The sequence below is a fragment of the Saccharibacillus sp. CPCC 101409 genome, assembly GCF_030518235.1.
Taxonomy (GTDB): domain Bacteria; phylum Bacillota; class Bacilli; order Paenibacillales; family Paenibacillaceae; genus Saccharibacillus.
In genome coordinates this window covers 1-57,671 of record NZ_JAULSA010000014.1, presented here as the reverse complement: position 1 = coordinate 57,671, position 57,671 = coordinate 1, and the positions used below count along the sequence as shown (strand labels likewise).

The window sequence follows — 57,671 nt, the reverse complement described above, 5'->3', positions numbered from 1 at the left end:
AAGCACTTCTACACAGAAGACGGCATGGTCGATGCGGACACGGCAAAAAGCGACCCGGTTCTCAGCCGGATCGCTGCGGATATCAAGCGCAATTTGCGGTGGGTAGAGCGGGCCGGCATCGCGGTAATTCCTTCCGACACGAAGCGTATGGGCGAGCTGACGGAAAAAGAAATTATGGCGCTGTACCGCGAGATGTTGAGCAGCGATTTTATTCTCGACGTCAAGCTGGGCCGGCATGCGGTCAAAGCCAGGCCGGAGATTATGCTGCTGGACGAACATTTTCGCAAAAAGCTGTCCGCTTCTTTCTAGGGTGTGTACGCATTGCAGAACCGGCCGCGATCCGATTGGACGGCAGCGCCGTTCGTTCCAGCTCCGCGGCAAGCCTTTCGAGCCCGCTGTGCGCGATCAGATTCAGCACGGCTTGATCTTTTGGCATAGTCATTTCCTCCCGGCTTTTTCGATTGTTTTTCCAGTCCTATGTAGAGGCCCCGGCTGCCAAGCGATCTCAAGGAGACGTTCGGCTTCGGCAGTGTTCGTAATGCGCAGCACTTTCGCTCCGTAGGAATCCAGCTTCGCTTCAAACCGCGGCCGATCGCGTTCGAAGTCCCTTGTCCAGCGAAACATCAGCTTGAGTATGGACAGATCAGGCTTGTACGCGCACTCTTCGCGCCCGGTCCGCTGTTTGATCCATCGGCTGACGATACGCATCCTGCGCTTCCACAGCGGCGGATCGAGAAAAATAATCGCGTCCGCCCTCTCGTATAGGAAGGTATGAACAGACCGGTCCGTGCCTTCAAAAATCCAGGACCCCGACCGGTCGATCTGTTCGAGCAGCTTCCGCTGTTCTTCCGGCTTACGTTTGTACCGCTCCGTACCTTCGCTCCGGTATACGACCGAATCCAGTTCATGCCACGGAATGCCGAGCCGCTCCGACAAACGGCGCGCGAGCGTCGTTTTGCCGCTGGCGATAATGCCGACGATCCGGATTTTTTGAGGCCGTTCGATGGTATCGTTCATAGAAATTCCAACTCTCCCCAGAACGGGATCGGCCGAATCGAGTTCCAATCGATCTCCTCGTAGGACTTGTCGCGGAACTCTACTTTAAAATATTCTTCGAGATTCTCTCCGTAATGAATCACGTCCATCTGATGGACCGAAAAAACGGGATTGCGCGCTTCGTGCGGAGTCTCGGGAATAAAGCGGTGCGAATACAGCGGGATCAGTCTGGGAACTTTGGCATATTCCGCCGTCGCGATCGCTTTGGCTTCTTCCAGTTCCGTCGGGCGCATTCCCCAGTTCTCGGGCCAGAACACATTGTGCTCCACATCGAACAGCATGCCTTCCAGCGGCCAATCCAACCGCTCACGAATAACGCGGATATTGGATTCCGAGAAATCGCGCCAGTTGTAGAATCGATCTCCCAGCGGAAGAACTTCCATCAGCAGCTCGCGCAGATCCGGCGGAAAACGGATTTCGTACAATTGTTCGGCGCGCCGCACTTCGTCCTCGCTCAAGCCGGGAGCCAGGGCAACGCCGTGCGCTTTCAAAAGTTTATGGATAGGGGAACGGCTCATCGTGTCGGGCTCCTTCTTGTTCGTAATCGCTATACTCCCGAGCAGTCCAGGCTCCACTGACAAACGAACCGTTCCGGCAGCTGCCGGGCGGTCAGCGCGGTGCGGTATATCAGCAGCGGTTCGCTTTGATGCGCGTTCGTCGCCAGTTCCTCGGTCGCCGCTTCGAACAGCTCGGCGTCGTAGCGCAGTTCGGCGCGTCCTCTCGCTCCCTGCCAGACGATCTTGCCGGGTTCCATCTCCGGGCGGTGCAGGCTGATAAAATGTTCGGTCACGGCTGCTTCTGCCGGATCGGCGAATTCAAATTCGTCTCGCATCGTCAGGCGGGCGAACGCTTCTTCTTCCCGGCCGGTCCAGGCAAATGAACGTCCGAAGAAGCGCAGTCCCGCTTCTTCGCCGTAGGCGCGGGACAGATCCAGATCGAAGTGCAGATTGTCGCCTTCGCGTTCGCTGCGCAGCACCTCGGCCCGGTATTCGCCGCCGCCCTTCTGTCCGTGTCCGTTGATTACCGGCACGGAATGTCCGAGCGAGGAGGTATGCAGGTGCCCGTAACGTCCCGGGCCGAAATAATCCTGCGTGTACATCCCCGGCCCGAGATCCGTCAGCAGCGTTTCGCCGGCAATATGTACGATGAAGTGTCCCAGGTCGTTATGGTTGTGCGGTTCGTCGTTGCGGCCGCCTTTGGCCGAGAACGCGAATAATCCGGCGGAAGTCTCCCGCTTGTCGATAATCCATCCGGCATCCGGCAGATGGAACGAGCCTGTCGACGGCCGCCCTTCGGCCGAGGCATCGTCGGTCCACAGCAGGTTGCGCACCTGGTGCGGCCAACGGTAGCAGTGATCGTCGTGGAACGACGGCGTCAGCGGAACCGCCGGAGCCGACGCGCCGATCCGTCTCCGCAGCCGGCTGAGCAGACCCGGATGCAGCCGGATCGACGGCGCGCAGTCCGAATAGTTCACGCAGGCCGGCACAGTCAGCGCAACGGTGCCCGCATAATCGGCAATACGGCGGATCTTTCCGCCCTCAAGCAGGTCGATTTCCCCGCCGGTATACGCGTGCAGCATCTCGGCCCAATAGACGTAGTAACCGAAGCCGTACGTCCAGTATCCGGCGCCTTCCATGCAGCAGCCGTCTTCGCCGTAGCCGGACAGAAAGCTGCCCATCGCGTCGACGACTCTCGCCTGCATCCAGGCCAGCCGCTCCCGGTCTTCGACCAGCAGCAGCGCGGCCATGCCGACCGCGCCCGCGCAGACGGCGGACCAGTTGTGCTCCGCCGAGAACCAGAAGAACGGCCGATCGCCGCGGAAAGTCGGCTCGAATACCCGGCGCTCCACTTCCAGCCGGACGCGCTGCGCAATCCACGGATGCAGCCGATCGCCGACCAGCAGCAGCATTTCGGCCAGCGCGTGCGCCGTCTCCGCGGCGAACAGATCGACGATCCGATCCGATGGCAGCACGTCGCCGAGCTGGTCGTCTTCGGCATAATTCAGATGGGCGGGCACGGCCCAGCTGTATTCGTTGCAGATCTCCCAGACCGTCCGCTCCAGCGGCTCCAGATGCGCTTCGTCTTCGTCGATCAGCAGCGCAAGCGTCAGCGCCAGCAGACGGGCGCGGCGGCGAAAATACGGCCGCTCCGTTTCCAGCCGCGTCCCCCGTTCGCGGAACGCTTTCAGATCCGCGAAATCCAGCGCCGGCACAGGCTCCTTCGCCGCAAGCTCGGCTTCCGCCCGAATCTCTCCGAGCAGATCCGCAAACCGCTCGGAGTTCCGAAGCTCTTCCAGCTTCTCCGGCGTAACCGCCGCCCCCGCCAGATCGTCCGGCTTCCGCTCTACCCGCAGTATCGCTTCCCTCAACCGATAATACGCAATCATGTTTATCCTCCTTTTCTCCTTGCGACCTTTTGGCCGTCCTGCCTGTAAAGCGGTTTCAACCTTATCCATTCAATTATAACGAACTCTCCCTGCCAAAACACCCCAAAAAGGCGTCCTCTTCGGGACGCCCGAAAGTTTAGAGAAAGTTCAATTCTAAGCGAAGCGAATATGCGGAGGGAGAAATTCAGTGAAGGTCAAGACTTTCGAAGAAAGTCACTTCGGAAGCATATGCTGATAGTGTTCGCCTTTGAAATCGGGAAGATACCACTTACATCTAATTCCTCTTCCCGATTTCAACACGCGACCTAAAGTCTTTCGAAGAAAGACACATCGAAAGCGTAAGCTAACGAATTTCTCACGCAGCTGTTACGCTTCTCGTACGAATAGGACTTTCTCGACAGCTTAAAGGCGTCCCGTTCAAGAAGCCTTATCCCCGCTCATACCAATAGCCCGCCGCTCCCCGCTCCAGCCTCATCAGCGCCTCCAGATAATAATAGTCGCCCCAGATTACGTAGTCGTCCGGCGAAGCGCCGCCTCTGACGGAGTAGGACCCGTGCTTGAGCAGCCCTTCCGCCTCCGGATCGCCGTGCGTGGAATAGTGCCGCACCAGCGAAATCATCGAAGCTTCCGCCGCCCCCCGGAAAAAATCCCGCTCCGGATCGCTTTCGTCCAGCTGGTCCGCAATCTCCAGCAGGCCGCAGGCCGCGATCGCCGAAGCGGAGCTGTCCCGCTTCGTATCCGGCGTAATCGGAGCGTCGAAGTCCCAGTAGGCGACCCGGTCCGCCGGCAGACGGGCGTCGAAGTAACGCGCCATCTGTTTGGCGGTATCGAGCATGTCGGCGCTGTGCAGATAACGCGCCGCAAGAGCAAAACCGTAGATTCCCCAGGCCTGCCCCCGCGTCCAGGTCGAACCGTCGCGGTAGCCCTGGTGCGTGCCGCCGCGAATCGAATCGCCGGTCTGCGGATCGAAGAAGAACGTATGATAGCTGGACCCGTCGCCGCGGACCAGGAAGCGCCGCGACTTGTGCGCGTGCCGCTCCGCCGCTCGCAGATAGGACTCGCGTCCCGTCTGCTCGTGCGCCCAGAACAGCAGCGGGATATTGAGCATGCAGTCGATAATAATGCGGCCGCCGTTCTCCGCGTCCCCTTCCCGGCCCCAGGCCTGAATCAGGCCCGGCGCTTCCCGCCAGCGCTTCATCAGCATATCCGCCGCTTCCAGCGTGAGCGCGCGCGCTTCTTCGTCGCGCTCCAGAATCCACTGCGCTTTGGACGAGAGCGAATACAGAAAGCCGATATCGTGATGGTCGAATACGATCTTGCGGTCCATTCGGCTGCGGAAATTGCGGACCGTCTTGACCGCCTGTTCGCGAAACGCCGGGTCGCCGGTGTATTCCGCGCACAGCCATAGGATGCCGGACCAGAAGCCCGCCGTCCATTCCGTATTGTCGTTGAGCGTGTAATGCTTGCCGTCCTCGCTGACGTGGGGAAACCGGTCCCCGAACCGGTCGAAGTTGCGCGCCGTGACCTGCAGGGCGTCTTCGATCGCTTTTTGCCACATGGGTAATCGTCCTCCTTCAGGAAATATCCTGCTCCGCGCCGGTCTGCCCGCTTTTCTGGTACTGTTTGGGCGTTAGGCCGTATTTTTCTTTGAAAATGCGGATAAAATGATTGGTCGACTGGTAGCCGAGCTTCTCGGCGATCGCGCTGACGTTCAGCTCGCCCGCTCGCAGCAGTTCGGCCGCCGCTTCCAGCTTCTTGGTCGTGACGTATTCGATAAAAGTCATGCCCGTATTCAGCCGGAACTGCCGGCTGACGTAGTTGGACGTGACGCCGAGATGCTCGGCGGCGCGGTCCAGGCTGATCTCGTTGTACAGATTGTCGTCGATAAAAGCGCGCGCGCCGTCCACCAGCTCCCGGTTGGTGCTCTGGCGGCGCTCGCGCAGATGAAGCAGCGCGGTCCGGGCCAGATCGTCGATCCAGCCGCGGAAGACGCCGATGTCCGGCAGCCGGCGTACTTGTTCGCGAATATCCGCGCCGAACAGCTGCTGGGTGTCGACGCCCAGCGTTTTAAGCGTTTTGTGCAGCGTATAGACCAGTTCGTTCAGCTGGTGCATACCGTATTCGGCGGTGTAATGTCCCGCCAGCGTCTCGTCGACCGTGGCGCCGATCGCTTGAAGCGCCCGCTTCTCGTCGCCCGAGCGCAGCGCGCTTTCCAGCTCGTCGAAGCTCCGCGCCGAACCGCCGGTCGACAGCCGGCTGTCCGTATCCAGCTCGGCATAACGCAGCGAAGCCCGCCCGGGATAGAAGAACGCGTATTGGGACGCTTCCTGCGCTTCGCGGTGCGAAGCCGCGATGCCTTCGCGCCCGCTGATCCGCGCCGAACCGATAAACAGCCGGTCCGCCGGTCCCGTCAGCCGGCTTGCAAGGCCGGTCAGAAGCTGCTGCGCCCGCGCTTCGCCGCCGGAGACGTTCAGCAGCCCGTAGATCCGCCGGTCCGGAGCGACGACCGCCCAGAGCCGGCCGTCTTCGAGCGGCTCCGATTCCAGCCGCTCGGCGAACTGGTAAGAAGCGGTCAGCGGCGGTTCTTCGCCGGGAACTTCCGCAAGCCGCATAATAAAGGCGCAGACCGTTCCCCGCCGCAGTTCGAAGTCCAGCATCGCCGGCATTTCGTCTTCGCCGGCGTCGGCGCGGACGCCGGAACCGGCCCCGCTCAGCAGGTCCATCATATAATGGTACTTGATGACCGGCTTGTTGATCGCGAACTGCTCGTTCAGGTCGTGAATCTGCGTGGAATAGCGGCGCAGCGTCGTATCGATCGGCCGATACTGGCGCTTGGTCAGCATATACAGCAGGGCGACGCCGACGACCAGCAGCGCGGCCCAGACGCCGTACATGAGGTTTTTGAGCTCGGCCGCTTTTTTGTAGAACACGTTCTTGTCGACTACCGTGATGTAATCCCAGTTGTTGACGCGCGAATGCGCATAAGCCACCACCGCGCTGCGCCCGTCCAGCTCGCTCTCGAAGCTGCCCTGTCCGGTCTCGTCGGACGAAGACTCCCGGTTCGCCCAGATCGAGGCGGCTTCATTATAAACCGCTTCGTCTTCGCCGGCGCCGTTGTGCGAGATCAGCCGGCCCTGTTCGTCCACGATCAGCGACAGCCCGTAGCCGGGATCGAAGTTGTCCGCCAGCGCCTGCCGGACCGCGCTTTCCTTGAGATGGATCGCGAAGACCGCTTTGCGGCGGTCCGCCGGCGCGAAGTACGGATAGCTGCGCACGTAGCTGATCAGCCGTTCGTTTGTTCCGTAAGCGTCCGGCGCGGACGCCGCGTACCAGCCCACCTGGATATCCGTGGTCAGGAAGTCGTCCAGCCAGGCCGCACGGAATCCCGGATCGCGCTCCGATTCCCCGGGGAAGTAAAAGTAGCGGGTGCCGTAGAAAAACACGGGATCGCGGAAGTAGTACATATCGACGTAGCGGATAAACGGCTGTTCCGATTGCAGCGCGGTCAGCGCTTCCTTGACCGCGGCAATCGCCGAGTAGTCGTGGCGGATATCGTGCGTCATCGGGTAGAAGAGCGCCGTATTGTCGTCGGACAGTTCCGTCAGATTGCGCTTGGCGATCTGCACCGTCGGCAGCAGCAGCTGTTGGTCCACCGTATTCTGGATCTGTCTGGCGGACTGGGTGTTGAACCGGTACAGCTCCGTATTGTACGCCTGGATCATATACTGGAAGATGCCGACCTGCGGCAGTACGCCCAGCAGCAGAATCAAAGCGATATTGAAGAACAGCAATCTTGAAAAATAAGTCGATTCTTTCCGGTTCAACGCTCTCCCTCCCCTCTTCACTTCGATATCCGGCTTCGGCGCAGCCTTCGTCAAACCGCGCATCGAATCGTTTCGAATCCGTAAGTTCCGTCTTTCTCTCCGGCGCGTGCCCGATCCGATCCGATTATGCGGAAGCCGCTGTTACTTGCCGAGCATTTCCTGATACGCTTCGTTGACGTCTTTCTCCACCTGGGAGCCGCCGTTGTCCATAAAAGATTTGGCAAACGCGTCGAAGCTGTCCACCGGCTGCTCGCCGATAATAATCTTCATATACGTTTCCTGCTGGAGCTTGCCCAGATTGCCTGAATACTGCGACAGACTGTCCACCGCGGGAACCACGACCGGCGGATAGCCTTTGGTCTTGACCGAATCGCCGAACGCATACAGCTGCTTGGACGCTTTCTTGCCGAATTCCGGATTTTCCATCATGTTGAATACCTGCGCGCCCCGCTTGAAGCTGGCGTTGGCGTCGTTCGGATCTTTGATCGCGATCACGGAGCCGTCGGTTTCTTCTTTCCAGTCCACGCCTTCTTCGCCGCGCAGCACCGTTGTATAGTAATCGTAGTCCGTAAAGCTGGTTTCCAGCATGGTCAGGATCGTTTGCACTTTGCGCGGATCTTCGGCGGCTTTCGGCGTAATGCCGAGCGGCACGCTGTTCACGCCCCACTGCGGCGCGCCCGATTGACCGTCCGGGCCGACCGGCGGCACCCCGAACGCGATTTCTCCGTCCGGCTGCGCTTTCTTGAAGTTCTGGTACTGTCCGCCGCCTTCGTCGCCGTCGCCGAACAGTTCGTTGCGCCAGTGGTAGAACATGCCGTTGCCGGTCAGGCCGATCCGGTTGTTGTAGAAAGCCTGGGAATCGGCCCAATATCCGCCGGTGTTCTCGCCCGTGATAAACTCGGGGTCGATCAGTTCTTCTTTGTACCACTTATTCAGAAGCGCGAGCGCTTCTTTCATCTCGGGCTGCACGGCGGCGAATTCGATCTTCCCGTCCTTGAGCACATAGTTGGCCTGGTCCGCCGGCATGCCGTACGCGCCCATGATATAACGGAGCGCGTAATCGGACATGCCGTACGTGTCTTTCTTGCCGTTGCCGTCGGGATCTTCGTTGCGGAATTTTTTTAAAGCGGTTTCAAACTCGTCCAGCGTCTCGGGAATCTTGTCGATGCCCACTTTGTCCAGCCAGTCTTTGCGCCAGATCATCGCCTGCGGATAATCGCCGTTCAAGTTAATGGAAGGCAGTCCGTAAATCTTGCCCTCGTACTTGACCGTATTCCACAGCGAAGCGTCGTAGTCGTCGATGACTTTGGCGTAGGTCGGCGCGTACTTGCGGATATCGTCTTCGGAGATTTCCGCCAGGATGCCGTTCGCTACGTACTTGGGAATCTGCTCGCGAATTTGCAGCACGTCGGGAATTTCGCCCGCGGCGAACTTGACGTTGACCTGGTCGTTCCACTGCTGCGCGTCCACGTACCAGATATTGAATTTGGCGTTGAATTTCTCCTCCACCATCTTCACGATATCCGCGTTCGGGTCGGGCTGCGCGTACGAGTTGTAGCCGAGCCAGTCCAGTTCGACGGGCTTCGACGGATCGGATGCTTCCGCTTCTTTCCCCGCGTCGCCTCCGCCACAGGCGGACAGCACGCCCGTGAGCAGCCCTGCCGCCGCAAGTCCCGCCAGCCTTTTTCCGATTCGCTTCTTTGTCATAAGAACCCCTCCAAGATATTAATCGATTATATCGGACGAAGTCCGATCTGTGAACCCGGCCCGGCCGGGTATCATCCTTTGACGGAACCCAGCATGGTGCCTTTGACGAAATACTTTTGCAGAAAAGGATAGACGCAGATGATCGGCAGAATGGACACGACCAGCGTCGCCATCTTCATCGATTCGCTGTTGACCGGCTTCTCGATCAGATCGGTTCCTCCGCCCGCGGCGGGGTCGATCGTGCCTTCGATGACAATCTTGCGCAGAATCAGCTGAAGGACCTGTTTGTGCTCGTCGCGGATATACAGCATCGAGTCGAACCAGGCGTTCCAGTGCCCCACGGCGCTGTACAGCGAGACGGTCGCGAGAATGGGCATCGACAGCGGCATAATGATTTTCCACAAAATATACAGTTCGCCGGCTCCGTCGATCTTGGCAGATTCTTCCAGACTTTCGGGCAGCGCGGAAATAAAGTTGCGGACGATCAGCAGCAGGAACACGCTTACCGCCCCGGGCAGAACGAGCGACCAGACGGAATTCATCAGGCCCAGGTTTTTAATCAGCATATAGCTCGGAATCAGCCCGCCCGAGAAAAACATGGTAAATACGATCAGGGCGGTCCAGAACGGACGGTGCGGCAGACTTTTCTTCGACAGCGGATAAGCGCCCATGAAGGTCAGCAGCACCGTAAGCGCCGTGCCGAGCACGGTACGGAAGATCGTATTGCCGTAGGCGGTCCAGATCAGCGAATTACGGAACACTTCTCGATAACCGCTGAAGTCGAACCGGGTCGGGAACAAATGAAAGCCGTAGCTGTTGATCACTTCGACGGGACTGACCGAGACGGTGAGCACCTGCATCATCGGCAGCACGATCGACGCGCACAGCAGAGACAAGACGACATACACGAACGTCAGATAAATCCGGTCGGACACACTTCGATTTTTGATTTTCATCGGCGGTACGCCCCTTTCTTCAAAAGATCGCCTGGTCGCTAAACCGGCGCGCGATCGTGTTTGCGGTCAGCACCATAACGAGCGCGATCGCGTTCTTGAACAAGCCCACCGCCGCGGCATAGCTGTAATTCATCTTGGCGATGCCTTCGGTGTACGTATAGGTCGAGATGACGTCGCCGACGCTGAGCACGTTCGTGTTGAGCAGATTGTAGATCTGGTCGAAGTCGTCGTTGATGATGCTGCCCGAGTTCAGAATAATCATAATGACGATCACGGGCGCGATCGACGGCAGTGTGATGTACCAGACTTTTTTCAGCCGGCTGATCCCGTCGACCTCCGCCGCTTCGTACAGCTCGGGGCTGATGCCCGCGATCGCGGCCAGATAGATGATCGCCGAGAAGCCGACGCCTTTCCAGATTTCCGTGCTGACCAGCACGCTGCGGAACCAGTCGGTGCTCGCCAGGAAATACACCGGCTGGAAGCCCAGTTCCATCAGCAGCACGTTCAGCGCGCCGCGGCTCGGGGACAGCATCTCGATAATAATGCCCGAGAGCACGATCCACGACAAGAAGTGCGGCAGGTAGCTGATCGTCTGTACCCATTTCTTGAACCTCGGGCGCATGACTTCGTTAATCAGCAGTGCCAGAATAATCGGGGCCGGGAAGCCGAACACGATCTTGTACGCGTTAATAATGAGTGTGTTCTTCAGCACCGGCAGAAAATAAAGTCCGTCGAACAATTCGCGAAAATGCTTGAGTCCGACAAATTCGCTGCCCGAAATGCCTTTGAATACCCGGTAATCCTGGAACGCCATCAGCACGCCGTAGATCGGCGCGTAATGGAATACGAGAAAGTACGCCAGGACCGGCAGCAGCATCAGAAAATAATACCGATGCTGGATATAGCGCTTCAGCGCCGGGAAGCTTCTTCGCTCCGCGGCGCCGGGCATCGCAATCGATTTGCGCTGCATGTGTTCACCTCCGCAATTTGTGTAAGCGCATTCAATCGCTGAGGCCAACTATATCCGCTACCGGCGTCCGGCTCAATGACTCATATTCGCCCTGATGGCGATTTTTTGTCGAAAACGTCTTTTTAAAAAATGGCGGTTTTTGTGAAAAAGGCGGTTTTTTGCGATTAAGCGCATGGCAAAACCCCGCAGCGGCGCGGGTTTGGCCGCACGGCGCTTCAACAGGACGCTGCCGAAGCGATCGCCGCCGAAGAAGCCGTTTCGCCCGCGGCGAAAAAGCCGCGAAGCTGCTTAACGATGCACCAGGCGGCTTTTTTGCTTGTACTGTCCCGGCGTGATCCCTTCGTATTTCTTGAACACCCGGATAAACGAGCTGCTGTTCAGGAAGCCGACCCGCTCGGACACTTCCTGCACCGCCGAATCCTCGTTTTCCAGAATCTTTTTCGCCCGGCTTACCCGGTACTGATTGATATAGTCGATCAGATTGAGACCGGTTTGTTCTTTGAAGTACTTCGATACGTAGGTCGGATGAAACCGGAAGCGCTCGGAGATCGAGGTCAGGCCCAGGTTAACGTCGGCGTGATTCTCGCGAATAAACTCGATCAGCTGCTCTTTCAGTTCTTCGTTGTGCGAGCGCTTGCGTTCGTGCACGTCCTGACAAACCGTTTCCAGCACGTTCAGCAGTCCGGCTTCGATCTCTTCGAACGTCTCGCAGGCAAACAGACTGCGGATCAATTCGCTGCGACGCGACGCTTCGGCTTCGTCGTCGGCTTTGATCTCTCCGGTGGCTTTCAAGATGGTGCCGATCAGCTCGAACATCAGGCAGCGGGCCAGCTCGACAGACAGCGGCTCCCCGGCGAAGTTGGTCATCAGGATCTCGTTCATCACTTCGGTCGAACGGGCGTAATTGCCCGTCGCGATATAATTGACGAGCTGCCGCTCCAGATCGAGCGGGTAATACAATTCTTCCTTCGGCCGCCGAATACGCTCCCGCCCGATAATCTGCCCGATGCCCAGAATCAGCCGGTATTCCAGCGCTTCTTCCGCTTCGCCGCGGCAGTCCGCAATCGCCGGTATCCCGTGACCGATCCCGCTGACGCCGGCCGAGAAGCGGATCAGGAATCGGCTTTCGATCAACCGCTGCGCTTCCTCCGCGATCCGCACGATCCGCGCTTCCTCCGCCTCGCCGGTCCCCGAAAGCTTCGCGGCGGACTCTTCCGCTTCGCCGGCCGCGCTTTCTTCTGCGTCCGTTTCCCGCTTCATATTCGCCAGAAACGCAAGCCGTCCGTTCAATTCCGCGGAATAAACCGGGCCTGCGGCGCCGAGCATTTCTTCCAGCACGTTGCTCAGGATCAGATGCACGAATTGAAGCCTGCCTTCTTCGTCCTGGGGCTGCCGGGCGCGAAACAGTCCGTCGTAATTCTCGATATGCACAAGCAGCACGGCGAAGCGGTCCGATTCGAAGCTCAGTCCCAGCCGTTCCAGCTCGCCGTTGCGTTCCTCGCCCGGCCGCAGCCGTCCTTTGAGCAGCTTCGCCAGCAGGCTTCCGCGCAGCATCGTCTGCTGTTCTTTGAACCTCAGCGCAAAGCGGTCCCGTTCTTCCCAGGTGCGGGTCAGCACGCTTTGCAAAATGCCGAATTCGTCGCCGGGACGCTCCAGCTTCCACTTGACGTTGTCGGAGATGCTGTTCATGATCCGGCCGAGCGGGCGGTAATTGCGCCGCGTGAACCACCAGGCGGCCGCGCCGCCCAGCAGCAGACCGCCGGCCACGCCGGCGGCGGTAATATTGCGGATGACCAGCAGCTTGCGGGCGTAGATGCGCGTCGGCACGATCGAGACGTATTTCCAGTCCTGCAGACCGGACGAAATCTGCGACACCGTCACCGATTCGCCGTTCAGGACGGCCGTCGCGATATCCGCGTCGGCATCTCCCGCATCGTTCGTTTCATCCAGCAGCGAGCCGTCCAGCAGGCTGTAAGGGTTCTCAATCGGACCGGTGGCGAACAGCGCGCTGCCGTCGCGGTCCAGGATCATGACCGTGCTTTCTTTGTCCAGCCGCATCTTGTCGATCGCCTGCTGGAAACGCTCGGGGTCCAGCATGACCACGAGCACGGACGGACCGGGGCCGGCGGCTTTAATAGGAAAAGGCTGCATATACACCAGCGTTTCTTCGATCCGCTGATCTTCGCTGAGCACTTTCATTTTGCGGAATTCGCCCGTCTGCGCGTTTCGCATCCGGGCCGCCCAGTTTTCTTTCGTTTCGCCGGTTCCGTCGTAAAACATATCGTATATCGTATTCCCCGAAGCGAGAGTCGACGAAGACAGCGCCAGATCGGCGTCTTTGATATACAGATACATCTCGCGAATCAGCCCGTTGCCGGTACGGATCGCCCTGAAATTGCGGATCAGGTCGATCGCCATCAGGCGCCAGCGCGCATCCGGCTCGGCAGCGTGGTTGATAAAGCTGCCGAGCTGGGGATCCACGGTCAACTGCGTGCCGATGCTGCCGATATCGCGGATCTGGCTGTCGATCGTTTCCTGCACCTGGGACAGCAGCACCATGTTGGAACGCCCCACTTCCTCTTCCAGCAGACTGCGCGATTCCGCGAATACCGCCGCGCCGATGGCGATCGGAATGAGCAGGATCACCAGATAAGAAATCCCCCACGACAGCAGGATGCTCTTTTTCTTCACGGTCTCCTCCTCGCTCGCCCCGGCGTCACGATCGCTCGGCGATCGCCGCTACTCTTTGATCGCGCCGATCATGACCCCTTTGACGAAGTATTTTTGCAGAAACGGATAAATAAACAGGATCGGCAGCGTCGCCACCATGACGGTCGCGTACTTTACGCTCTCCCCGATCGCTTCCCGGTCGCCCATCGCGGCTCCGGCCATCATCGAATCCGTGCTGTTCTGGATCAGGATCTCGCGCAGCACCAGCTGGAGCGGAAACAGATCGCGGTCGCGGATATACAAGATGGCGCCGAACCAGGAATTCCAGTGGCCCACGCCGTAGAACAGGATCATGACCGCGATCACCGGCATCGACAGCGGAATCACGATTTGCAGCAGGATCCGGATCTCGCCCGCCCCGTCGATCCGCGCCGATTCCAGCAGACTTTCCGAGATCTCCTGGAACGAAGTCCGCATAATGATCAGATTATAACTGCTTATCAACCCGGGCACAATCAAAGCCAGCAGGCTGTTTCCCATATGCAGCGTATTGTTGATCAGCAGGTAAGTCGGGATAATCCCGCCGTTGAAAAACATCGTAAATACAATCGCCAGCATAATGGGATTGCGCAGCATGAAGCTTTTGCGGGACAGCGTATACGCGCCGAGAATCGTAAACGCCAGATTGAGCGCGGTGCCCGCCACGACGATTACAATCGTATTGCGATACCCGGACAGGATCGCCGGATTGCCGAGCACCAGCTTATAGGCGTCGAGATTGAAGCCCTGGGGCAGAAGCAGCAGGCCGCTGTGTCCCATCAGCCGTCCCGAGTCGCTGAGCGACGCGTTCAGCACATGCCACAGCGGATACAGCGTCACCACGATCAGCAGGAGCATCAGCAGGACGTTCGCCGCGTCGAAGATGCGTTCGCCGGGCGTCGTTTTGATTTTCATCACGGTTGTTCGCCTTCCTTTCCATTCACGCCTTCATCCCTGCCGCGCGTCCGCGTCCGTTTAGAACAACTTGTTGTCGGACACCGCTTTGGACAAACGGTTCGCGCCCAGCAGCAGGATAAAGTTGACGACCGACTGGAACAGTCCCACCGCGGTCGTATAACTGAATTCCGCGCTTTCGCTGATGCCTTTGCGGTACACGAAGCTTGAGATCACATCGGCCGTATCGTATACGTTCGGGTTGTACAGCAGGATGATCTTCTCGAATCCGATCTCCATCAGTCCGCCGATGCGCAGAATAAGCAGGATCACGATCATCGGCATAATGCCCGGCAGCGTGATGTGCCAGACCTGGCGCAGCCGGCTCGCCCCGTCCACCCTGGCCGCGTCGTACAGCTCGGGATTGATCCCGCTGAGCGCGGCCAGATAGATGATCGTGGAGAAGCCGAGCTCCTGCCAGATGGAGGACGCGGTATAGATCGTGCGGAAGTTGGACGGATCGCTCAGCAGCGCCGTATCCGTTCCGCCGAAGAAAGTGATGATCGTGTTGAACAATCCGCCGCGCGCCGAGAAGTCCACCACCATGCCGCAGATAACCACGATCGAGATAAAGTGCGGAATATAGGAAACGGTCTGCACGGAGCGCTTGAACCATTCGTTTTTGAGCTCGTTCAGCAGCAGCGCCAGCAGGATCGGAGCCGGAAAGCCGAACAGCAGCTGGTAAAAGCTCAAGACAAGGGTGTTTTTCAGGATGCGCCAGAAATAATAGCTCTCGAAAAAATCGCGGAAATGCTGCAATCCCACCCATTCGCTGCCCCAAATGCCTTTGCCGATACTGTAATCCTTGAACGCGATCATCGCGCCGTACATCGGCAGATATTTGAACACGAGAAAGTACAGCACGACCGGCAGCGCCATCCAGTAGATCGCTTTGTTCTTCTTGTAGTTCGTCCACAGCAGCGACAGCTTGTGCGGCACCGCGCGCCCGCTCATCTGGCGTTATACCGGTCGAGCGCGTTCTGCTGGATTTCAAGCGCCCGGTCGATATTGAATTTCTTGATCTGGGCGACGTAGCTGTCGAAGTTGTCGATCGGTTCGGCGCCCATCGCGAATTTGATAAACATCTCGTCGCGGTAAGTCGTGATATCGTTCATGATCTTGCTGTATTCGTTCGATTCTTCCGTAGTCAGGCTGACCGGCGGAATGCTGACTTGGACCGTATTCTCGCTGTACTTGGAGAAGAGCTTGACCGCGTCTTTTTGCTGCTGGAGCTGGTAGTACTGCTCGTTGTACCGGTCGTCGTCTTCGCCGACAAACGGGTAGTTGGCAATAAAGTATTTCGCCATCGCCTGCACCACGGACAGCCCGTCGGGGTTGTGCAGAATCTCGTCGGTATAGGTCGGGTAGCCGTTTTTCATCGTGTAGGTTTCGCCTTCGATGCCGAAGTTCTTCAGCATATGTCCTTCTTCGCCAAAAAAGTAATCCAGCGCTTTGACGGTTTCTTCGGGGTTCTTATTGCTCTTGGTAATCGTGGCGCCCGCTCCGCTCCATTCCCAAGAACGTCCGGTAAACATCGGCTCGTCGCCTTTATTTTCGACCGGGTACTGCACGGGGGTCAGGTTTGCGTCGGGATCTTTCTCCTGGAGCGCCGGCAGGTAACGCCCGATCCCGCCGCCGATAAATGTAAAGAACGCGCCGGCCTGGCTGTCCAGAATTTTCGCGTCGAACGTCTTCTGGTCGTTGGTGGCAAAGTCCGGATCGATCAGCCCTTCTTCGTACCAGCGGTGGAACAGGGTCAGAAATTCTTTGTATTCCGGCTCGATCGGACCGTAGGCGACTTTGCCGTCTTTCAGGAAAGTGGTGTTGGTAATCCCGTACGCTTCCAGGAAATTCGGCGCGGCCGGTCCCATCGTCGACATCTTGGGCGGAACGCCGTACAGCAGCGGAGCGGATACGCCTTTCTTTTCTTTAAAAGCCTTGAGAACCGTTTCCCATTCATCCAGCGTCTCGGGGCGCGCAAGTCCCAGTTCGTCCAGCCAGTCCTGCCGGATAAACATGCCGCCGAACGTCTTGTACTCGCCCAGCCGCAGATGCGGCATCGCATAGATATCGCCGTTGTCCGCCTTGAGCTGCTTCGCCACTTCGGGATTCTCGTCGAGGATCTTCTTGAGATTCGGCGCGAACTCGTCGATCAGGTCGTTCAGCCGGATAATCGAACCGTCGTTGTACAGCTTGGCGTAATCGCCGTACACGAACATGACGTCCGGCAGTTCGTTCGAAGCGAGCATCACGTTGAACTGCTCCGTTTCCGCGCCGACCGCCGGATGTTGGAACTCGGCTTTGATGCCGGTTTTCTTTTCCCATTCCCGGATCGCCGCGATCTCGTTCATGCTCTTGAGCGTAATCGAGACGTTCGTATTCAGCGAAGCCCAGATCGAGATCGGCGTCGCTCCGTCTTCGCCTCCTTCCGCTTGTTCGTTCCCGCCGCCGGAACAGCCGGCCGCGCCGGTCAATCCCAGCAGCAGAGCCGCGCCGAGCGCGGCGTGCCGCGTCCATCTTTTTCGCATAATCCCAATCGCCCCCATATGATAGGTTCGGCCCGCCGGGCGGCGCGCCTTCCTGCCTTTTTACCGTATCGCTTATACGCCGCGCTGCCTATGTTCCATTCTTGCCGCTATGGCGATTAATTGGAGAAAGCGGATTCATCGCAAAAATTGGGGATAAAGAGCAAGAAATCGGCATTGACGAAGCGAGTCGTTGATTGTGCAGGGAATTAAAAAACACCCGGAGATGGGTGTTTTTTAAGATTTGGATTGTGTTATATCGTATTCTCCCACACGATAACCGGGCATATTTTTCGTCCCAGCCGCTCCGCGGCGCCCAGGCGATGATTGCCGTCTCTCACGCTGAACGTGTCGGTTCTTTGTTCGAGAATCAGCGGGGGCATGTCCCATCCGGTTTGTAGACGGGCGGCGATCCGGTCGACGCGATCGTTCCAGGCGGCTTCTTCTTCGACATACTCCATATGCGCTTCGGGGCCGACAATCCGCTCAAGCTTTGCAAGTTCGACTTCAAACGGTCCCGTCCACGTTCTCGGCTCCCGTTTCAAGCCTTTGGACAGCTCCGCGTTATTGCCTTCGGCGTTCAGGAACAGATGCACCCATTCTTCAAGCTCGCCCCGGGCCGCGTATTCCCGGGCGGAAGACGTCGTAAACAGGTTGGCGGTGTCCGACATGGAGTTCCTCCTTTTCTTCCATACCGATAGGACGTCCCGTCCTTGTCCTATCCTATCCCACTTCGTCCTCGTCCTATCCTATCTCGGCCTATGCACACTCAGCCCGTAGTCGTCCAGGCCGTTCTTATGTATGCCAATTTCATCCCGGCGTGCTCCATGTTGCGGTGACTCTGCGACGAGAAAGCGCATTGGCCGACGATCAGCTCGCAGCCGCGCGCGGAAGCTTCGGCGATTCTGCGGTTCAGCAGCGCGAGGTGCAGACCGCGGCCGCGGAATTCGGGCAGCGTCGCGGCGAATGTCAGCGAAGCGATGCGGTTCCGCTCGAACATGACGGCGGCCGCGGCCGGCGTTCCGTCCAATTCCGCCAGGAAAAAGGTCCACCCGGGGCGGCCGTGCAGCACTTCGTTGTTGCTTTGCACATGGAGAATACCGGCGTCGGTCAGCCCTTTGACCGTATTGAAGCTCGGCCAGGGCATCGTACGGCTGTAGAAAGCGGTCGCGCCGCCGAATGTCGCGATCTCTACGCCTTCCGGATTGCCGGCTCTGCCCTGAATCGCGAGCATCCGATCGGTCATGTAGTCGATCTCGGACTGTTCAACGGTTTTGATTGACTGCCGTGAAGGAAGTAAACGATTCATGCTTGGCCTCTCTTTCTGTTATAAACCCGATAAACCGACAATCAGTTTGAATTTGTTCCGACTTTTGGTCGTGATCTTGAATCCTTCGCGCGAGTCGATCACCAGCACTTTTTTCCCGATCCAGATTCTGACGTAAAGCGTTTTGCATCTGAAAGGCCGGTCGATTCCTTTTACTTCGGTCTCGGTTCCGTCTTCGTGTTCGATCTCCGTGCGGACCAGCCAGCGGTTTCCTATCCCGATCTCAATATACTTTTTCATGGGATCTCCTGAGTCTTTTTCAATTATTATGCCTATTCCTATCTTACTGCGCCGCGATATAACGGAATTTTTCCAGATAGGCTTCGCGCTTCGGCTCCACCCGGGACAAATGGTCGTAGAAGCTGTGCGGGAACTTGAAAATGTGCCCGAAATCCCAATTCGCTTCGCTGTAGTCCCGCTCCCAGAACGCCGCATCGGTAGGAAGGAAGTCCGAACGCTGCGCCGGCCTCAGCGGAAGACGATCCACCGCGGACACCAGCTTAACCGGCTCGTCCGGGCGAATCGAGCGGCTTGCTCGCAGCGCTTTGACCAGACGAAGCAGCGGCGGCAGTCCTCTCCGAAAAAAAGAAACATGACCGAGATCGTGCAGAATATTCAGCGCATGCGAGAACGTCAGCATATGCCCGATCAGGTCGTGATGCGCTTCCGCGCGGTAAATATTTTCGAAAGCGGCCAATTCTTCCAGCACCAGCGCGGACAGGTCTTTCGGCTTTTCAACCGGCGGAAAATCGTCTTCCTCCGTCAGCGGCATCCGTTTCACTTCCGACGCGCTGTACCCGATCCAGGAGCGCCCGGGAATCGTTTTCTCGAACGAGCGGATCAGTTCGGCAATTCCCTCGATCTCTTCTTCGGCGCCCCAGCCGCCCAGTTCCCGGATCGCCGACAAACTTGCCGCGCTGTAAATGACATTGTGCCCGACCCAGTGCAGGCTGTCAATCGTCTTCTCCAGCGCAGCGAGAATGATGTCTTCGGCGATTTGGGCGTCATGTTCATCGCTCTTGAGCAGCTTTTTCGTTTCGCCGAATTTTCGCGTCATCTCTTCGGCCTGCATGAACATCAACCGTTCGGTTTCCGGACTCATCTCGTTTGCCTGTGCGAAAAAATAACTGCCGATCGCCGCCGCGCCGAAATGAGCCTGCCAGATATCACCGGTCTCTTTTCGGCAGGCGGAAATAATCTTCAAACCGTCGCTTAACATAGACAGTCTTCCCATGGCGATCTTCTCCTTTCAGGACTTGATAGCCTGCGTTTCCCAGCCGTCGTACCGGAAGCGGTATTCTTCGGCCAGACTCACAAAGATATCGGTAACGGCGTTGATCGACCGGAAATCCACATAATCTTTCCGGTGAATATGCAGATGAAACTCGCCTTCCTCCCGCTGCTGGCCTTCGATCCCGAATCCGAGTTCTTCCGCTTTTCCGGCAAATCCGAGCATATCCGCCCGTTCTTCAAAAACGATCCAATGATCGACTCTGCGCGGTTCTTCCAGCGAATCGCCGGCATTCTGCAGGGACTCGATCACGCTTCGGTTCCCTATATGCTGAAATTCGTATTCGTTCGGATACAGAAATTCGAAATAGAAATCCCAGGGTTCCGCTTCTTCGATCTCAAGAATTCGGAACGCATATCCCGCCGGCGTTAAATGCTTATCGACCGTTTCTTTCGGAATAGTCGGGGAATTGAAGTACAAATACAGGCTGCGGACTCCTTCCACGGTAAAACGCCCGACATAACAAGCGGATTGGGTCAATTCCTGCGTAATCCGGTCTTCCAGCTCGTTCATCCAATCGGCTTCTTCGCTGTTTGGAAACCCGTTTTCTTCCCGATGCTGCATCTCGATCTCCAGACAAACGGGAAACCGGTACCGGTTCCGGTCCAGCTCGTCCCAAATCTCCATATCGAGCACGATCGATCCGGGCTGCTCTTCGATCGTGACAAAGTAATGCTCCCAGTGGTCCGACATCGGTGCGCCTCCTTCAATCGGGAATTTATTCCCGTCCGCTTACTGCTCCGTTTCCAGCACGTTTTGTACGAATTCGCTTTTGGCCCGCGTGTACGCTTCCCGATCGCTTTGATACCGCTCCGCCAGCTCCTGCTTGAGCCGATCGTAAGCCCCGGCCAATTCCGGATTCCGACGCAGCTTGTCCCGGAACGCGATCTGCCGGTCCCAGTGCTCTTCGTCTTCGCGCATCAGGTGCAGATGGCACTGCCGCTTGTCGCTTTTGACTTTGACAAAAAACCGCCGCCACTCGTTCCCGTCCAGCTCGGGCGGAACGTAGTGCCAGTCCTCAGCCGACAGTGCTTCGATCACCGAGTCCAGTTCGCCGTAATCGGGAATTCGCGCCATCAGGTCGATAATTGGTTTGGCCGACAGGCCGGGCACGGACGTGCTTCCCATATGCTCGATCTCCCGTACGCCGTAAGGACGCAGCAGTTCCGCCAATCGCTTCGTTTCCCGCTCGCCTTTCGCCCGCCAGTCCGGATTGTAAGCTTCGATATGTACCGCTTCCGTCGCCCAGACCGGCCAATCTTCCCCGTTCTGCCCGTTATTCGTTTTCGTCACTGCTCAATTCCCCCTTTTCTCCCTGGAAGGCATATAGCCGAAGCGGCGCTTGTAGCATTTGGCAAAATAAGACGGATCGTTGAACCCCGACCGCAGACCGCATTCGGCGATCGGAAGAGTCGAGCCCGCAATCAGTACTTTCGCCCGCTCGCAGCGGAGATTGTTGACGTATTTGTTGACCGTCTGCCCGGTCAGTGCCTTGAACAAACGGCAGAAATGGTACTTGCTCACTTTGACTTCATTGCAAATATCGTCGATCGACAGCGGTTCCTGATAATGGCGTTCGATGAACCGGATTGCGCCTTTGACCAGCTCGATCGACGGTCCCGACGCTTCGGCCGGACGGTGCTCCATACGCAGCGCATGGCGAAGCAGCATACCGGTCAGCGTGAGCGTCAAACTTTGCGCAATGTTGTAATGGTAATCGTCTGCGGAAGCGGACAATTCGGCAAGCAGCTGTTCCAGCGATTGGCGCACGGCGGGATGGTCGGTTTTGAGAGGAAAAGAAGAAGAGGTATAGTCGAGTCCGTGCGCCGCGCAGAAATGATGATCGATAATGAGACAGGAGTACGTTACGGAACGCTCGCAGACCAGGCTGTGGATCGCGTTCGAATCGATCACGACCACGTCTCCCCGCGAAGCGCGCACCGTTTCGGCATTAATCGTAACCGAGGCTTCGCCTTCCGTTATGTACAGCAGTTCCATATTCGTATGCCAGTGGGCCGCGAAGCCGTCGCCCGGCCGATTCAGCTCCCACCGATGGAAAATAAACGGATACCGATTGCCCAGCGCCGCATGATTCTCGTAAAACCCCGCTTTGGCTTTTTCCTTCATTTATATTCATCTCCGCTTGTCGTCTTCATTCCTGAATCCGGTTTCATCATAGCATAAAAGAAAAGCCGCAAACAGCAAGCTTGTTATAGTAACCGGCAAGCCTGTTGCTGTTCACGCGTTCGTTCCAAACCTACAATAGAGTATGCCAACTTAACCTACAGGAGGTATTCATCCATGAACACATTTCCGATCGGCGTGCTGCTGGAGTCTTTTCGGACCGATTACGCGTCGGCGCTCAAACACGCTTCGCAGCTCGGCACGCAGGGCATCCAGGTATACGCGACCGACGGCGAGCTGTCCCCGGAACGCCTGACGCCCGCCAAACTGAAGGAATTCCTGCGCCTCGCAGGCGACAGCGGACAAACGATCAGCGCGCTGTGCGGCGACCTGGGCAAAGGGTTTACGGACCCGGCGGTAAATCCCGTCCTGATCGAGCGCTCCAAGCGCATTCTCGACCTGGCCAAAGAAATGGGCACGAATATCGTCACTACCCATATCGGCGTGGTGCCGGAGAACCGCAGCGACGACCGCTACAAGATCATGCAGGAAGCGTGCGCGGAGCTGAGCGAGTACGCCAATTCCCTGGATGCGCATTTTGCGATCGAGACCGGACCCGAAACCGCCGAGCGGTTAAAAGGGTTTCTGGACGAATTGCCGTCGAACGGCGTAGCCGTCAATTACGATCCCGCCAACCTGGCGATGGTGACGGGCGACGATCCGGTGCAGGGCGTGTATACGCTCCGGGATTATATCGTGCACACGCATGCCAAAGACGGCCGTAAGCTGGACCAAGGCCATACTCCTTATATCGAGCTGCCGCTCGGCTCCGGCGACGTCGATTTCCCCCGTTATTTGAACGCGCTGCGCGAAATCGGCTATACCGGCTTCCTGACGATCGAGCGCGAAGTCGGCGAACAGCCTTACCGGGATATCGAGCTGGCGGTGCAGTTTCTGAAGCGGGCGATGGAAAGTCCTTCATTTTAAACTCATGTAAAAAGCTTGAAGTACCGTCCGGGGTGGTCTACAATTATCTTCGTGCTTGAAAGGGCCGGAGTCCGGACCTATCCTAGAAGAATTGAGCAGGTACCCAACCCATGATTGAAATCAAAAGATCCCCGATCAGCAAAGGCGAGTTTACCCGGGGCGTGTTCGCCACCCGGGATATTCCCAAAGGCCGGCTGATCCATGAAGCTCCGGTCGTCGCTTATCCGAACGAACAGGACGAGTTTATCGAGAAGACGGACCTGGAAGATTACGTATTCGAATACGGCAGCAACCATACGGCGATTCTGCTGGGCTACGGAAGTCTGTTCAACCATTCCTATACGCCCAACGCCACCTACGAGATCAATTTCGATCAGCATACGTTCGACTTCTACGCCTATACCGACATCCAAGCCGGTGAAGAAATCTTCATTAACTACAACGGCGAAGAAGACTGCATGGACCCGCTGTGGTTCGATCAGGAAGTTCCGGAAGACCCGGAAGCGAAGTAAGCGAAAAATTGGAAAGCCGCGCAGAAGACTCCGCCTCGCGTCGATAGACGCGGGAGCGGAGTTTTTTGTGGATTTCAACTTGGCGGCTATACAGAAACTTTCTACCCGGCTTTAGCTCATATCAAATGTGGTCCAGCCCCGACTATTTACAGCATCGACCATTTTTTGGAACTCTTTATAAAGCTGTTTAAACCATCACCGTTCAAATTCGAATATCACCGGCGTCTCCGCCAGAAACTTCACATAGATCGGCTTGGCAGTCCCATCGCGCAGCGCAACGCATTTCGTTCTTCTTTCCAATGTGATCCTTTCCTTCTCATCGAGTCCGTTCCATTCCTGCAAAAGTTTGGAGTAAAAATAGGCAGCGGAAGCAAAATCGATAAACTTTTCCGTCCCCTGCTCGTCTTTATAAGACAGCCCTTCGGCTTCAATGGATAGAATCTTTTTTCTTTTCATTTAAGGCTCCTTTCGATACAATAGTAGTTCTTACAGGAAAAATAAAGGAGGTCCTCTTATGATTACACTTCGCAAGATCACGCTGGACAACCGGAGGCAGATCTTCAATCTGGAAGTCGCGGAAGATCAGCAAAGCTTTGTCGCGTCCAATCTGTCGAGCGTCGCTTCCTGTTATGTCCTGCTCACCAACGGAAGCCGTCCGTTCCCGTTCGCGATTTACGCGGATGAAGAACCGGTCGGCTTTGTGATGATCATCCACGGCGATACCGGTTACGAGCTTCCTTCGATCGTCGACGACAGTTACTGTATCATGCGGCTGATGATCGACAAACGCTACCAGGGACGCGGCTACGGCCGGGAAGCGATGACCAAGATCCTGGAGTTTATCCGTACGTTTCCCGCCGGTCCGGCCACGTACTGCTGGATTCCTTACGAAGCGGACAATCTGAGCGCCAAACGGCTGTACGAAAGTTTCGGTTTCCAGGACAGCGGCGAAATCGTCGACGGCGAGCCGATGAAGGTGCTGAAGCTCTGACCGCACATCATCCTCTCAAAAAGCCCATGGGTGATCTTTCGGCAGACATTCGTCGCACAGCAGCCGCCCGTCCACCGTCGCTCCGCAGCACAGTTCCATCACGGCGTCTGGCCGTTCCCGATCCGTCGTCCACTGACCGCAGTTGTCGCATCTGCCGCAGTTCATGGAGGACGGATCGAGCTGGAGCGAAAACGCATTTTGCCATTCCAACGTTTTATTCGTTTTCTCCAGCACCTGGTCTTCTCCGGCTTCGTTGAAAATATGCTGCTCGAAGTATTCTTCGTCTTCGCCTTGATCTTCGTCCAACTCGATCAGGTAACTCAGTTTAACCAGATAAGTTTTTTTCAATCGCTACCTCTTCTCCTTCTCGTTAGCAGAATAACTGTGTTGACCATGGTAAAGAAAGCCATAAAAATTCCCAGTGTCATCAGTCCGCCGATTCCTGTATCCTCTTTGTCCGCCGCCATCCGGTATGCGGTAACCGTCGCCAAGCCTGCGGTTAGCAGCGCCGAAGCCAGTGTGATCTTGAGGCGTATGCCGATGCCGGAAAAATTCACGTTCATACGCGTCCCCTCCTCATTTTTCCGATGACGCGCTGTTGTAAGATTCTCCGTTACGATTTCCTGTCTTCTCCATTATATCCATCTTCCTTCTTCATTCAACTTCTCCGCTGAGTCAAAAAATAGAGGAACGCTCGCAATCGAGCGCTCCTCCTTCTTCCTTTACTCCGCCACGTACATATTCTGCTCTTTCAACCGGATCAGCACTTTGCCGAAGCGTCCGCCCTGATTAACGGTAACGGTGCCGGATGGATACGTTTGTTGCAAATAATCCTCAACGATCCCCCGGTCCCATTTGTCGTCCGGAAGACCGTGGGCGCGCAGCCATTCTCTCAGTTCAAGCAGCGCCTCGTCGGTGGAAAGTTCTACGGTTTTCGTCTCGCGCGTCACCAACGTTTCGTATGAGCAGCCTTTGAGATAAAGCAGATGCAGCAGATAGCCCATGTCTTCCATCGGTTTGGGGATAAAAGAATTTCCGTTCAGCAGCGGCCATACTTCTTCGGCCAGACTGTGCTCGGAATAGTTGATCGGCAGACTGATATAGCAAAAGTCCCGGGCGCAGCTCAGGATCTTCTCCACGCTGGCCCAATTATCGACGACCGGGCACATGGACGCGAATACGAAATCGAACGCGCGGTTCCAGCTTTGGGCATTCAGGTCGATCCGCTCGAACGGCTGTGACACGACCTGCACCGGATTTTCCGTAAAATGCGCCGTGTTGGCCTTGAGCAGTTCCGCCTGCGGCGGTGAAGTCTCGACCGAAGTAACCTGCGCTCCGCGTTCCGCAAACGGGACGGAGAAAACGCCCGAAGCGGCCCCGATATCCAGCACCGACGCTCCGTCGAAATCGACCCCCCGGCTTTCCAGCCAGTTCAGGATCCGCGCGCTGCGTTTGCGTCCTTCCGCGCTGAACGACTGCTCGTTGAACGTCTGCGCTTTGGGATCGAACGATCTCGTCATATCGATGCCTTTGCGGCTGCGGTGAGCGGCCGCGGCTTCGCTGTGCTCCTGCCAGGCTTGTTCCCAGGATTCCGCTTCAAAAAATAGATTCATCATATTTTCATCCTTTTTGTTTTATATTAAAGATATAATATATCTATAATAGATTTTATTCCTCCTTTATGCAACTGTTTGTTTTTCTTTCGTAAACCGTAAGGCAAACAGCCCGGGAACCTTCTCCCGGGCTGCGTTCCTTTTAACCTATTTTTCTTTCGCGAAGTCCGCCTGCTGCTGCCGGTAAATCTCGTAGAAATCGTCCCACACCAGCACATTGTCTTTTTCTTGGCTCCACCAATCTTTGTACCACGCTTCGATCTCCGGTCCGCCGCCCTGCTGCCACTGCTGCTCCGCTTCGGCCGCCGCCTGGTCCACCGTGAATTTGCTTCCGCCGATAATCGAGCGCGTATACGTGTCGTTGATCGCCGTCGTTACATTGGTCATTTTGGTTTGCAGGTCTTTCGGAAGCTGCGGCATATGTTCGGAGTGCGTCACGCCTTCGCCTACGGGCAGATCGGTCATGTAGACGTCCCGCGCTTCTTTGAACAGCCGCAGCGCTTCTTTCTGCGCCGGAATATCTTCGTCGAACAGCATTTCCGTGTACCCGGCTTTGCCTTCTTCCAGCCGGCTGTACAGCAGCGCGTAATCGCCGGCCCAGCTGACTTCCTGCTTGTACTTTTCGGCATCGGTAATGCGCAGACTTCCGTTTTCGTCCACTTTGTAATGCGTGCCTTCGAAGCCGTTTTTGAACGTTCTGCCGGTCTCCGTTTTAGTCAAAAAATCGATGTACTGCATGACCGCTTCCGGATTCTTGGTCCGGGCGTTGACGACCGCTGTCATCTGCACGGGATTGTTCCACACCGTCGTATACTGTCCGACCGAAGTCGACGGCAGCGCGATGACTTTCAGTTTCGCTTCGGGCACGTTCTTCATCAGCGTATCCAATTCGTTGGCCGCGAAAGCGGTGTAGTCCGACGTCATCGCCCCGAACATGCCGGTCTTGCCGTTTAGAAACGCCTGCTTGGACTTGGCGCCGTCTTTGTCGGTCAGGAAGTCTTTGTCCGCCGCTCCCGATTCGAACAGGGCGCGCTTGAACGCGGTCACTTCCTTCATATGATTGGGGCCGACCACGATCTCCCCGTCTTCTTCGTTCACCCAGTTGGCGTTGAACATATAGCGGAAGATCCCCGACGTGTCGCCGAACTGGAGTCCGCCGATCCCGTATGTATCGTCCACGCCGTTGCCGTCCGGGTCCTGCTCCGCGAACGCTTTGGCGACGGCGATCATTTCTTCTTCGGTCGTCGGCACTTCGAGGTTCAGCTTCTCCAGCCAGTCTTCCCGGATAAAAAAGCTGGTCAGCGGATACACTTCGTTCATGCGTCCCACCTCGTACAGCTTGCCGTCGCTTTTGGTGCCGGCCTGCTTGAGCTGCGGGTATTTCTCCATCAGCGCTTTGTACTCCGTGCTGGAACTTGCGATCAAATCGTCCAGCGGCAGCAGCTGCTTCTGATTGAACAGCGTGTTGCGGATCGAGGTCCCGAATTCGAAAATAACGTCCGGCGCGCTGCCCGAAGCGAACAGGACGTTCAGCTTCGACTGCGACTCCCAGCGCGGAACGGCGGTGAATTTCACATCGACCGGCCCGTTCTCGTTGATCCATTTCGACCACATATTGTCTTCGATCATTCCCATCCCGCTCGGCACCGAGCCGCGGTCGTAGATCGTCGAAGTGATGCTTCCGCGCTCGCCTTCCTGCCGCGCCTGCTTTTCTCCGCCCGAACAGCCCGCCAGTACGCCGCCCAGAAGTCCGAGCGCAAGACCGCTTTTCAACCATGCTTTCGTGGATAACGTCACAGAATCGACCCTCTTTCTTTTTTTATCGAAACCAAATCGTCCTTAACCTTTAATCGAACCGAGCATGACGCCTTTAACGAAATACTTTTGCAGAAACGGATACACCGCCAGGATCGGAATCACCATCACGATGACCGCCGCGGCCCGGATGCCTTCCGGCGTCAGACTGCCCACCATCGTCGGATCGGTAAAGTCCTGCACATTCAGGTTGGACATAATCATATTCTGCACCAGCACGGTCATATTGAACATGGAGGTGTCGTTGATGTAGATCATTACGCTCATAAATGAATTCCAGTACCCCACCCCGTAAAAAAGCGCGATCGTGGCGAGCAGCGGCTTGGACAGCGGCAGTACGATGCGCAGCAGGATGCCCAGCTCCCCGCAGCCGTCGATTCGCGCCGCTTCGTCCACTTCGCCGGGCAGATTTTCAAAATAAGAACGCATAATGAGCATATTGTACGTACTGACCAGCCCCGGCAGCCAGAGCGCCCAGTAGCTGTTGACCAGCCCCAGATTCTGCACGACCAGATAGGTGGGGATCAGCCCGCCGTTGAAGATCATCGTGAACACCATCGCCATGGTAAAAAAGCGCCGGTGGTAGAAATGTCCGCGCGACAGCGGGTAAGCGGCCATCACCGTGACCAGCATGCTCAGTCCCGTGCCGATCAAGGTGATCTTCACGCTGTTCCAGAACGCGTTCAGAATCGGCGTTCCGGTCAGCAGGCTATGATACGAAGCGAAGCTGAAATCGACGGGCCACAGATTCACTTTGCCCGACAGCACGGCGCTCGCGTCGCTCAGCGACAGCGCGATAATGTTCAGCAGCGGCAGCAGGCAGGTCAGCGCGATCAGCGTCAGCAGAATATAGTTAAAGACGTAAAACGCTTTTTCTCCTCGGGTTGTTCTCACGGCTTGTCCTCCTTACCACAAACTTTCGTTGAAGCGTCTGGCGATATAATTGGCGGTGAAGATCAGGATGAACGCGACCAGCGATTCGAACAATCCCATCGCCGTCGTCAAACTGAACTGCGCGCCTTGAAGCCCGTTGCGGTAAATATACGTGCTGATGACGTCCGCAATCTCGTTGACGTTGGAGTTCTGGAGCATAAACACCTGATCGAAGCCGACTTCCATCACGCGGCCCATCGACAGAATCAGCAGCAGGATAATCGTGGAACGGATGCCCGGCAGCGTGATATGCCAGATCTGCCGCATCTTGCCCGCTCCGTCCATCTGCGCCGCTTCGTAGCGGCTCGGATCGATCGTCGTCAGCGCGGCGAGAAAAATAATGGCGTTGAAGCCCATGTCTTTCCAGATGCCGGAGGCGACGAAGATCGCGATCCACGAGCCTTTGTTGTACATAAAAGCGTACGGCTCGCCGGTCCAGGCTTCGACGAAACGGTTGACGATGCCGTTCTCCAGCGCAAACACGGTCATGAGCATCATCGCAATAATGACCCAGGAGAAAAAATGCGGCATGTACACGATGGTCTGCACCGAGCGCTTGAACGCCAGGTTTCGGACTTCGTTCAGCATAATCGCCAGGAAGATCGGGATCGGAAATCCGAATACGATACTGAGCACGCTGAGCAGCAGCGTGTTGCGGATAATCTCAAGCGTTCTTGGATCGCCGAACAGCGTCTGGAACTGCTGGAGCCCCACCCACGGGCTGTGCCAGAGCCCGTCGTAGAAGTTGTAATCTTTGAACGCGATCACCAGCCCTCCGATCGGCGCGTAGCGGAAGACCAGGTAGAACAGGATGACCGGCAGAAACATCAGCAGCAGCGGGATATTCATCTTGAGGCGCCGAAGCCGCTGCTGCCTGAGGCGCTCGCGGGCCTCGCCTGCGGAGGGGCGCACTCCGGACGGCCCCGCGGTCAGCTCTTCTTTCATGTGCATCTCTCCTTGTAAACGGTATCTGAATCGATTCATACTTGTATTATAAAGAGGTGTGTAAGCGCAAACATTTGATATTTAGCTTTCCTTTTTTAATTTTCTACGCAAAAACGGCCCGTTGAAGGGCCGTTTGGGGGTGTCGAAGAAGTTCCTATTCGTAAAAGAAGCCGTAAAGGCTGCGGAGAAAATTCGTTACAGTCGCTTGTTGAAACCAGGAAGTTTGATTAGATTCTAGTGGAATCTTCCCGGTTTCAAAGGCGAACGCTATCGCTCTTTCACTGAATTTTCTCCTCCGCTTATTCGCTTCGCTTAGAAGCGGACTTCCTCGACACAGGGGCGGCCCAGGTAACGGGCTGTTATTGCTCTTCGGGGTGGGGGGAACGGGGGGCTTGTTTGCGGAAAGCGCGGGGGGACATGCCGGTTAACTGCTTGAAGACGGTGGTGAAATAGCTGGAGGTGTCGAAGCCGGTTTGTTCGGCGATGGAAGACATGCTCTGGCGGGTTTCGCGCAGCAGCAGTTTGGCTTTCTCGATCCGGCGGCGGCTGACGTACTGGCTGAAGCCTTCGCCGGTTTCTTTTTTGAACAAATGGCTGAGATAATTCGGGGTAACATGCGCGTAATCGGCGGCCGATTGGAGCGTGCAGGTCTCGGCGTAATGCGCCTCGACGTACTGAATCACGCGATGCACTACGCTGCCTCGGCGGTCTTCGAGCAGACTTTCGAGCAGTTCCAGGCGTTCGCCGCTGCGTCCGCGGGCCCAGTCCGTCACTTCCTGCACGCTGTGCATCCACAGCAGCGGATCGCCGCCGAATTCTTCGGCTTTGCCCGGTTCGTTCCCCGGTTTGACATTGAACTGCTGCGCCGGCAGTTCTTCGATCGCGCGAAGCATGCGCTGCACTTCGGCTTTGCAGTCGGCCAGCTCCATGCGCGCCGCTTCTTCCAATCCTTCGGCGACGCGCGCCCGCATCGGCCCGACCTGCCGTTTGAGCAGCAGCTCCGCCAACTCGCCGCGCCAGCGTTCCGTTCGGTCGGTTCGCCCGTATTCGCTGCGCAGCCGCTGCTCCGACTGCCTGCGGCGGTAGCGCTCATGCGCTTTGCGCAGCACCTGGCACGCTTCGTCGAGCGAGAACGGCTTGAGCAGGAATTCGATCGCGCCGTAGCGCAGCGCCCGCTGCGCGTATTCGAATTCCCGGTAGCCGGTCAGGATAATAATCAGGATATCCTGATCTTCTTCCTGAATCCGCCGCGCCAGATCCAGTCCGTCCATGACCGGCATGCTGATATCCGTCACGATCAGGTCGGGCTTGTCGCTCCGCACGGCGGCCAGCGCTTCTTCGCCGTCCGCCGCTTCCCCGATCACGTCCCAGCCCAGCGGATTGTTGCGCACCAGATGGATGAATCCCTGCCGAAACAGCGCTTCGTCGTCCACGACCAGCATTCGTCCGTTCATCGTCACTTCTCCTCCTTTCCCGTTATCGGCAGCCGTTCTTCCCATTCGCTTTGCTCGGGCAGCAGCAGACGCACGGTTGTGCCCGCTCCCGGCGCGGATTCGATCTCCACACCGTAAGGACTGCCGTGAACCAGCTCGATGCGCCGCATCACGCTGCGCAGGCCCACATGCTCGCGGCCTTTTTCTTCCGTCTGAGAAGGAGGCTGCGCCGGCGCATACAGACGCGCAATCTTCCCTTCGTCCATCCCGCAGCCGTTGTCGGCAATCTCGATCACCAGCATGGGCGGACGCTTGTTTTCTTCCGCTTCTCCTGCTTCTCCCGGTCCTGCCGCAAGTTCTCCGCCGCGCCTCAGCGCCCGGATCTCCAATCTGCGGTCGCCCCGTTTGTTGGCAAAAGCGTGCACAAACACATTCTCCACCACCGGCTGCAGCAGCAGCCGGATCATTTCGCATCGTTCCAGCTCCGGCGGCATCTTAATCTCCACGCTCAGCGTTTCCGCATAACGGGCCTGCTGAATCTCCACGTAATGCCGGATCTGCGTCATTTCGTCCTGCAGCGTCGTCAGTTTCTGCGCCGGTTGAAGCGTATACTGAAGCATTTCGGACAAAGCCGTGACCAGGCGAGCCGAACGTTCGTCGCCCAGCATATAGAATTTCCAGAAAAACAAACTCAGCGTATTGTACAGAAAATGCGGGTTCAGCTGCGCCTGGATCGCTCTGAGCTCGGCCTGTTTTTCGCTCAGTTTCCGCTCGTACACTTCATGGATCAGCGTATCGATCCGCGAAGCCATATCGTTGAAGCTTTCCCCGATAAAGCCCAGCTCGTCCGTCGTTTCGACCGCCACCCGCGTATCGAACCGGCCGCCCTGCACCTTTTTCATCGCTTCGACCAATCCCCCGAGCGGACGCAGCAGCCTGCCGCTGATGCCCATAATAATCAGCGACAAACACAGAACGCTGGCCGCGGCCGAGAAGACCGCGACTTCGACGATCACCCGTCCTTTTTGCTGAATCTGCGCCAGCGAGACGCGGCTGACCAGCGTCAGGCCGGCTTTGTCCGAAGTCTGCTTCGTGTACAGCCAGGCCGCGCCGTCTTCGCCGCGAACCTCCGCCGCGCCCGTCTCCAGTTCCGCAAACGGCGGCTTAAGCGTCCCTTCTTTTTGTCCCTGAAAAGAATACAGCAGATTTCCGCCGGCATCCAGCAGATAAACGGCGGAGTCGTCGTCGAGCCGCAGATCTTTCACATACGATTCGAACAGCGACGTATTGAACAGGATCAGCATAAAGCCGTACGTTTCCAGATCGACCGAGTTCATCACCCGTCCCGCCAGAATCCAGTTCGTCCGTTCTTCCTGCACATAAGCGCCCGGAGTCAGCGGATTCCAGACATACTCGCCGCCGGTTCCGTTCAGCCCGCCGACAACCGCCGTCAGGTAATCGGGCTTCAACTGCTCCAGCGAACCGGAGAAGCTGCCCAGATTGAACCGGTTTCCTTTGAGGTCGTAGATGCGCAGGCTCATGATCTCGGGCGCGTCGAGGCGAACCTGGTACAGCTGATCGTCCAGCTCGTCTTCGAGCTTCATCTGCGTATACGAAGAAATGCCCGCTTCCTGCGACTGGATCGCATTTTTCACCGAAGGATTGAGCGTGATATAGTCCGTGACCTTGTACATATCGTTCACCCTGGAATCCAGCCGCGCCAGCACCTGCTCCGCCGTAAGGGCGTACTGCCGGCCGACTTCTTCGTTGAACAGGGCGATATGAATCCGGTACGTCATCAGCCCGGTAATGCCCGAGATCAGCACCGTCGCCGCCGACAGCAGCAGAATCAATTTCGTCCTGAATTTGAAGCGCTTCCAATATTCGATCGGCGTCATCCCGTCCCCTCCGCTTCCTCGCCGGCTGTTCTTGTAAAAAGATAGCATACCTTTCGGCGAAAAAACAGGTGAAGGGTTGGCCGGTCCGCAAAGAAACAAAGAAAGAGCCGACGTTTGTCGGCTCTTCCAGGGTGTCGAGAAAGCCGGGTAGAGTTCCCGACGGAAAATAGCGGCACAGGTACACTTATTTGGGACGAAACGCTTCGATTTCTTCAAATAGCGACGCAGGTGCAATTATTCGGGAGCCAAATGCCGAATGAAAGCGAAAAAGCTTGAAATAGATGTATGAGCGTCGTTATTTTCTCGAAAACGTAAGATTAAGCCGGAATAAGGGCATATACGCAGCTATTTGGATTCGTCCTGCCGCTCGCTTTAATTCTCCAACCCTTTCCCCGACCTTTCCTTCCAATCGAACCTGCTTATTATGATTTACATCAAATCGTTTCTCGACAATCTGAAAGAGCCGACGTTTGTCGGCTCTTCTTAAACTTGCGCTCTACTATTCGTATCTTCCTTTCCCGAATTCTTCGTACCAGGCATCGGTCAGCAGACGAAGCTGCTCGACTTCGCTTCGATGGGTCGCGCTCAAAGCGTCGTCGGGCAGGACTCGGCAGGCTGCGGATTCCAGTATTCCTTCGAGCAGCAGGTTGTATTTGGCGTTTGCCGGATAACTTTGTTTCTCGATCAGCGAAGCCGTGGTCAGAAAAGCGGCCAGCAGCTCCGCTCCAGCCGGATCGGACTCGTATTCGTTCCATAAGCGGACGTACAGCGACGGATGGAAGTTAGCCATCACTCCGCTGTATCCCGCCGCGCCGGAGCGCAGGCTGTCCAGCAGGGTAGCGGAATTGGCGTTGAACAATTTGACCCCGGTTCCCTCCAGCAGCTTCAACCGCCGCCGAATCGTGTCCGCGTCGCAGCAGGTGTCTTTGATAAAGCGGAATCGGCCGGTCTCCACACTGAAAGACAAGAGTTCGTCGCTAAGCAAACGTTTGTAAGGAAACGGACACTCGTAGAAACCGAGGGGGAGATCCGCCGGAAGCTCATCCAACAGCCGCTGAAGGCGATCAATAGCTTTCGCTTCCGATTCGCCCTGTTCCGCCAATCGGTTTGTAATCAGTACAAGAGCATCAACGCCGGTCGACGCCATCGCCCGGAGTTCGCCTACCTGTTCGCCGAACGAACCGCCCGTGTGGCCGGAAGCAATAACCGGAACGCGCCCGCGCGCCTTTTGCCGGACAAAAGAAGCGATCCCGACCCGCTCCTCCAGCGTCAGCCGGAACATTTCGCTGGATTGGCAGACGGCAAACAGCCCGTGCGCCCCCTGTGCGATATACCATTCGACCAGGCGCTCAAGCGAGGACCAGTCCACCTGCCCGCCGCGGACAAACGGCGTCAGCATCGTCGGCCAGATTCCCGAAACCGCCGGTTCACTTCTCATGTCCGTTTTCCTCTTCCCGCACATCGATCCGCCAGAACGCGATCCGTTCCCTTTTCCAGGTATACGTAATGAATAAAGTATTTCCTTGCGAGACGATTGCCGGATACGAGTATTCCCCCGGCTCGTCTTCCAGAACGAACGAGTCGCCCCAGGTCTCTCCGTTATCCCGCGAGAAGCCGAGCACAAGAGGCGTTCGCGGCGAGTCCGTCGCATACCCGCGCACGGGATTGTACACCAGCGCGAGCAGCCCGCCGCCGAGCCGGGTCAGGTCGATGCCGCTGTTGTTATTCGGCAGCTCCGTCGCGCGGGCGATCGACCAGGTCCGGCCCCCGTCCTGCGAATCGCTGCGAAAGACCGCGCCTTCGGTGCTGCGCAGCAGCATATGCACCGCGTTTCCTCCCTCGCTCCACAGGGAAGGCTGGATCAGTCCGCGTGCGATCCACTCCTGTGCGCCCACATAGCGCTCCAGTTCCATAGGCACCGGCGCGCTCCGGGTCCAGGTAGTTCCGCCGTCCGTCGAAATATCGGCAAACGCTTCCCAGATTTCTTTGCCGGGATTCGCCGGGTCCCGCTTCTCGACCGACGACGGGGCGAGCAGCGTGCCGTCTTCGAGCCGGATCGGCTTGTTCCGCACAGGTCCGCGTCCTCCGATATCGCCGGGAACCAGCTCTATAGGTTGGGACCATGTGTCTCCGCCATCCGTCGACCGGACAATGCGCGTATGCCAGTCCACAATCTCGTGTCCGACTTTGTAGAATAGGTTCAACCCGTCCGGAGCGGCATCCAGAACCGGGTTCCAATGCGCGATACCGTCCTCATCGGCCGCTTTGCGCGGAACCGACCATGTTTTGCCGCTGCGCGCCGACAACCAGATGGCGACATCCTTCGATTTCTCGTAAGTCCCGCCGAACCAGGCGCAGATCGCTTCGCCGCCCGGCAGCACGGCCACCGTGGATGCGTGGCAGCTTCGAAACGGACGCTCCTCTTCAAAGACATACTGCTTTTCAGCTGTGATATGAAGCATGATTCTCCTCTTTTCGGTTATGGATTTGCTTCCGGTATTCGTTCGGAGACACGCCTTCAAACTTCTTGAACGTGCGCAGGAAAGTGGTCCGGTCGAAAATGCCCACGCTTGTCGCCACGTCGATCACCGGCAGGTTGGTTGTCTCCAGCAGTTCTTTGGCTTTATCGATTCGAAGCCGGCTGATAAATCCCGTAATGTTCAAGTCGTACGTTTCTTTGAACAAGCGGGAAACGTACTTGACCGTAACGCCCATTTCTTCCGCTATTTTTTCCAGGTGCAGATCGCTCCTGTAATTGGCTTCGACGTATTGCTTGATCGTAGAAGCCAGCTCGGCGGACCGCGGAGAAGAATGTTCCTGCTTGATCCGATCCATCGCGCCAAAAAAGAAATTCAGCAAAATCGTTTGCCTGCGGTCTTCTCCGTCGATCGTCCGCTGCGTTTGCAGCAGATCGCGCCGGTCTTCGCCGGACAATATTTCTTCCGGGTCCAGCCCTCTTTCCACCAGGAAACGCCGTCCGGTCTCGAACAGTTTCGTAACCAAAGCATCGAGGGAGTACGAGGCGTGACGGCTGTTTTGCAGCAGTTGTCCGACCCACTGGGCGACTTCTTTGGCGTTGCCGAAGCGAAGAAGCTGGAGCAGACGGTTCTCGTCCGCGTAGGTATAGACGATCTGCTCTTGACCGCCTTCTTTGCCCGTAAACTCCACAATCTTGAAATCCGGTTTTCCCGTGATCCGGTGCAAAGCGTACATACTGTTGCGATAGGACTTGGCAATCCCTTCTATGCCTTCGCAGATATCGCCGATCGCGATATGAAGCCGGCAGTACTGGGTATCGCTGCTGAAGATGCCCGCCAGTTCCTCCATTCTTCCCCTTATGCTCTCGCGATCCGCGTCCGGCTGCATATTGAAAACCAGCGCGTATTGAGATTTCCCCGTCTCCAGCACATACAGGTCGGCGTTTTCTTTAAGCAGGCCGTAAAACAGATTCTTCATTTTGACCTCGATCAGAATGCGGTCCACATCCTGAATATCGGTCCAGAAACGGTCTTTGAATTTGAGACTGATCGCGCAGCAGAGAAAACGGTCTTGTTCGAAACCCAATCGCGTTTGCAGGATACGCTGCAAATTCTCCCTCTGGTCTTCGCTGAGCGAATGTCCTTTCATCAGTTGAAACAAGACGTAATCCACATACTCCTGCGCCAGTACTTCCATCTGTCCCTGGAACCGGGATTGGTTGAACATCATACGCTGAATTCCGGCTCCGATATGCCGCAGATCGCGGGAGTACCGGGTTCCCGCCTCGTCTTTCACTTCTCCTACCGTGCGTTCCAGCACTTCCCCGATCCGGCGGATCGGCGTGTACAGCCGGTAAGAGAACAAGAACGCGAAGATCAGACTGACCAGACAGAGCACAATGCACAGGGTGACAATAAAATGATAAATGCCGGACGCCTGCCTGTTGAACTCTTCGACGGGAGTAAACGCATAGAAATACCATCCGATCGTATCGTTATAGACCGCATCGGCAATAAAGTCTTCGCCGTCGACCGTTACTTCGAGCGGGGCGTTTTCACCGTCCGGCAAATCGGAGCCGATTGCTCGAAAAGCCGCTTCGTTATTGAAATCGGCATCGGAACTCATCACGATTTCGCCGTCTTTGTCGGCTGCGACAACCCGGTTGATTCCCGGCTTCACAATTGGGGCGAACGCTTCCCAAATCTTGTCCACGGCGACGGTAACTCCGAGTACGGGGGTATAGGTTCCGCTGCGGTTCGCGGTCAGGAACGTCACGACTTCCTTGGATTCGAACGAGGTTTCCACCAGCGCCGGCTTCAACACTTCCATATAGCGGACGGTATTGAGACGCTCGCTCCAGAATTGCGTGTCGTAATCCCGATAATGATAAAACTTATTAAAAAAATAATCGTAATCGTTGATGCCGTCGTCGGTAAACACATATTCGTCGTCCACATACACAAAGAAATGATCGACAAACGAATTGACATTGAATTTGGCGCGGCTCATGCTTCCCTGCAGCGCCTGGATATTCGTCAATTCCTGAGCTCCCCATTCCTGCTTCGGTTTCATAAGCCGCGTAACGGAAGGGTCGCCGAAGAACACCGTGCTGGTCTCGTAAATTTGACGCCAGTAATCTTCCAGTTTTCGCGCGGAGGCGGTCAGGTCGAGATTCAGCTTTTGCGTATACTCCGCTTTTCGGTCGGTCACAAAGTTCGTATACGTCAATGCTCCCAGCAGAACCAACGGAAGAAGAAAAGACAGGAAGGAGAGCAGAATTTTCACGAATAACTTATTTACTCGCAAGCTGTCCATAAGTTTATTCATCTCGCTTCTCCTCCCTCGCTTCGTTTGCTTTATTTCGTGCGGTTCAGCGCGTCGTTGTAAATCTTTTCGATCTCGCCGGCTCCCGCGTCCGTCAGCTGTCCGGCCCATTGATCGAAATCCTCAAGCGGCTTGGTTCCTATGATAAACTTTACAACATCCTCTTCAAGCGGTGAAGTTTTAGTTGTGTACTGCTTCAGCTTATCCGTTTCCTCCGCTGTAAAAGCGGGATTGAGTCCCGGCACGTAATAGGCGCCTTCATCGGCGGTCAATTCTTCGCCCCAGCGGACGAGATCGGGATCGGACAACTGCTTGATCGGACTTTCGTCCACATGCACAGCGAGCGCGAGCAGGCCCGTTCCCAGCTCGGACATCATCACGCGGGCAGGGTCGGAACTGGACTTGTATTTCTCGATCGTTTCCGGCAGCATCTCGGCTTCGCCGTTTTGGATCTCGAACGTTTCGCCCTCCACGCCGTAGTTGGTCACCCGCGTTCCTTCTTCGCCGTACATCCAGTCGAACATAGCGATGACCGCTTCCGGATTTTTCGTTTTCGAACTGATGGCATAGTTGTCGACCAGCCAGCCTTTCGGATACAGCCAGCCCTTCGCTTCTCCAGCGGCATTGGTCAGATAAGGAATACGGTCGAACTTCGCGTCGGGAGCGTTCTGTTGGAGCGTCGCGTTGTAATTGACCGCAAACGAGTTGTTATCGTAGTAGAAAAAGGAGCGTCCGGTACTCAGCTTCTCGTCCCAGTTCTGCTTGGTGTTTACCGCAAAGTCGGGGTCCAGCAGCTGTTCGCTGTACAATCGGTTGAGGTATGTGAGCACTTCCTTGAATTCCGGCTTGTTCTGCCCGTAGAAATAACGGTCGTTCGCATCGTCGTAAGTCATGCCGTATCCGCTGCCCATGCCGAGCGAGAAAGCGTCCATGAACGACATTCCCCGGGTGGTGAACGGATATGAATCGGGATACGCTTCTTTCATCCGTTTGAGCACGGTATACAGGTCGTCGAAGCTTGCGGGGACTTCAAGCTGCAATTCTTCCAGAATATCCGCGCGGATCATCGGGGCTTTGCCGCCCTGGATCTTGAACTGCTCGGTAATCGGCAGCGAATACAATTTGCCGTCCACAAACAGCTTGCCGATCTCCGGGTGCTCCTCCATCACTTTTTGAAAATTCGGCATCTGATCGAGATAATCGGAAATCGCCAGAAACATGCCCGTATCCCCAAACTCCGCCGCGTCTCCCGCTTCGATCCCGATCACGTCGGGAATATTGTTGCTGGCGAGCAGCACCCTTTTCTTATCGCCGTAATTGCTGCCCGGCACCGGCTCCAGATCGATCTTGACGTTCGTCTTTGCGAGAATTTCCTGAATAACCGGCGTGTTCTCTTTGATGGCCTGCGCCGGATTCTCGCCTCTGGTCCAGCGAATCTCCACCGCTCCTTCCTGCGCTCCCGAGCCGCCCTGCCGCGACGAACTTTCGCCGCTGCACGCGCCGAGTCCCGCGACCAGGCACAGAGCCAACCCTGCCGTCCAAACTTTCCCTCGTTTCATCCTCATCTCTCCCGTCTTTATTGTACCGGTCGGCCTGTCCGCCGGCTTATCCTTTGAGCGAGCCGATCATCATGCCTTTGACAAAATATTTCTGAATAAACGGATACACCATGACGATCGGCAGCACCGCGATTACGATAACCGCATATTTGATATTGGTCGCCGTCACGCTCGCATAAATGCCGCCGAGTTCCTGCGTCTGGTTGGACATTTCGCCCATGACGACCATATTGCGCAGGATGATTTGCAGCGGGAATTTATCTTTCTCGTCCAGATAGATCATGGCGGAGAAGAAGCTGTTCCAGTGTCCTACCGCGTAGAACAAAGCCATCGTCGCCAGAATAGGTTTGGACAGGGGAAGCGTGATGCGAAGAAACGAGATCAGCTCGTTCGAACCGTCCATCTCGGCCGATTCGTACAGCTCGTTCGGAATCGACTGGAAAAAGGTCCGCATAATCACCATATTCCATACGCTGATCGCCCCCGGAATCACCAGCGCCCACATCGTGTTCAGCATATGAAGTTTCTGGACCAGCAGATACGACGGGATCAGCCCGCCGCTGAAGAACATGGTGATGACGATCATCAGCGTAAAGAATCCCCGTCCGTAAAACGACTTCTTGGACAGCGGATACGCGCACATGGCGGTACACACAACGTTGATCGTCGTCCCCACTACGGTATACAGAATCGTATTGGCGTAAGAACGCCAGATCGACACATCGTCAAAAATCAGCTGGTACGTACTGAGCGTAAAGCCTTTCGGCCAGAACGCCACATCGCCGCGCATCACGGAATGACCGTCGCTGAGCGAGACGACAAGCACGTAATAGAGCGGATAAAACGTCGCGAACATCAGCAGAAGCATCAGCAGAACGTTGCAAATATCGAACAGCCGGCTGCCGAATCCTTCGTCGATGCCGCCGCTTTTCTTGGCCGACACTTTCATCGTCTTCACCATAAGCTCGTCTCACTCACTTTCTTGCTGAATTTATTGCCGATGGTCAGGAAGAACAGCGCGATAAGCGAGTTAAACAGGCCGACCGCGGTCGCATAACTGAAATCGCTCGAAACCAGGCCGCGGCGATACACGTAAGTCGCGATGATATCAGAAGTTTCGAAGTTGGACCCGTTGGAGAGCAGCAGCACTTTTTCAAAAGAAACCGACATAATGCCTCCGATACTAAACAGCAGCATAATGATGATGGTCGGCGCGATTCCGGGCAGTGTAATATGCAGCGCCCGCTTCCAGCGGTTCGCCCCGTCCACGGTCGCCGCTTCGTAAAGCTGCGGATCGATATTGGTCAGTGCCGCCAGGTATACGATCGAACCCCAGCCGATTCCCTGCCAGATGTCGGAAGAAATATAGATCGTCCGAAACCATTCGGGGATCATCAGGAATTGAATCCGCTCCATGCCGAAGAACTGCAGGAACTGATTGATCATGCCGTCGTGCGACAAAAAGTTGACCAGGATGCCGCATATCACCACAGTGGACAGAAAGTGCGGAAGATAGCTGACCGTCTGCACGAAGCGTTTGAACAAGCCGTTTCGAAGTTCGTTCAGCAGAAGCGCCAGGATAATCGGAGCCGGGAACACGAACAAGATTTGATAAATCCCGATCGCCAGCGTATTGCGGACCAGCTTATAGAAGTAAGGATCGGACAGAAATTCTTTGAAATACCCCAACCCGATCCATTCGCTTCCCCCGATTCCGTCGAACACATTGTAATCCTTGAATGCGATAATGATACCGAACATAGGAATGTAGTGAAAGATCACAAAGTAGAAAAACGGAATCGAAAACATCAGGTACAAGAAACTGTTTTTCTTGATCAACCGCCGGCGTTCCTGCTTTTTGACCCGGTTTTTGCCGATTCCCGTCGCTGCCGCCGTTTGCTGCGTCGTCATATAATCCCTCCTTTAGCCTGCATTCTAATCCCACGGAACTGACTCCATAAAGTAGCAATACCGAATAAAACGATGCATTTTGGCGAATTTGCGATGCTGCATTTTTCTCATTTCAAGCGTTATTCCGTATAAGAGCGCAAAAGCGACATTTTTCATTCCATTTTCGAAATTTCATGTAAGAAAACCGGACATTTGTAAAATCGCTTACATTTTTTCGAGGAAAGAGAGCCGAATAAAAAAAGAGCCTGCCCGCAAAGTCGTCAATACGACTCGGGGCAGCTCTATCTTTTGAGAACAGCGCAAATAATCCGAACCTCTACCTCGATGCTCCAATCGGCGATCTCCAGATCTTCGCCTCCCCCGCTTTCAAAAATCCTCCGGCAGCTCGATATATTCCGCTACCCGCGATTTCAGAATCTCGATCAGTTCCTCGTCCATATATCCGTAGTCGTCGGGAACATCCAGAACGTTCAGCGGCTTGCCGCGCAGTTCTTCGCCGAACTTTTCGCGGAGTCTTTGCCTATGCTTTTTCTCCATTACAAAGATCCGGTCCGCCCAGCCGATATGGCCGCCGGTGACTTTGATTCTCGCTCCGAATAATTTAATACCGTGACCTCCATTATAGCCGATCAGACGCGGAACATCCGATAAACCACCCGGTCCATCATGCGGTCGGACAGCAGTTTTCTCAGCAGCAGAACCGACCTTGCCTGTTTGCCGGCGGCGTATCGCGTTCGGGGTCTTCGGGCTTCGATCGCTTTGAGCACCACATTCGCGATCACGTCCGGGGAAGCCGCATTTTTCACCTGGCCGAACATTCCCATCGCCGCTTCCGCCAATTGGCGATAAGGCGTATGCGCGGACGTCTGCCGGATATGCTCGATCGCGACTTCGCCCCACTCGCTTTCGACGATGCCCGGTTCGATCACCACCACATCGATTCCGAACGGCGCGACTTCCAGGCGAAGACAGTCGGAATACCCTTCCAGCGCATGCTTGCCCGCGTGATACCAGGCGCCGAGCAGCGTGTAGATCTTGCCGCCGACCGACGAGTTGTTGACGATCTTCCCGTACTTCTGCGCCCGCATGTAAGGAAGCACCAGCTGCGTCAACCGGCTTACGCCGAACAAATTCACTTCCATCTGGCGCCTCGCTTCTTCCATCGGCACATCTTCGACGGCTCCGAACGATCCGTAACCGGCATTGTTGAACAGCACGTCGATTCTTCCCTGCTCGCGGATAATGCGTTCGACCCCGCTTTGCATCGACTCGTCGTCCGTGACGTCCATCTCCAGAATATGCGCGCCTTTGGCTTCCAGGTCCCGCATTCTTTCTACCCGCCGGGCGGCTCCGTATACGATATACCCCTGCCGAAGCAGCAGATTGGCTGTCGCTTTGCCCATTCCCGACGATGCGCCGGTAATGAGGACTACTTTTTTATTCGATTCGTTCACTGTTATCTCTCCTTTTATTGACGTGACGTCACGTTAATTAAAGATCATTATAGAGGGCGTTTGGTGGATATGCAAGTTTGTATGCTATACTTTTTGGGAAAGGGGCTATGCACGATGGAATTTGAACGCGTACGAACGGACGAACAGCGGCGAATCAGAGTTCAGCAGATCAAAGACGCGGCGATCAAGCTGTTCGATGCTGGACAGTTTCACGAAATCGACCTGACCCAAATTGCCAGAGAAACCAGCTTCACGCGCGGCAATCTGTATAAATATATCTCGTCCAAAGAAGAAATCTATCTGCTGGTGATCGAAGACGAGCTGAACGATTACGTTAACGATTTGAAAAAGACGATCGTCTCCGACTTTACCCGGGACACCGACGGCTTTGCAAAGGAATGGGCGCAGGCGACGAACCGGCATCCGCGGATGCTGAAGCTGCTCGCCATGCTCGCGACGATTATCGAGCGCAACGTCTCGCTGGAGAAGCTGGTCCATTTTAAAAGGCAGCTGCCTCTGTATCTCTCGGAGATGAAGGAAGTCGTCAAAGTCGCGTTTCCCGCCTGGAGCGAAGCGACGCTTAATCAGTTCGTCCAGCTGCAAACGCATTACGCTTCCGGGTTGTTTCCTACCGTGACTCCGAGTCCACTGCAGCGGGAAGCGCATATCCAAGCGGGCATCCAGCTGGATTTCCCCGATTTTGCGACCGGATTTACGGAGTTTATCAGCTATACGGCGGATTATTTGAATCGTAAAAATGCAGCGAAGCCCGCGTCGAAAGCCTGACTACCTCTGCCGGGACAGCGCGAACGCTCGCCACTTTTCCTTTTACATGCAAAAGCCGACCGCCTCTTGACGAGACTGCCGGCTTTTTGGGCTTACGCCGTTTCTTCCATCGCCGCGACGATCTGCTCGAACGCTCGATCGGCTTCGGGAATCGGATACAGCGGGAACACATGGATCATCTTGGGATAGACGTAAAAGTTATGCGGAATACCGGCTGCGGTCAGCTGCTCGTCCCAACGCTCGCCGTCCGGATAGCCGCCTTCGTAAGTTCCGTAGAACATCGTCACTTTCGCGACTTTCGAGAAATCGCCATGCAGCGGAGACAGCAGCGGACTGCGCACATCCTCGCTTCCCGCCCACCGGGATGCCGCATAGCGCGCGCCCGGCACCGCCAGCATCGGATCGTTAGTCATATATTCTTGGATCGCCGGATTGTCAAAAGACAGATCCAGCGAAGGCGAGAACGCGATCATGTTCCCCGGCTGCGGCAGGCCCCACTCCTCCAGGCGCTGGCCCAGCAGAAGCGAAATATTGCCGCCCGCCGAATCGCCCATGATCGTAAGCTGCGAAGCATCGTCGACCGCGTTTACCGCGGAAGAATAGAGGTCCCGGAGCAGAGCGAATGTCGCTTCAAATGTATGCTTCGGCGCTTTGGGATAGATCGGCGCCACGACTTTCGCTCCCGTCGCCTGCGCCAGCTTGTCGATAAACGCCCAGTGAAAGCCGGTCGGCTGATATACCCAGGCTCCGCCGTGGATATACAGGACGACTTTTTGCTCACGGTCCTGCTTGTCGTTGAACGTGTACACCGGATAGCCCTGTACTTCTTCGCGGCCGACCGCGCTTTTGTATGCTTTATCCGGCAGCACGTAATCTTTGGAGTCTTCGACTTCCTGTATACTTGCCTGCATCAGCTGCTCGGAAAAAAATCTTTTCTTGGTGCCGCTGATTCCGATCAGCCCCGCAAACAGCTTGCTGCGCAGCGACTGATGTTCGACTTTATTGACGTACAGCGCGCTCGCGCCCACCGCTCCCGCGGCAGCGGCCAGAGCCAGTACGGACTTCATCCATTTGTTCATCGTATTCGCAACCTTTCTGTGCTTGAATCGCTTGAGGTGTTACAATCATATCACCCGCCGAACGCGGATTATAGACGTAAACCTCGCGGTGAGACAAAGCGAAAGGAAGTGTCACAGATGGGCAACGACGAACTCAAGCAGCTGTCCAGAGCCTCGATTCAGGAAGCGTTTCTGCTGCTGCTGGAAGAACGCTCGTGGGAGCGGATCTCGATTACGGATATTATCGCCAAAGCGGGCGTATCGAGAATGACTTACTCCCTTGTCAACGTCATAGGACTGCCGTACCGACTTTCGTGATCCTGAAAGGGGTACGCAATCCAGGTTTAAACATGGGCTTTCCGCTTCTTTTGCTCGCTCTGAGGTTGCTGAAGCCATTTGTAGAATCCGCTCCGCGAAACTTGGAGGACCTGGCACATCTTCTCGATTCGAAACTCGGAGCGATGAGCTTCGATGAACTGAAATCTCAGTTTTTTTCTTTGCTGAAGATGTGCAGCGCCTTTTTTAGAATCGCCAGTTCCTCCTGCAGATCCTGTTTCTCTCGCTCGGAGGCCTGCAGTTTGGCTTCCATCTCCCGCAGCTTTTCGGGGTTCGCTGAGGCTACGGGTTCATGTTCGAACGAGCGATACTTGGTCATCCAATTTTTCAGGGTACCCGTTGGAATATTCATCTCTTCCGCGATCTCCGGCAGGGTTTTGGTTTGCTCTTGGACGTACTTGACGGCTTGTTTCTTGAATTCTTCGTTATATCGTTGACGCTGCTCGGCCATAACGGATACCTCTTTCTTTAGTACATATTATCCGGTGTTCCTTAACTCCGTGTCCACTTTTTATTCTAGTTCCAAAGTGTTGCTCTCAGCTTGACAATCCGTCAGATACGGGATTATTAAAAACATATACGTTGTCACCTGCAATAAACTTTCGCTAATATACTCTGTATTTTGAAGCGAGTTGACTTTATCTTGCAAATCTTCCCCAAACGACAATCCCTCTAGTATAAGATGTAACAATTGCTCTAGCTCTGGTGGAAGACTGTCATCTAATAAACCTCTAAGCTGCACAACTGCATTAACTACATTTTGCAAATTTTCTAGGATTCCAAGTTGGAAATCATTAATATAATTTACGAGACTATTTTCTATCAGATTTTCGAATAAAGATACTTCTTCAATAACTTGATCATATTGTATTAATCTCATTCTTATTATTCCAACCTCGGCTATCGCTTCTCTCCACTGTTTTTGAAAAGGAGAATTCAATCCATAGGAGTTATAGATCTCTTCTGGGAGCTCTGCCGAAGGTAAAGGTAAAGAAAATTCTACTTCAAATGCGCCAAGAATCCTGAACAGCGGTATTTCAAAACTGCCTATTATAGGAAGTCCATTGTATAAAGGAATAAAAGTCAACCCAGAAAAAGTAGTTTCGATTTGCCATCTTAAGTAGTTAAAGTCTTTAGCCACATTCCAAGTTTTCTCAAGCTCCCGAAAAACCAAATGGTACTGATCCAAAATCGTGTAGGTTTCGGAAATTGGTTCTGTATATATAATGAATCTATGAACAGCATTCCCTTCTTCTATATCCTTGACAATAATATAAGGATTCATAGAATTTACGAATGTTTGAAAAGCTTGTTCCGATTTATTGGATAGACGCTTTAGCTTTTCTTTTGCACTATAACGTAATCCGTTTCCAGTTGGTCTATGATTCGTTACGCTTTCCCACATATTCAAGGTTAGAAGTAAATCCTCCAACTCCTTGGAAGCAAACGTTGAATACTGTTCATTTGTATAAGCTTGAAATAAATTTTGAAATTCATTTTGCATAAAAAAGGCTTCCTTTGCTGCCTCATAAATATTCAGTGTTGATGAATTGGAACTTACTTCTCGCTCTTCTCTTCTCAATTTTAATACTTCTAGAGCTTGTTTGAAAAAATTATCCATATTAGAGTTCATCTCAGAAAAATGTTTTCTAAAAGCTTCGTCAGGCTGGGCGGATAAATTTATCCTAGATAGAAGAACCTCTTTATTTTCTTTAAAACCTTCGCTACTTAGTCCATACCCATCGATAATGGCTTTAGGCAGCAGTCTTTCTTTGCGCAGAGCGTGTTGTAGGACCTTTAATGTCGAATTGAAATTTTTCTCTGCTGAAAAATCCCAACGTTTGCTTTTATAAAAGCGCTCTACTAAATTTATGAACTGATTTAAAACTTCATTTATCTGTTTTCGCAGAACATTAATATCTTGCAAATATAAGTTCCAGCTGTCTGGTCGATGATCAAGATTGACTCTTATAAGCATTCTTGAATTCAATTGCGTAATCCACCCGTCCGGCCAGTGTTCTTTAAGAATTCTTTTTTCATTATCATAATTTATTACATTTAAATTTTTCAATAATTCGCTTCCTATTAACTTTACTGAAACCAAATTCTTATTTGGGTACAAACGGCTTAATAGCTTTACCATATTCATAGTCGAGTAATGATTAAAATTTTCATGAGTTTCTTCAGTTGATTTGTAAAAATAATCAGGAGGAAATTGACATAGAATTTCTTCCTCGGATATTTCTAAAGAAAGTACTCGATATTCCTCAATCAATCTTTCACGCAGAATTTCTTCGCTTAAACTATAAGCATTCATGTAGCTTTGCTGATATAATCCTAAGGCCGCATCTACTCGACTTTCTAATTGCCCTTCGCTCATCGCAGCAAGAATTTTATCTTCAAACATCTGAATAGGTATTGTTTTTTTTCGCAAACCTGACCAAAAAAGAGAGTACCCAAAATTTGACCAATCCGTCTCGTTCACAGGGAGCACTGTAGGCGCAGATGAAAGGTCTAACCACTTATCTGTATTCGAGTAGGATAACTTAGTATCTTTTAACGATTTTTTTATTTGCTCAAGATGAGAACGCAATCTTTTTTTATCAAGAACATTATTCAAAGTTTCGCCTTCTAACCATTCTTCTGCTGCAAACCTTCCAGGTTTTATTTCTCCTGTCACATCCATTGGAACAAACATCCTCCACCCAGATCCGTTATGATCAAAAGTGAAGTCGAATGTTGCTTTATTTTCTTCTACGTACTGTTTGACATCCAGCCAGAGCATTGTATTGAGAGTAACACCGTAAGCTGTCCAATCCGCATATTCTACCGCAGCAATCTGACTAATTAAGTCCGCTTCGATTCCGTGGTCTGTAAAGTATTGAACAAGAAGAAGTTGAGGCTGCGTGTCTTCTACACATACCAAACTCCGCAGCAATACTGTTTTTTCCTCAATTCCTATTTCTTTTTGAAGAATTTCGAAAAGAATCTTAGCACGTACGGGATGTAGCGAATCAATATATGTTCCGTCTTCTGAATTCCGAATTAAATATTCATTACTCATTCTTTTCAATGCACTAATTGCGCTTGAAACATGAATTTCTTGTTTAGCTTTTTCCAATCGTACAGAACCATTCACTCTTCCCACATAGCAGACCAGAAGCAAAAGCTCCAACCATGTATCATCTACTTTTTCAGTTATCAAGCGTTGAATCTGCGCTTTCAATCTTTGCTCTAAAGTTTGATTATTATTCAATAAATACATAAATTCCAATAAGGGTCCGCTTCCTCCGAACATCTGCCATGCTTCTTCAAAATTACGAAAGTGTATATGAGGTTCATTTTCTATTTGTCGCTTATATATTTGTGCCGCTTCTTTTTCTGATAGATTGAGCTCTATGGCTTTGAATGTTACTTCACTCTCGTCTAAGCTTGCTTGTTTGAAGTCTTCTTCCCGGATCGATATCAAAACAGGCACATTGCTCCCACGGACTTGCAGCTCACGGATCAACCAAGTCCAATAGGTCTGACCAGGAGCTACGTCTATATAAACAATAATATGATCTGTATGACTGGATAATCCTATGATTGCTTTAACCAGGTTTGCTGCCTGCTCATGCGATTGGATTTGTCGTATGCAGAATACAAGTTCTTCAGAATATTCTTTTATTAAATACTTGTAACATAATGAAGTCTTCCCTTGTCCGGATACTCCTTTTATAATTACCGCTTTGCTTTGCGATAACGCTGATTGTATCTTTTCCGAGAATTCCAAACGTTCAAAATCTAGCGAGGCTCGAATATGCGCAGGATGAGTAGAAACGCCCTGTTTGTATTCTTCCTTCAGCTCTTCATAATTTTTATTCGTTTTAATAGCCGATAAGGTTATAAGTGATCCTCCCCATTCTCTAAAAAAGCCATCAAATGAAGCCATATTTCTTCCAATTTGATTTACTTTTTCTTGCCAAATTGATTTTGAAGTGAATTGTTGAGTTCTTGATAGGTCCGAGACATATTGAATTAATAAGTCTTGCATTAAACCTGGAGCACTCATGGTAGGTATATAGTTTTTAACTTGTTTAGTCACAGCCTCCTGAAGCATGGTATGATCCACTTTTTCAAATACGAGTCTGTCTAACAGCCACTCGGCTTCTTCCACCTTAAGGCCATGATTATCTTTTAGTTTTTTCTTAACACTCTCTACCACTTCTTTTTTGAGGTTGATCAAATTTTCAAGTTCTTCTCCTAGTGCTCCGAAATATACAACTTTTGCTATGATCGGTTCAGTCTCAGTAGCTTTTAAACTCACTACTCGTTGAAAAAAGCCTTCATTCTTCTGCGATTGACTTGTAGATGCCAGACTGGATAAACTCATATTCGAACCTAAATCTTTGACTTGTACTACTTCAGCTACTACTCCGTCTTTTTTTATTAACAAATCTTCTAAATGTTCTGGATAGTATTCAAGTGTAGCGTCGTCTTCTACAATTCGCGAAGCAATATAGAGAGTCTGAGAAGAATAACCTTTCCATGAGGCTTGAGCTCCTAGGTCAGATCGACTAAAAGACATTATAATTCCCCCTAAATATCGTTATCTGAGTGCAGATAGAGTCTAAAGGCGCAGGGCAAGAGAAAAGCCTGTGTCGCCACGCTCGTTGAGTGAAAAACACGCTTTTACCAGACGATTAAGATGCCGAACCGTACGGCCTTGTCTACGGAGATTGCGTTCAGGATGCTGGCCGCCCAGTACCCGGAAGCCGCGATCTAAACCGCCAGCGCAGACCGAGGCAAAGAGTTCGCCTGTCACGCGGCACTGAAGGCCGTACAAGGGGTCGAGGTTTACTTTGCGGATCCGTATTCGTCCTGGCAGCGCGGCTCTAATGAGAATGCGAACGGACTGCTTCGAGAGTTTTTCCCGAAAGGTCATGATTTTGCCCAAGTGACGGACGCTGAACTGGAGCGAGCGCTTCATCTGATCAACAACCCGCCTCGCAAGTGTCTAGGCTGGGAGTCCACGCACGAATCGTTTCAGGAGGAAGTGTTGCACTTAGTTTGACAATCCGTCTATAGAAAATAAACAGCGAATCCAGCATTATTATGCTCCGATCTTTTTATTTTTGTTTTTGAATTTGCTTTTCATCTTGAGCTTCCGGGCTCTTATCTACCGCCTTTCAGCACTCCAATCACTTTCTCCGACTCATAAGCTTCCGCAATATCCAGCGCATTCTCGCCGTTTGCATCGCGAAGCTGCGCATCCGCTCCTTGTTCTAACAGATATTGAATAATATTCACCGGCTCATCGCCCTGCTGTCCGCCGGACTGAATCGTTCCGTCAATCGCCATGTCCACAGCCTGCTGAAGCGCGGTCCATCCTCCGTTTGGCTGTAAGTTGACGTCCGCCCCATTTTCCACCAGCAGCCGAATAATCTCCAACCGCTCGTGTTCGGCCGCCGCTTTCAGTAAAGTCCAACCCTCCTCATAAATGCGGTTCGGATCAGCGCCGGAAGTTAAAGCCTGTCTGACTGCTTCTATATGTCCGTCTCTAATATCCGCAAAAATCTGCTGCATTGGACCTCTCTCCCGTCTTTTTCTCATCATATGCAAAAGCAGCCCCGGCGCAAAGATCGCCAAGACTGTCTTTATAAAAGTGATCTCCCAAGTAAAATATTCAAGACTTGAAGTATTTAAAAAAATCAATCGTTTCCCGATAGTCCGCCTCATCTTTATAAATACCGGCCAGCGTGCCCAGTTCCAGAGCAAAATCGACATACCCGGCGGCTTTGGCCGTAATCACATTCCCGTCTGTGACTGTGTTCCGATCGATGTAATGCTGCGGTTCAAATTCGGCGTGGGCCGCGGTATCCAGCGTAGTGGTGTACTTGCGATTTTTCAAAATTCCGGCTTTGGCCAACTGTAAGGTTCCGCTGCAAATGCCTCCGACGATCTTTTTCCGACGATCCAGTTCCGCCAGCAGCTCATGCAGTTTGCCGCAGCCTTCAAGCTCCGCGGCATCGCCGCCGGGCACCAAAAACACGTCGATCTCCCGCGGATCGATCTCGCCCAGCTTAAGGTGGGGAATCAGTTGAAACCCTTCGTACGAAGCGACCGGAGTTCCCTCCACGCCTACCGTGACAATGTCTCCGGCCGTTTTCATAAGATAACTGGCCAGCATCACCTCGAAATGGGCAAAACCTTCATAAATCAAAATATGAGTCTTCATGCGTTGAATCTCCTTTTCCACCGGATCAACGATCGTATCGCTTCAAAAAGTTCTTGGCAAGTTCGGCGTCCGTCATCTGCACCACCGTTTCGTTTTCCAGTGCTTCCGCTTCGTCGTCGTCCGTCATGGACACAAAGAATACGATGTCCGCTTTGCTTTGACCGTATGCCCGGAACACGGATTCATCCGTATCGCGGACGACTCCGGCAATAATCGAGACGATTGCGTCCTTGTGGTCGTAGGCGTTCTCGGCTTCGTACATCACGTCGCTGATTCCGTTAAAATGCGTCTCGTCCCCGTACTGATACTCCGAAATGCCCCAGCGATAATAAATCTCGGACGCTTCGCTTTCGCACAAACCTTTCTGCTTCATATCCGCAATATGCCGCGCCAGCGATTCTTCCGTATTGACCGCCAGAAACAACGTCGTAAAGTCGCTGTCCGTGCCGAACGCGCAGGCGTAAACTTTTTCGTGCTGCGCTTGAGCCAGCGTATCGGTAAGATCTTGCAGAAAATTGGCTTTGAAATGAGTTTCGAATCGATTCAGAAAGTCAGTCATAAGTCGGCTCCTTTTTAGCTTCAATAATTCGCATGATCCGTTTCTAAAACTATTCTACACGCCCATGCCCAATCCCTCGAAATCCAGTCAACAAAGCCCGCTCGATCTGATCCACAATCCCGTTAATTCCCGTCGGACCGTAACAGCCGATCCACGTCGCGGCGTCTACCGGGTGCACCTGCTGCCGCTCGTCCGTATCCAGCATTCCGCGCACACGCTGCTCGGTCGCCGATCTGCCTTCCTGCATCGTTTCGTTGCTCAGCAAAAAGTAATGGCCCGCCTGTACGGCGGGAAGCCGGTCGACCGAAATATGATACGCGGTATCGGAAGTGTCGGCCACAAACAGCGGAACCGGCAGCCCCAGATCGCGATACAGCACGGCGCCCGTGCGATGAGCGGCCGAATGCACCCGTACGAGGGAATCCAGCGGACGGATCAAAGCCACGCTTTGCCCCGCCAGGACGGAAGCGAGTTCTTCGGCCAGCAAAGCGGTTCGCCGATCGTAATCCGCCAGGATGCGCCGGGCTTCCGCCCGTTTGCCGGTCAGTTCGCCGAACAGCCGCAGAACGGTCTGCCAGCTTTCGTTGCGTTTGAACATCAACACCGGAGCGATCGCGCTCAACCGGTCGAAGTGCCGCTCATGGACTTCGGTGCAAATAATCAGATCCGGCGACAGCTTCTCCACCGCGAGCAGATCGGGGTATTCGTATGTGCCGAGCAGCTCCGTACCTTGAAGTCCCGCCCGGATATGCCGGGGGAAATTCACGGACGCGCTGCCCGAGCCCACGCTGCCCGCCGGAGGCAATCCGAGCGACAGCAGATGGTCCGCATACTGCACATCCAGCACGGCGATCCGCCGCGGCGTTTCCGTCACCGGATACTCGCCCCGCATATGGCAGATGACCGGGCCCTGAGCCGAGTCGTAGGAAGAAGCCGTGCGGTTTTGCAGCAGCGCATGGGCGTACTCCGCGTCCGTTTTCGCAGCTTGCGCCAGCCGGTAATGCAGCGGAGGAACGCCATAAACCTTTTTGAACGCCCGGCTAAAATAATACGTATCGCGATAACCGATCCGTTCCGCGATTTCTCCGACCGAAGCTTCCGTATGACGCAGCATCCGCGACGCGTTCTCCATCCGCAGCTGAATCACATACTCCATCGGGCCGAGCTGCTTCTCCTGCTTGAACCGCCGCTGGAGCTGCCTGACGCTGCATCCGGCGAGGGCCGCCAGGTCTTTGAGCTCCAATTCCCGGCGGTAATTCGACGAGATATAGGACGCCACAACCTCCACCACGTCGGCTTCCGTTCCGCCCTGGCCGCATTCGTATTCCATAATCAGTTCGTAGATCATACTTTGCAGCAGCGCATTGGCGTGAAAACATTCCAATCCTTCGCCGCGGCGCCATTTGGCGATGATTTTCTCCGCATTTTGCACCCATTCCGTTTGAGCCGCCGTGCTTTGAATAAAGGAGCGCTGAAGCGGATGTTTGCGGTACGAAGGCATGGCGAGGGAAGCCCCTTCGATGGAAGAAGCCCGGTACGCAATCGCGATATAATAAAGTTCGTCCGATGCGGACGTCAGTGTAAACGATGTGCCTTGAACCATATGACAAGCAAAAGAAGCTCCAATGCGGCACACTTCGCCGTTCATTGTAAGCTCCCCTGCCCCGCCTACCGCGAGCAGCAGCAGATTCGAGATCGATTCGGTTTCGCTCATGCCAAGGACGCCGCCCGCCTGCAAAGTCCCGCTGTACCCGTCAAGCATCTTGATCGTCGTATCGCTCCATAAGCTGGTTTGTTCGTGCAGCGGCATTTCTCTCATCTCCCGACAATAGCATCCTTCGCCAAAACGAATACGTGGGCAAAGGTAAGGTTGCTGCTGTTGTCATTTTAGTTGAGACTTATTCTCAGTGTCAATTTTCGGGCACTTTCTGCAGTACTCCCCCGACATCCGGTAGTAGAAGCAGCAGGTGATCCGCTCGCTTTTCGCAGCCGGAATTCCGTGCTCGCACGTCGTGAATCGGGTAAACGGGTTCTTTCGCTGATCGAACACGGCTCCGGGCGCTGCTTGAGTGAGATATTCGAAATCCGCCCGGACGTGTTCATGTTCCCGACCGGCGTCGTCCGCATCACGCAGATACAGCGGGCCGATCCGCACCATGATATTTTCCCACAGGATACTCATCGGAATAGACGCGATCGCCGCAAGATTCCGGAGCAGCGGAGTAAGCCGGGACGCGAACATGTCTTCGACCGCTTTGGCTCGCCATGTCTCCCTGCTGCCTTCGAGCGCTTCCGCCCGAAGATCGTCGACCGCCAGAAAAGGAAACCGCGTCGTTGTCTCATCGGTAAGCGCAGGATGATACAGGTAGGTGCTGTGCGGCTCGAACGAAACGTGCTGATGATGAAAAGTCATCGCCTTCACCAGCGGAGCGGTCCAGAGGTAGCCGAGTCGTTTGGATAACATGGAAGCGGCGACTCTTCGATCCGGCGCGTCGATATACTGCCGAAACCAGTCGATGTAAACGCGGCACGCTTCTTCTTCGTACAGCTCGCTCAAAGCGACTGTGCGGACGCTGTTTGCAGGCGGTTTCCCGAGGCGAATCGAATACTTGTCCGCGGTTTGTTTCCAACCCTCGCTTGCAAGATAACGATCCATATCAATCCGATCCGAGCAGGGCTTCCGAAGCCTGGTCTACGATCAGGTTGATCGCCAGCGGACCGTAGTAAGCAATCCAGAGCGTGGAGTTCACGTCGTACGTCCGGTTTTCTTTGACCGCATCGAGGGATTTCCAGACCGGATTGTTCGCCATCGCTTCCGCTTCCGCGGCAAACAGCTCATCCGCCAGCACGAAGTAACGATCCGCGTCGATCTCGGGAACTTTTTCCATCGAAATTTCAACCGAACCGTCTTCGCCGATTTCCTTCGCGAGTTCAGGCATATTCAAGCCCAGATCCCCGTACAGAATTTGGCCGATACGATGCTCGATGCCGTGAACGCGAATGCCTTCTTTTCTCGGACGAATAATCGCTACCGTTTCATCGCCCAGTTTCTCGGCCAGCTGCGTTTTCAGTCCGGCGGCTTTGTCTTCGTAAGCTGTGCGCACCTTCTCCGCTTCATCCCGCTTGTCCGTAATCTGGGCGATCGTCGCCAACGTATCGCGCCAGTCTTCGTAAAAATCAAGAACCAGCGTAGGCGCAATCTTGCTGACGTTCTCGTACTGCTCCTCCTGGAAATCGGTCATGATAATCAGGTCCGGGTTCAAGGCGGCGATCGCTTCCAGATTCGGCTCGTCCCGCGTGCCCAGCACCTGGACGTCATTCGGCTGGTCGCCCAAATATTCCGGGAAATCGGTGTTGCCTCCGGCGATCACGCTGCCTGCCGGCTTCTCGCCGACCGCCAACATCTGATCCAGAAACTTCACGTCGAGCACGGCGATCGTTTTCGGCTTTGCGTCCAGCGTCAGCTCGCCTTTCGTGTGCTTGATCGTAACCGGGTAGGCGCCCGCGTTGGACTCTGGAGCCGATTCCGCCGCAGCCGAAGGCGTCTCGGTCGGTGCTGGCTTCGCGGCAGCCGGACTGCTGCTGTTCGCGCCGGCTCCCGCGCCGCAGGCCGTCAGGATCAGAACAAGGACCAGCATCCAGCCCATAAGAAATCTCGATTTGCGGGCGGCGTATTTCCTGCTTCCGGCCGTTTGTCCCTTTGGTGCGTGATTCATGGTAAATCCCCCTTATGTATGATAATGATTTTCATTATCGAATATAAGGGAGTATAAAGGATAGGCGGTTTGCGGAGCCATGTACTTTTGCGACATGTTGGGGGGAATAATGCGACGGGGGAGCCGTTTTGAGTTGCGGTTTAGACAAATAAAAAAGAAATACAGCAGTAGTTGCTAATTTATAGCGTTTTTCAAACGATAGAGATTCTGCGTTTTCGAGAAAATGCTCAATATCTTGCCCTTCTACTTTGGCAAAAAGAGCGATCGAATCCACAGAAAAATTCAAATGATGAATCAGATGCTCGATTATCGCTTGAACCCTTTCGTTAGGCTGTGCGATTTCGAAGCTTTCGGAGAGTAGGACTACAAATTGCTGAAACTCTGAAATCTCAATCTGGGAATATTTCGTTTCGTCTACAGTACCGTTCAATAAGTCTAAAATCATATCTTCGCTGCTGTTAGACATTTTACTCAGGGTTTGTGTCGAGAGTTTGTAGGTGGTCATTACTTTTTTCAAGAATTTATTGAATGATTGACCATCCGAGCTGCTTGAGTTTATTGAAATCAGAATGATCTCCTCCTGAACTCTAGGATCTGTCTCCCGGTACATATTCAATCAAATCAGATAATTTGCAATTGAATGTATCACAAAGTTTAAACAAGGTTTCCAGCTTTGTTGTTTCAATATTCGTTTCCCTGTACAACTTGTTAATTGAGTTTCGACTTAACCCCGATTTTGCCATCAATTCCGTTATATCATCTATTCGATGTTCGGCCATAAGCTCTCGTATATTGCATTTAATTACGCTCATTTTTCTCCTCCATACTTCTATCTTATCTTTCATTTTATCAATCATCAATGAAAAGCGAAATTTTAACTCTGCAAAGTGAAAATCTCACCTTGAAATTAACCTTATAGAGTTATATAATGACTCCATAAGGTTATCTAAGGGAGAGAGAATATATGACTAATTCATTAGAGTCTTTAACAGAACCGCTTATAAGAATACGTTTAGAATCACTCTACAGCGAACTTCTGAATTTTCATGAGGAGTATACCCAGCTTTCTGCGGAGACCGATCAATATTTTAAAACGCTGCGCGACGCTTTACCTGACCAACTGGAAGATACAATCATTCTCTATGAGGACGCTCAAATTTCTCTACAAGCTATACTGGAACGTAGCATCTATACACAGGGATTTAAAGACGCTCTGCAACTATTTAGTGAGTTACAAAATTTTAGGAATTAGAAGGGCATAGCACCTTCTTTTTTTATTGTTTTTGGTTCTGTTGTTTAACTTACTATATTCACGACTCAGCGCATGCTGCGTGTCCGGCCTATATTCACAACCCAGCATATGCTGGATGTCTGGCGCATGTCGTACCTAGGGCGTATGCCCGCAGCGTAAACATTATGTTATGAGATGTCATCAGCTTCAGTGCCTTACTCACGAATCGCTTCTATTGCCTCCTTAAGAAGTTCTGACACTGATAAAATGTTGCGGTATACCATTTTCGAATTGTAGTATTCTGTCTCTACCTCTATTATTGCTCCGTTAATGTCTTTGAGTCGATGTATTCCAGGTAGATTAGGAGAATGATTGTGGGTTATCTGATTTCGATAAGTATTCGCCTTAAAGAACTCATTATTCTCTATTATTGCGCCCAATTTTTTAAATAAATCAGGATTTTCGTTTTTCATCTTACCAACTATATTTTTGAACTCTACTCTTTTTACTGTTAAGTTGTATCGTTCCTTAAGTATATGTCCTATAGCTTCTAAACATGCAAATGCTTTGAGATAAAAAACATCTGAGTAGTAATCGAACTTTTCTTTATTTCCAAAGTGATCAGGTTCAAACTTTTTGAAGATTCCACTAGTATTTTTATCTTCTACGTTATCCGGTATTCCTAATTGATAATAGAAACTTAACATGATATAGCTTTCAAGCAATGCCCTAAATCTATGTACTAGCAATGATCCGTATGAATTGATTATTGGCCCATTAAAAAAAATCGTTACATCTGGAGCATTATTAACGAAATCATCAGATGAAAATTGGAATCCTATAAATGGACTATGGCTCAAAATTTCATGCCATTCTTCTTCAGTCGGATATCTAACGTACTTCATCTTTATCCTCCTTTCTTGATAATTTCTCGTAACGTTCCTGTATTCATGACTCAGCGCATGCTGAGTGTCCGGCGAACGCCAGGCCAAGGGCGCATGCCCGATGCGTGAATATTTTGTTGGTATTCTCAGTTCATCCCCGGCTCGTTCGGAGATGAACTTTTTCTTTATACTGGAGAA

55 protein-coding genes and 1 pseudogene (1 of these 56 running past the window's edge) are annotated in these 57,671 nt (G+C 53.9%); 8 read left to right on the top strand and 48 right to left on the bottom strand.

Going from position 1 to position 57,671, the window contains the following annotated elements; translation table 11 throughout:
• A protein-coding gene (locus QWJ34_RS22195) for a ketopantoate reductase family protein (RefSeq protein ID WP_302731258.1) crosses the window boundary here: on the top strand, positions 1–309 show its 3' portion. 585 nt of this gene lie to the left of the window's left edge; 309 of the gene's 894 nt are visible here — the last part of the coding sequence; its start codon lies beyond the left edge, outside the window; the stop codon is at positions 307–309.
• Between the two features lie 129 nt (positions 310–438).
• Here the strand turns inward: QWJ34_RS22195 and QWJ34_RS22190 are convergent, their stop codons facing one another.
• From QWJ34_RS22190 to QWJ34_RS22100, 19 genes are all read right to left on the bottom strand, one after another.
• Complete coding sequence (locus QWJ34_RS22190) at positions 439–1,017, bottom strand: P-loop NTPase family protein (RefSeq protein ID WP_302731256.1); 579 nt, start codon at positions 1,015–1,017, stop codon at positions 439–441.
• Positions 1,014–1,574: an SMI1/KNR4 family protein gene (locus QWJ34_RS22185; RefSeq protein ID WP_302731255.1), complete on the bottom strand. Its 561-nt coding sequence runs from the start codon at positions 1,572–1,574 to the stop codon at positions 1,014–1,016. Before QWJ34_RS22185 ends, QWJ34_RS22190 begins: the two co-directional genes overlap by 4 nt.
• A 29-nt stretch (positions 1,575–1,603) precedes the next feature.
• The gene (locus QWJ34_RS22180; protein ID WP_302731254.1) at positions 1,604–3,442 is read right to left on the bottom strand and encodes a heparinase II/III domain-containing protein; all 1,839 of its coding nucleotides are present in this window, start codon (positions 3,440–3,442) and stop codon (positions 1,604–1,606) included.
• 427 nt (positions 3,443–3,869) lie between these two features.
• Entirely contained in the window at positions 3,870–5,000 is a 1,131-nt protein-coding gene (locus tag QWJ34_RS22175; protein ID WP_302731253.1) for a glycoside hydrolase family 88 protein, read from the bottom strand.
• Positions 5,001–5,016: 16 nt separating this feature from the next.
• Complete coding sequence (locus QWJ34_RS22170) at positions 5,017–7,266, bottom strand: AraC family transcriptional regulator (RefSeq protein ID WP_302731252.1); 2,250 nt, start codon at positions 7,264–7,266, stop codon at positions 5,017–5,019.
• Between the two features lie 141 nt (positions 7,267–7,407).
• Positions 7,408–8,973, bottom strand: a complete 1,566-nt coding sequence (locus QWJ34_RS22165; RefSeq protein ID WP_302731251.1) for a type 2 periplasmic-binding domain-containing protein — start codon at positions 8,971–8,973, stop codon at positions 7,408–7,410.
• A 71-nt stretch (positions 8,974–9,044) separates the two neighbouring features.
• Entirely contained in the window at positions 9,045–9,929 is an 885-nt protein-coding gene (locus QWJ34_RS22160; protein WP_302731250.1) for a carbohydrate ABC transporter permease, read from the bottom strand.
• 19 nt (positions 9,930–9,948) lie between these two features.
• Positions 9,949–10,899 carry an ABC transporter permease gene (locus QWJ34_RS22155; RefSeq protein WP_302731249.1) on the bottom strand — a complete coding sequence of 317 codons (951 nt, stop codon included), beginning with the start codon at positions 10,897–10,899 and terminating at the stop codon, positions 9,949–9,951.
• A gap of 288 nt (positions 10,900–11,187) precedes the next feature.
• Complete coding sequence (locus QWJ34_RS22150; protein ID WP_302731248.1) at positions 11,188–13,590, bottom strand: AraC family transcriptional regulator; 2,403 nt, start codon at positions 13,588–13,590, stop codon at positions 11,188–11,190.
• 48 nt (positions 13,591–13,638) lie between these two features.
• Complete coding sequence (locus QWJ34_RS22145) at positions 13,639–14,523, bottom strand: carbohydrate ABC transporter permease (protein ID WP_302731343.1); 885 nt, start codon at positions 14,521–14,523, stop codon at positions 13,639–13,641.
• A 60-nt stretch (positions 14,524–14,583) separates the two neighbouring features.
• On the bottom strand, positions 14,584–15,516 hold the full coding sequence (locus tag QWJ34_RS22140; RefSeq protein ID WP_302731246.1) for an ABC transporter permease: 933 nt from the start codon (positions 15,514–15,516) through the stop codon (positions 14,584–14,586).
• On the bottom strand, positions 15,513–17,090 hold the full coding sequence (locus QWJ34_RS22135) for an extracellular solute-binding protein (RefSeq protein ID WP_302731244.1): 1,578 nt from the start codon (positions 17,088–17,090) through the stop codon (positions 15,513–15,515). The genes QWJ34_RS22140 and QWJ34_RS22135 overlap by 4 nt, the downstream gene beginning before the upstream one ends.
• Positions 17,091–17,341: 251 nt before the next feature.
• Complete coding sequence (locus QWJ34_RS22130) at positions 17,342–17,758, bottom strand: ParB N-terminal domain-containing protein (RefSeq protein ID WP_302731242.1); 417 nt, start codon at positions 17,756–17,758, stop codon at positions 17,342–17,344.
• Between the two features lie 98 nt (positions 17,759–17,856).
• Positions 17,857–18,396, bottom strand: a complete 540-nt coding sequence (locus tag QWJ34_RS22125) for a GNAT family N-acetyltransferase (RefSeq protein ID WP_302731241.1) — start codon at positions 18,394–18,396, stop codon at positions 17,857–17,859.
• Positions 18,397–18,414: 18 nt separating this feature from the next.
• Complete coding sequence (locus tag QWJ34_RS22120; protein ID WP_302731239.1) at positions 18,415–18,654, bottom strand: DUF3977 family protein; 240 nt, start codon at positions 18,652–18,654, stop codon at positions 18,415–18,417.
• Positions 18,655–18,697: 43 nt separating this feature from the next.
• Positions 18,698–19,648, bottom strand: coding sequence for a hypothetical protein (locus QWJ34_RS22115; RefSeq protein WP_302731237.1), 951 nt, complete (start codon positions 19,646–19,648; stop codon positions 18,698–18,700).
• A 15-nt stretch (positions 19,649–19,663) separates the two neighbouring features.
• Complete coding sequence (locus tag QWJ34_RS22110; protein ID WP_302731235.1) at positions 19,664–20,398, bottom strand: DUF695 domain-containing protein; 735 nt, start codon at positions 20,396–20,398, stop codon at positions 19,664–19,666.
• 39 nt (positions 20,399–20,437) lie between these two features.
• Positions 20,438–20,998: a GrpB family protein gene (locus QWJ34_RS22105; RefSeq protein WP_302731233.1), complete on the bottom strand. Its 561-nt coding sequence runs from the start codon at positions 20,996–20,998 to the stop codon at positions 20,438–20,440.
• A gap of 3 nt (positions 20,999–21,001) precedes the next feature.
• A complete protein-coding gene (locus QWJ34_RS22100) occupies positions 21,002–21,832 on the bottom strand; it encodes an AraC family transcriptional regulator (RefSeq protein WP_302731231.1) in 831 nt (276 codons plus the stop codon).
• 174 nt (positions 21,833–22,006) lie between these two features.
• On the opposite strand from QWJ34_RS22100, the gene QWJ34_RS22095 reads away from it, so the two are divergent.
• Together QWJ34_RS22095 and QWJ34_RS22090 are read left to right on the top strand one after the other, a co-directional pair.
• On the top strand, positions 22,007–22,816 hold the full coding sequence (locus QWJ34_RS22095) for a sugar phosphate isomerase/epimerase family protein (RefSeq protein ID WP_302731229.1): 810 nt from the start codon (positions 22,007–22,009) through the stop codon (positions 22,814–22,816).
• A gap of 110 nt (positions 22,817–22,926) precedes the next feature.
• Complete coding sequence (locus tag QWJ34_RS22090; RefSeq protein WP_302731228.1) at positions 22,927–23,328, top strand: SET domain-containing protein; 402 nt, start codon at positions 22,927–22,929, stop codon at positions 23,326–23,328.
• A 195-nt stretch (positions 23,329–23,523) separates the two neighbouring features.
• On the opposite strand, the gene QWJ34_RS22085 is transcribed toward QWJ34_RS22090, so the two are convergent.
• Positions 23,524–23,784: a hypothetical protein gene (locus QWJ34_RS22085; protein WP_302731226.1), complete on the bottom strand. Its 261-nt coding sequence runs from the start codon at positions 23,782–23,784 to the stop codon at positions 23,524–23,526.
• Between the two features lie 58 nt (positions 23,785–23,842).
• On the opposite strand from QWJ34_RS22085, the gene QWJ34_RS22080 reads away from it, so the two are divergent.
• Positions 23,843–24,319: a GNAT family N-acetyltransferase gene (locus tag QWJ34_RS22080; RefSeq protein WP_302731224.1), complete on the top strand. Its 477-nt coding sequence runs from the start codon at positions 23,843–23,845 to the stop codon at positions 24,317–24,319.
• A 15-nt stretch (positions 24,320–24,334) separates the two neighbouring features.
• Here the strand turns inward: QWJ34_RS22080 and QWJ34_RS22075 are convergent, their stop codons facing one another.
• From QWJ34_RS22075 to QWJ34_RS22000, 16 genes are all read right to left on the bottom strand, one after another.
• Positions 24,335–24,667, bottom strand: coding sequence for a hypothetical protein (locus QWJ34_RS22075; protein WP_302731222.1), 333 nt, complete (start codon positions 24,665–24,667; stop codon positions 24,335–24,337).
• Complete coding sequence (locus QWJ34_RS22070) at positions 24,664–24,882, bottom strand: hypothetical protein (RefSeq protein ID WP_302731221.1); 219 nt, start codon at positions 24,880–24,882, stop codon at positions 24,664–24,666. Before QWJ34_RS22070 ends, QWJ34_RS22075 begins: the two co-directional genes overlap by 4 nt.
• A 159-nt stretch (positions 24,883–25,041) precedes the next feature.
• Entirely contained in the window at positions 25,042–25,935 is an 894-nt protein-coding gene (locus QWJ34_RS22065) for a class I SAM-dependent methyltransferase (RefSeq protein WP_302731220.1), read from the bottom strand.
• Positions 25,936–26,079: 144 nt separating this feature from the next.
• Positions 26,080–27,729, bottom strand: a complete 1,650-nt coding sequence (locus QWJ34_RS22060; protein ID WP_302731218.1) for an extracellular solute-binding protein — start codon at positions 27,727–27,729, stop codon at positions 26,080–26,082.
• A 42-nt stretch (positions 27,730–27,771) separates the two neighbouring features.
• A complete protein-coding gene (locus QWJ34_RS22055) occupies positions 27,772–28,641 on the bottom strand; it encodes a carbohydrate ABC transporter permease (protein WP_302731217.1) in 870 nt (289 codons plus the stop codon).
• A gap of 12 nt (positions 28,642–28,653) precedes the next feature.
• Positions 28,654–29,625: an ABC transporter permease gene (locus QWJ34_RS22050; RefSeq protein WP_302731216.1), complete on the bottom strand. Its 972-nt coding sequence runs from the start codon at positions 29,623–29,625 to the stop codon at positions 28,654–28,656.
• A 359-nt stretch (positions 29,626–29,984) separates the two neighbouring features.
• Positions 29,985–31,079 (bottom strand): response regulator transcription factor, encoded by a 1,095-nt coding sequence (locus tag QWJ34_RS22045; RefSeq protein WP_302731214.1) that lies wholly within the window; start codon positions 31,077–31,079, stop codon positions 29,985–29,987.
• Positions 31,080–31,081: 2 nt separating this feature from the next.
• Positions 31,082–32,956 (bottom strand): cache domain-containing sensor histidine kinase, encoded by a 1,875-nt coding sequence (locus QWJ34_RS22040; protein ID WP_302731212.1) that lies wholly within the window; start codon positions 32,954–32,956, stop codon positions 31,082–31,084.
• Positions 32,957–33,455: 499 nt separating this feature from the next.
• Positions 33,456–34,394, bottom strand: coding sequence for a dihydrodipicolinate synthase family protein (locus QWJ34_RS22035; RefSeq protein ID WP_302731210.1), 939 nt, complete (start codon positions 34,392–34,394; stop codon positions 33,456–33,458).
• Complete coding sequence (locus QWJ34_RS22030) at positions 34,384–35,418, bottom strand: sialidase family protein (RefSeq protein WP_302731208.1); 1,035 nt, start codon at positions 35,416–35,418, stop codon at positions 34,384–34,386. The genes QWJ34_RS22035 and QWJ34_RS22030 overlap by 11 nt, the downstream gene beginning before the upstream one ends.
• A complete protein-coding gene (locus tag QWJ34_RS22025; protein ID WP_302731206.1) occupies positions 35,399–37,762 on the bottom strand; it encodes a helix-turn-helix domain-containing protein in 2,364 nt (787 codons plus the stop codon). Before QWJ34_RS22025 ends, QWJ34_RS22030 begins: the two co-directional genes overlap by 20 nt.
• Positions 37,763–37,791: 29 nt before the next feature.
• Positions 37,792–39,318 (bottom strand): extracellular solute-binding protein, encoded by a 1,527-nt coding sequence (locus QWJ34_RS22020; protein WP_302731204.1) that lies wholly within the window; start codon positions 39,316–39,318, stop codon positions 37,792–37,794.
• A gap of 46 nt (positions 39,319–39,364) precedes the next feature.
• Positions 39,365–40,279 carry a carbohydrate ABC transporter permease gene (locus QWJ34_RS22015; protein ID WP_302731202.1) on the bottom strand — a complete coding sequence of 305 codons (915 nt, stop codon included), beginning with the start codon at positions 40,277–40,279 and terminating at the stop codon, positions 39,365–39,367.
• On the bottom strand, positions 40,273–41,229 hold the full coding sequence (locus QWJ34_RS22010) for an ABC transporter permease (RefSeq protein WP_302731200.1): 957 nt from the start codon (positions 41,227–41,229) through the stop codon (positions 40,273–40,275). Before QWJ34_RS22010 ends, QWJ34_RS22015 begins: the two co-directional genes overlap by 7 nt.
• A 366-nt stretch (positions 41,230–41,595) precedes the next feature.
• Entirely contained in the window at positions 41,596–41,862 is a 267-nt protein-coding gene (locus QWJ34_RS22005; RefSeq protein WP_302731342.1) for a protein tyrosine phosphatase, read from the bottom strand.
• On the bottom strand, positions 41,859–42,683 hold the full coding sequence (locus QWJ34_RS22000; RefSeq protein WP_302731198.1) for an oxidoreductase: 825 nt from the start codon (positions 42,681–42,683) through the stop codon (positions 41,859–41,861). Before QWJ34_RS22000 ends, QWJ34_RS22005 begins: the two co-directional genes overlap by 4 nt.
• Before the next feature lie 114 nt (positions 42,684–42,797).
• Here QWJ34_RS22000 and QWJ34_RS21995 point away from each other — a divergent pair, with 114 nt between their 5' ends.
• Entirely contained in the window at positions 42,798–43,469 is a 672-nt protein-coding gene (locus QWJ34_RS21995; RefSeq protein ID WP_302731197.1) for a TetR/AcrR family transcriptional regulator, read from the top strand.
• A 92-nt stretch (positions 43,470–43,561) separates the two neighbouring features.
• Here the strand turns inward: QWJ34_RS21995 and QWJ34_RS21990 are convergent, their stop codons facing one another.
• Positions 43,562–44,548: an alpha/beta hydrolase gene (locus QWJ34_RS21990; protein ID WP_302731196.1), complete on the bottom strand. Its 987-nt coding sequence runs from the start codon at positions 44,546–44,548 to the stop codon at positions 43,562–43,564.
• A 117-nt stretch (positions 44,549–44,665) separates the two neighbouring features.
• Between QWJ34_RS21990 and QWJ34_RS21985 the strand changes: the two genes are divergently transcribed.
• A complete protein-coding gene (locus tag QWJ34_RS21985; protein ID WP_302731195.1) occupies positions 44,666–44,845 on the top strand; it encodes a hypothetical protein in 180 nt (59 codons plus the stop codon).
• Between the two features lie 166 nt (positions 44,846–45,011).
• Here the strand turns inward: QWJ34_RS21985 and QWJ34_RS21980 are convergent, their stop codons facing one another.
• Positions 45,012–45,314, bottom strand: a complete 303-nt coding sequence (locus tag QWJ34_RS21980) for a transposase (protein ID WP_302731193.1) — start codon at positions 45,312–45,314, stop codon at positions 45,012–45,014.
• A 60-nt stretch (positions 45,315–45,374) separates the two neighbouring features.
• Positions 45,375–49,433: a hypothetical protein gene (locus tag QWJ34_RS21975; RefSeq protein WP_302731192.1), complete on the bottom strand. Its 4,059-nt coding sequence runs from the start codon at positions 49,431–49,433 to the stop codon at positions 45,375–45,377.
• A 54-nt stretch (positions 49,434–49,487) separates the two neighbouring features.
• On the opposite strand from QWJ34_RS21975, the pseudogene QWJ34_RS27170 reads away from it, so the two are divergent.
• Positions 49,488–49,919, top strand: a pseudogene (locus QWJ34_RS27170) (IS30 family transposase); the annotation flags it as partial.
• Positions 49,920–50,020: 101 nt separating this feature from the next.
• Here the strand turns inward: QWJ34_RS27170 and QWJ34_RS21965 are convergent.
• The 8 genes from QWJ34_RS21965 to QWJ34_RS21930 all read right to left on the bottom strand — a co-directional run bounded on the left by QWJ34_RS21965 (position 50,021) and on the right by QWJ34_RS21930 (position 56,170).
• A complete protein-coding gene (locus QWJ34_RS21965; RefSeq protein WP_302731191.1) occupies positions 50,021–50,431 on the bottom strand; it encodes an ankyrin repeat domain-containing protein in 411 nt (136 codons plus the stop codon).
• A gap of 100 nt (positions 50,432–50,531) precedes the next feature.
• Positions 50,532–51,104, bottom strand: coding sequence for a DJ-1/PfpI family protein (locus tag QWJ34_RS21960; protein ID WP_302731190.1), 573 nt, complete (start codon positions 51,102–51,104; stop codon positions 50,532–50,534).
• Between the two features lie 4 nt (positions 51,105–51,108).
• The gene (locus tag QWJ34_RS21955) at positions 51,109–51,642 is read right to left on the bottom strand and encodes a DUF4303 domain-containing protein (RefSeq protein ID WP_302731188.1); all 534 of its coding nucleotides are present in this window, start codon (positions 51,640–51,642) and stop codon (positions 51,109–51,111) included.
• A gap of 49 nt (positions 51,643–51,691) precedes the next feature.
• The gene (locus QWJ34_RS21950; protein ID WP_302731186.1) at positions 51,692–53,452 is read right to left on the bottom strand and encodes a helix-turn-helix domain-containing protein; all 1,761 of its coding nucleotides are present in this window, start codon (positions 53,450–53,452) and stop codon (positions 51,692–51,694) included.
• 72 nt (positions 53,453–53,524) lie between these two features.
• Complete coding sequence (locus QWJ34_RS21945) at positions 53,525–54,298, bottom strand: (2Fe-2S)-binding protein (RefSeq protein ID WP_302731184.1); 774 nt, start codon at positions 54,296–54,298, stop codon at positions 53,525–53,527.
• A 1-nt stretch (position 54,299) separates the two neighbouring features.
• Positions 54,300–55,358 carry an ABC transporter substrate-binding protein gene (locus tag QWJ34_RS21940; protein WP_302731182.1) on the bottom strand — a complete coding sequence of 353 codons (1,059 nt, stop codon included), beginning with the start codon at positions 55,356–55,358 and terminating at the stop codon, positions 54,300–54,302.
• Positions 55,359–55,392: 34 nt separating this feature from the next.
• Complete coding sequence (locus tag QWJ34_RS21935; protein ID WP_368047011.1) at positions 55,393–55,968, bottom strand: HTH domain-containing protein; 576 nt, start codon at positions 55,966–55,968, stop codon at positions 55,393–55,395.
• Entirely contained in the window at positions 55,946–56,170 is a 225-nt protein-coding gene (locus tag QWJ34_RS21930) for a helix-turn-helix domain-containing protein (protein WP_302731180.1), read from the bottom strand. Before QWJ34_RS21930 ends, QWJ34_RS21935 begins: the two co-directional genes overlap by 23 nt.
• Positions 56,171–56,322: 152 nt before the next feature.
• Here QWJ34_RS21930 and QWJ34_RS21925 point away from each other — a divergent pair, with 152 nt between their 5' ends.
• Positions 56,323–56,610 (top strand): hypothetical protein, encoded by a 288-nt coding sequence (locus tag QWJ34_RS21925; protein ID WP_302731178.1) that lies wholly within the window; start codon positions 56,323–56,325, stop codon positions 56,608–56,610.
• A 194-nt stretch (positions 56,611–56,804) separates the two neighbouring features.
• Here the strand turns inward: QWJ34_RS21925 and QWJ34_RS21920 are convergent.
• A partial coding sequence (locus QWJ34_RS21920; RefSeq protein WP_302731176.1) for a Cthe_2314 family HEPN domain-containing protein occupies positions 56,805–57,671 on the bottom strand: 867 nt, incomplete at its 5' end.

Coding starts and splice junctions, on each gene's coding strand:
- QWJ34_RS22085 (WP_302731226.1), bottom strand. CDS start 23,784: ATGAAAAGAAAAAAGATTCTATCCATTGAAGCCGAAGGGCTGTCTTAT.
- QWJ34_RS22125 (WP_302731241.1), bottom strand. CDS start 18,396: ATGAATCGTTTACTTCCTTCACGGCAGTCAATCAAAACCGTTGAACAG.
- QWJ34_RS21950 (WP_302731186.1), bottom strand. CDS start 53,452: ATGCCGCTGCACGAACAAACCAGCTTATGGAGCGATACGACGATCAAG.
- QWJ34_RS22090 (WP_302731228.1), top strand. CDS start 22,927: ATGATTGAAATCAAAAGATCCCCGATCAGCAAAGGCGAGTTTACCCGG.
- QWJ34_RS21955 (WP_302731188.1), bottom strand. CDS start 51,642: ATGACTGACTTTCTGAATCGATTCGAAACTCATTTCAAAGCCAATTTT.
- QWJ34_RS22130 (WP_302731242.1), bottom strand. CDS start 17,758: ATGTCGGACACCGCCAACCTGTTTACGACGTCTTCCGCCCGGGAATAC.
- QWJ34_RS22095 (WP_302731229.1), top strand. CDS start 22,007: ATGAACACATTTCCGATCGGCGTGCTGCTGGAGTCTTTTCGGACCGAT.
- QWJ34_RS21940 (WP_302731182.1), bottom strand. CDS start 55,358: ATGAATCACGCACCAAAGGGACAAACGGCCGGAAGCAGGAAATACGCC.
- QWJ34_RS21995 (WP_302731197.1), top strand. CDS start 42,798: ATGGAATTTGAACGCGTACGAACGGACGAACAGCGGCGAATCAGAGTT.
- QWJ34_RS21990 (WP_302731196.1), bottom strand. CDS start 44,548: ATGAACAAATGGATGAAGTCCGTACTGGCTCTGGCCGCTGCCGCGGGA.
- QWJ34_RS22155 (WP_302731249.1), bottom strand. CDS start 10,899: ATGCAGCGCAAATCGATTGCGATGCCCGGCGCCGCGGAGCGAAGAAGC.
- QWJ34_RS21935 (WP_368047011.1), bottom strand. CDS start 55,968: ATGTACCGGGAGACAGATCCTAGAGTTCAGGAGGAGATCATTCTGATT.
- QWJ34_RS22120 (WP_302731239.1), bottom strand. CDS start 18,654: ATGAAAAAGTATATTGAGATCGGGATAGGAAACCGCTGGCTGGTCCGC.
- QWJ34_RS22135 (WP_302731244.1), bottom strand. CDS start 17,090: ATGCGAAAAAGATGGACGCGGCACGCCGCGCTCGGCGCGGCTCTGCTG.
- QWJ34_RS22190 (WP_302731256.1), bottom strand. CDS start 1,017: ATGAACGATACCATCGAACGGCCTCAAAAAATCCGGATCGTCGGCATT.
- QWJ34_RS21975 (WP_302731192.1), bottom strand. CDS start 49,433: ATGTCTTTTAGTCGATCTGACCTAGGAGCTCAAGCCTCATGGAAAGGT.
- QWJ34_RS21985 (WP_302731195.1), top strand. CDS start 44,666: ATGGGCAACGACGAACTCAAGCAGCTGTCCAGAGCCTCGATTCAGGAA.
- QWJ34_RS22160 (WP_302731250.1), bottom strand. CDS start 9,929: ATGAAAATCAAAAATCGAAGTGTGTCCGACCGGATTTATCTGACGTTC.
- QWJ34_RS22020 (WP_302731204.1), bottom strand. CDS start 39,318: ATGAAACGAGGGAAAGTTTGGACGGCAGGGTTGGCTCTGTGCCTGGTC.
- QWJ34_RS21965 (WP_302731191.1), bottom strand. CDS start 50,431: ATGCAGCAGATTTTTGCGGATATTAGAGACGGACATATAGAAGCAGTC.
- QWJ34_RS21980 (WP_302731193.1), bottom strand. CDS start 45,314: ATGGCCGAGCAGCGTCAACGATATAACGAAGAATTCAAGAAACAAGCC.
- QWJ34_RS22045 (WP_302731214.1), bottom strand. CDS start 31,079: ATGAACGGACGAATGCTGGTCGTGGACGACGAAGCGCTGTTTCGGCAG.
- QWJ34_RS22115 (WP_302731237.1), bottom strand. CDS start 19,648: ATGGGAAGACTGTCTATGTTAAGCGACGGTTTGAAGATTATTTCCGCC.
- QWJ34_RS22070 (WP_302731221.1), bottom strand. CDS start 24,882: ATGAACGTGAATTTTTCCGGCATCGGCATACGCCTCAAGATCACACTG.
- QWJ34_RS21945 (WP_302731184.1), bottom strand. CDS start 54,298: ATGGATCGTTATCTTGCAAGCGAGGGTTGGAAACAAACCGCGGACAAG.
- QWJ34_RS22100 (WP_302731231.1), bottom strand. CDS start 21,832: ATGAAGGAAAAAGCCAAAGCGGGGTTTTACGAGAATCATGCGGCGCTG.
- QWJ34_RS22030 (WP_302731208.1), bottom strand. CDS start 35,418: ATGCTTCATATCACAGCTGAAAAGCAGTATGTCTTTGAAGAGGAGCGT.
- QWJ34_RS22080 (WP_302731224.1), top strand. CDS start 23,843: ATGATTACACTTCGCAAGATCACGCTGGACAACCGGAGGCAGATCTTC.
- QWJ34_RS22110 (WP_302731235.1), bottom strand. CDS start 20,398: ATGTCGGACCACTGGGAGCATTACTTTGTCACGATCGAAGAGCAGCCC.
- QWJ34_RS22175 (WP_302731253.1), bottom strand. CDS start 5,000: ATGTGGCAAAAAGCGATCGAAGACGCCCTGCAGGTCACGGCGCGCAAC.
- QWJ34_RS22015 (WP_302731202.1), bottom strand. CDS start 40,279: ATGGTGAAGACGATGAAAGTGTCGGCCAAGAAAAGCGGCGGCATCGAC.
- QWJ34_RS22050 (WP_302731216.1), bottom strand. CDS start 29,625: ATGAAAGAAGAGCTGACCGCGGGGCCGTCCGGAGTGCGCCCCTCCGCA.
- QWJ34_RS22010 (WP_302731200.1), bottom strand. CDS start 41,229: ATGACGACGCAGCAAACGGCGGCAGCGACGGGAATCGGCAAAAACCGG.
- QWJ34_RS21925 (WP_302731178.1), top strand. CDS start 56,323: ATGACTAATTCATTAGAGTCTTTAACAGAACCGCTTATAAGAATACGT.
- QWJ34_RS22185 (WP_302731255.1), bottom strand. CDS start 1,574: ATGAGCCGTTCCCCTATCCATAAACTTTTGAAAGCGCACGGCGTTGCC.
- QWJ34_RS22140 (WP_302731246.1), bottom strand. CDS start 15,516: ATGAGCGGGCGCGCGGTGCCGCACAAGCTGTCGCTGCTGTGGACGAAC.
- QWJ34_RS22145 (WP_302731343.1), bottom strand. CDS start 14,523: ATGAAAATCAAAACGACGCCCGGCGAACGCATCTTCGACGCGGCGAAC.
- QWJ34_RS21930 (WP_302731180.1), bottom strand. CDS start 56,170: ATGAGCGTAATTAAATGCAATATACGAGAGCTTATGGCCGAACATCGA.
- QWJ34_RS22035 (WP_302731210.1), bottom strand. CDS start 34,394: ATGAGAAGTGAACCGGCGGTTTCGGGAATCTGGCCGACGATGCTGACG.
- QWJ34_RS22180 (WP_302731254.1), bottom strand. CDS start 3,442: ATGATTGCGTATTATCGGTTGAGGGAAGCGATACTGCGGGTAGAGCGG.
- QWJ34_RS22040 (WP_302731212.1), bottom strand. CDS start 32,956: ATGACGCCGATCGAATATTGGAAGCGCTTCAAATTCAGGACGAAATTG.
- QWJ34_RS22025 (WP_302731206.1), bottom strand. CDS start 37,762: ATGAATAAACTTATGGACAGCTTGCGAGTAAATAAGTTATTCGTGAAA.
- QWJ34_RS22165 (WP_302731251.1), bottom strand. CDS start 8,973: ATGACAAAGAAGCGAATCGGAAAAAGGCTGGCGGGACTTGCGGCGGCA.
- QWJ34_RS22065 (WP_302731220.1), bottom strand. CDS start 25,935: ATGATGAATCTATTTTTTGAAGCGGAATCCTGGGAACAAGCCTGGCAG.